Here is a 57,671-nt window from a genome sequence, read left to right on the forward strand (position 1 = left end):
TAGCGGGTCCTGCGCTTCCGGCCCCCACATTGGCAGTGACAGGTCGCCACCCGGACAGGTCGACAAGGCGCACAGCAGGTCGATTTCTGCGAAGAATTCCAGATAGTCGCCCTTCTGCGCCGGGCAGGCTTTCATGAAATACATGTCGTCATGGTTCAGGCCGGTGCACTGAAAAATGTTCAGCACGTCATGTACGTCAAACTCGGTCAAGCCGTGCGGCAGCACTGCGCGGGTCAGATTCGAATGGCAGTGATGATGGAAGTCTTCACCGGTCAGCATTTTGTTGACGTACGGGTCGCAGCGCGTGCCAAGCAAGTCGTGCAGACGGCCACCATGTTCGTCGATGCCATAGCTGGCCAGACTGTCATCGGTAATGGTCACCAGCGGTCTTAAAAACGGCAGGTTCGACCATAGCCGGTCATGAGTGCTGACATGCGCGCCTTGCAACTGACGCGTGCGCGCCGCCCACAGGCGTTCACGTGGATCATTGGCATTCCACACGTTGAAATCCCCCACTTGCGGGCCGACCGGTGTGGTTATGCGAAACACCTGGCCAGCCCTGACCTTCCAGGCACGTCCGGTGCGAATCGGCACGTCGAACTGCTCGACCAGCGTACGCTGCTGCGCATCGGCGCGGATACGCTCGTAAAAGGCCGTGTCCACTTGCAGCGCGGCGCCTTTGCTGACCTGGTAAGCGGCTGGGTAGTCTTTGTACATGGCGGTCTTCTCGCTGGCAAGATGTAACAATTGGCGCAGCAAGTTGCGGGCCTGATCTGATCACTGAAAATCCCGACTGCGCACATCCAGCCCGGTCAGCAACGGCGTCAGGTCATAGAGCCTCTGGGCGATCAGGTGGCGCACGCCATTGTTTGACTCCAGCCGCCCGAACACCTGCAGCAACTGCGAGCCGACCAGCACCTTGCGTTGACGCTCGGCAAGGTCGCGCCAGACCACGACGTTGACCATGCCGAACTCGTCCTCCAGCGTCACGAAGGTCACGCCGCTGGCGGTGCCTGGTCGTTGGCGACCGATGACCAGACCTGCCAGGCTCAGGGTTCGATCGTTCTCGAGGGTCAGCAGATCCTGCGAGCTGCGAAAGCGCTTGGCGGTCAGTTGCCGCCGCAGCAAGGCCAATGGGTGCGGGCCCAAGGTAGTGCCCAGCGAGGCATAGTCGGCCACCAGGTCTTCGGCCACGGTCGGCAACGGCAGCGTCACGTGGATTTCTTCGCCGGGCAGGTCACTGAACAGCGGGCGCTGAGCCTCGACCCCCGCCACTTCCCAGCGCGCCCGGTGCCGATGGCCGATCAGGCCGCGCAAGGCTCCGGAATCCGCCAGTGCTTCGGCAGCGCGCGAGTCCAGGCCAGCGCGCTGAGCCAGGTCGGTGGCATCGGTAAACGACCGTTTCGAGCGCGCCGCTTCGATACGCAGGGCATCGTCTTCGCGAAAACTGCGCAGCATGCGCAACCCCAGGCGAATGGCCAGATTGCGCGTCCTGTCTGGATGCTCGACCGGCTCCAGCGAGCAATCCCAGTGGCTGTAACGCACGTCCACCGGACGAATTTCGATGTGATGGCGACGTGCGTCCTGCAGCAGTTGGTCCGGGCTGTAGAAACCCATCGGCCAGCTGTTGATCAGTGCGCAGGTAAAGGCTGCCGGTTCATGGCATTTGAGCCAACAACTGGCGTAGGTCAGCAAGGCAAAACTGGCGGCATGGGATTCGGGAAAGCCGTAGCTGCCAAAACCTTTGATCTGCTCGAAGATACGGTCGGCAAAATCTGCCTCGTAACCATTCTTCAGCATGCCAGTGCGTAAGCGCTCACGGTGCGGATCCAGCCCGCCGTGGCGTTTCCAGGCGGCCATCGCGCGACGCAACTGATCGGCCTCACCGGGCGTGTAATCAGCCGCAATGATCGCCACTTCCATGACCTGCTCCTGAAACAGCGGCACGCCCAGGGTACGTTTAAAAACCGACTCAAGCATTGGCGGATAAGTAACGGCTTCTTCACCATTACGCCGACGCAGGTACGGATGAACCATATCGCCTTGAATCGGCCCCGGCCGGACGATGGCGACTTCGATGACCAGATCGTAAAACTTTTCCGGCCTGAGACGCGGCAGCATGGCCATTTGCGCGCGGGACTCGATCTGGAACACACCGATGGTGTCGGCGCGGCTGATCATTTCGTAGGTTTTTCGATCATCACCGGGCAGACCTGCCAGCGTCCATCGTTTGCCACGATGCAGATGCACCAGATCGAACGTCCTGCGCAGTGCGCTGAGCATGCCCAGTGCAAGGATGTCGACTTTCAGCAGGCCGACAAGGTCCAGATCGTCCTTGTCCCACTGGATAATAGTGCGGTCGGCCATCGCCGCGTTTTCCACCGGCACCAGCGTGTCCAGCGGATGCTCGGAGATCACGAACCCACCCGGATGCTGCGACAGGTGCCGAGGAAAGCCGATCAGTTCGCCGGTCAGGGTCAGCACACGCTTGAGGACGGGGGTTTCGGCATTGAAACCATATTCGCGCAGGCGCTCGGGCGACGGCAGCGAGTCGCTCCAGCGACTGAAAGCTTCAGCCAGCGTGTTGATCTGGTCGGGTGGCAGCCCTAGCACTTTGGCCACGTCACGCACCGCACCTGAACCGTGGTAGGTGCTGGCCACCGCGGTCAGCGCCGCCCTGCCGCGGCCATAACGCCGGAAAATGTACTGAATGACTTCTTCGCGGCGGTCATGCTCGAAATCCACGTCGATGTCTGGTGGCTCGTCGCGCTCTCTGGAAATGAAGCGCTCGAACAGCAGGTTGCTCTTTTCCGGGTTCAGTTCGGTAATGCCCAATGCGTAGCACACCGCAGAGTTGGCCGCCGAGCCACGGCCCTGGCAAAGAATGTGCTGGCTGCGGGCAAACTCGACAATGTCGTGAACTGTCAGAAAGTAGCTGTCGAATTTCTTTTCCTTGATCAGGGCGAGTTCTTTTTCGACCTGTGCGCGTGCCACCGTACTCAGCCCATTCGGCCAGCGCCTGCGAATACCGCGTTCGGTCAGCTCACGCAGCCACGATGAGGAAGTTTGCCCTTTGGGAACCAGCTCGTGAGGGTATTCATACTTTAATTGGTCCAGGTCGAACGTGCAGCGCCGGGCGATGCGTGCCGATTCGGCCAGCAGCCAGTCGGGGTAATGCTCTGCAAGCGTGTCGAGGGACCGTAAATGACGCTCGCCGTTGGCAAACAACAGGTGCCCGGCTTCCGCTACCGTGGTGTGATGACGGATGGCAGTCATGGTGTCCTGCAAGACACGTCGCCCGCGCGCATGCATGTGTACGTCACCGCTGGCCACTGCCGGAATGCCCAACGCCTGCGCCAGTGCCAGCAGGTCAGCAAGGCGCTGATCGTCATCCGGACCGCGGTGCAACTCTACGCCCAGCCAGAGGCGCTCGGCAAAGAGCTCGCGCAACCAGTTGCCCTGCGACAGGCATGCTTGAGCATCAGCGCCGATGTCCGGCAGCCAGATGGCCAGCAGACCGTCCAGCGACACCTCGATATCCTCGCACAGCAGTTGGTACTCGCCCTTCCTGGCCCGCCGCCGCGCCACTGTGATCAATTTGCACAGTGCTTCATATCCCGCCTTGTTCTCCACCAGGAGGACAACTTTCGGGCCGTTCTCGATGTGCATTTCGCTACCGACTATCAGCGGCACACCAGTGTCCTTCGAAGCCTGCCAGGCACGGACAATGCCCGCCAATGTGCATTCATCGGTGATTGCCAGCGCCGTATAACCGTGGCGCAAGGCACGCTCGAACAATTCTCGGGCGCTTGAAGCGCCGCGCTGAAAACTGAAGTTGGACAGGCAATGCAGCTCGGCGTAATCGGTACTCATGCAAACCAGCCATGCAGCAGCAGTTCGCCCTGCTCGCCAACGCAGCGATACGCCCAGGCGCGCTGGCCATTGGCGGTTTCGACCAGATAATAATCACGGCGCACATCACCACCGTCCCACCAGCCGGACTCGATTCGCTCGGGACCTGCAACGATGCGCGTTGCATGGACGGGCAAAGGCAATGGCTCGCGCAACAGCCAGCCAGGGCGTGTAACGCCGCGTGCCGGCAAAACCGGCTTGCTGGTGCTTTGCGGTTGCCAGGCACATTCCGGACGATGATCCGCCTGCGCACGCAGGCCACAGACCGATTCGTCACCCAGACGCGCGCGCAAGCGCTCGCGCAGTTGCTCCCACGGCAGGGTCTGTTGCACGCGCTCATCGAACAGCTCGCGGTGCGTCGGCACAAAGTCCGGCAGGTCACGGGCCTGCAAGCGTACGGCACGTACCGGCGAGGCCACCAGGACTTGTTCCAGCCTGCCACGAGCCAGTTCGAAGAGCATCGAGGGGTCGCGTTCGGCACTCAACAGCCCGACCGGAACCACGCTCTCGGGGCCATCGACGTGTTCCAGATGCAAGGCAAAGCGCTGCACGCCACTGTCACGTCCGGCCAGGAACAGGGCCAGATCGGCAATCAGACGCTTGAGGGGAAATAACAGGGCCTGATGCGATTCGACATCAAAATTCAGCTCGATGCGCACATCGAAGAAATCCGGTGGCGTGTAGCACTCGAGCGCCACCGGCCGCTCCCCTAACAGTGTGTCAAGGTGCTGCAGGACACTGGCCGGAAAACGTCGCGCCAAAGTATCGCGTGGCAAGGCCAGAACCTGCCGTACGCTGCGCAGGCCCATGCGCGTCATGGCAGTGGCCGCCTCGCGACTCAGCCCGATGCGATCCAGTGGCATCTGTTCCAGGGTGCGACGCAGTTCATGCGGGCAATCAATGCTCAGGCCATCATGCATGTTGGCCAGCATCCGCGCTGCTATCGGGTTGGGAGCAACCACGATGCGGTGGCGGAAACCCTGTTTTGTCAGTTCTTCACGCAGGCGAGCCTCGAATACAGGCCACGGCCCGAAAAGCTTGAGGCTGGACTCGATCTCCATCAACAGCACCCGAGGGTATTTGAGGCTGACACTGGAGCTGAAACCGTAGGCCCAGGCAGCCAGCAGTTGCTGCAACTGCTCGGTGTCGGCGGGGTCGTGTACGACCGTCGCAAAGCCCGGCACGAGTGCCTGCGCCGCTGTCAATGACTGCCCTGCCCTCAGCCCCAATGCCCGCGCAGCCGGATTGACAGTTTGCAGAACGCGCCGATGCGCACTGCCGCTGATCAGCGCCAATGGCTCATCAGGATCGCTGCGACGACGCATGACGCCGTCGAGCGCCAATTGTGGCAGCAAGACACAGGCCCACAGCATAAGAACCTCAAGCGTCGGTCGGGAATGGAATCGGAAAAGGCGGTGCCAGCCCGCCGCGGCACTTGAGCACGCGCATTTGTGCCGGACAGGTATCGACAGCGATCCGCAGTGCGGCCGGCGATGGGTTGGCGGCAGCCTGTTGGGGGCGACAGGCAAATGCCAGGGTCTGCCCGGTTTCGGCGGCCACCTGCAAGCGCCGCAATGCACGGTCATCGACCATGCCGGGCCAGCAAATAACCGCGCCACAACTGCCCGAACGCAAGCACTGCTCGGCCGCCCACAAGGCATCACGCGTACCGGCCTCGATCACCACCAGATGACGCAGGTCGACCCCGGCAGCGAGCCAGGCCTGTGGATAGGGAATATAAGGCGGAGCGACCAGCACGATGCGCTCACCACTGCCCGACAAACGCGCCAGGCTCGGCCACAACAGGCGCAATTCACCGCTGCCATTGGCCGCAATGAGGATTTCGGTCAGCGCCGAAGCAGGCCAGCCACCAGTGGGCAAAGCGCTGTCCAGCGCCGCATGCCCGCTGGGATGCGGGCTGACCTGCGACGCGCCCTGCTGACGACCCTTCCAGACCCTGCGCTCGTCCAGCAAGGCGTCCAGACTGACCACCGCGCCCATCATTCGCGCCGGACCAGCCCGCAGAACACGCCTTCGATGGCGAAGTCCTGATCGGGCGTGACGATGATCGGTTGGTAAGCCGGGTTGCGCGGCAGCAGGTGCAACTGATCGCCGCGGTGCTGCAGACGCTTGATGGTGACCTCGCCGTCCAGACGGGCAACGACGATCTGCCCATCACTGGCGTGCGGGTTGCGGTGTACACCGACCAGATCGCCATCAAGAATACCGTCCTCGATCATCGAGTCGCCCTGCACGCGCAACAGGTAGTCGGGCACGCGGGTGAACGTGCTGCGATCCAGATGCAGCGTGGTGTGTATATCCAGATCCGGCCCGATGGGAGCACCTGCAGCCACACGGCCCAGCACCGGAATTTCCAGCAGCTCAGGACGCGGTTCACTGTTCAGCAGACGAATACCGCGGGCCTGATGCGGCACGACCTCGATCAGACCAGCCTCGGTCAGTGCCACAATATGTTTGCGCGCCACGCTGCGTGAAGCAAAACCGAAAGCTTCGGAAATTTCCGCCAGGCTCGGCGATTGCCCTTGCTGCGCGATGCGGTCGCGGATGAAGGTAAGGATGGCGCTACGACGTGGAGATAATGTGCTCATGGAGTACATTTGTACTCCTTTCGGTATTTTGTGGCTAGCGCGTTTGGTCGGATTGAGGAAGGCTATTATTCGGATTTTCCCAACAGTGAAATCACAAACACCCGGTTTATAGCGCCAGTCAAAGAGCAGACACTCTACGGCTCTTCAAGCATCAGGAGTACTCATTGTGATCACGCGCCAACTGGGTAAAAACGGTCCGCAGGTTTCCGCTACAGGCTTGGGTTGCATGGGCATGTCGGATTTCTATACCACCGGCATTGATGAGCAGGAGTCCATCGCAACGCTGCACCGTGCGCTGGAGCTGGGTGTCACTTTTCTTGATACGGCTGACATGTACGGCCCGTATACCAATGAGGCCCTGCTGGGGCGGGCCCTGCAAGGCAAGCGTGAGGGAGTCCATCTGGCCAGCAAGTTCGGAATCGTGCGCGGTGACGACCCGCATGCGCGAGGGGTAAATGGCAGCCCTGAGTACATCCGCCAGGCCATCGAAGGCAGCCTCAAGCGGCTGAATACCGATTACCTCGACCTTTATTATCAGCACCGCGTAGACCCGAATGTGCCGATCGAAGAAACCATTGGCGCGATGGCCGAGCTCGTCAAGGCAGGCAAGGTTCGTCATATCGGCATCTGTGAAGCCAGTGCCGCGACCATCGAAAGAGCGCACAAGGTGCATCCGTTGGCAGCGGTACAAAGCGAGTACTCGCTTTGGTCACGAGACCCGGAACACAATGATGTGCTTGCCACCTGCCGTCGTCTGGGCATTGCCTTTGTTGCCTACAGCCCGCTGGGCCGTGGCTTTCTGACCGGCGCGCTACAGACCCCTGACGACTTCGCCGCCGATGATTACCGACGCTTCAGCCCACGCTTTCAGGGCGAGAACTTCAATCGTAATCTGGCATTGGTGGAACAGGTCAAGACGCTGGCCGCAGCCAAGGGCATCAGTGCCTCTCAACTGGCGCTGGCCTGGGTTCTGGCGCAAGGCAACGACATCATTCCGATTCCAGGCACCAAACAACGCAAGTATCTGGAGAGCAATGTGGCCGCAACCACGCTGACCCTGAGTGAAGATGAACTGGCCCGACTGGACGCAATCTTTCCGTCCCGAGGGGCAGCTTCAGGTGAGCGTTACAGCCCGGAATCGATGAAGTCTCTCAACGGCTGACAGATCCGATACCCGATCAAGCGGCGGGTATCAGGTTGTCGTAGGGCAAGCCTCGGTGCCGTTGTTGAGGCCTTGCTTGTGAGTCTTGTAATCCAGCGTGGCTTTGCCATCGACCCACTTCAACGTGACCACCACCACTGAGTCGAAATCGTCGCCGGTCCAGTCATCCACCAGGTTGACGGCCTTGCCAGACGCCTCTTCAGCGACCTTGTTGATCAGCTCCGGCAGGTAGCCGTGCGACCAGGCGGTGTAGATGATCGAGTTATGGTACTTGTCCTGCATAAACTCGCTGGCAAGTTCACTGGTGTCATTGGCGCCGAAGTCGATATTGACCGGCAGACCCAGCTTGATCGCACTTGGCCCGACCGTCATCAGGGGCCGGACATAGCTGTAGGACAAGTCGCCCTCACCTTCTTCCACATGCCGGCTGGGGTTGGCGGCGAAAATAAAGTCAGCCTTGCCGAATTCTCTGGGAAGCACTTCCGACAGCTCTATGGCCCGGTTGAGCCCTTGGCAGTTTAACTGCCCCAACCCCATCGCCGGCTTTTCGGCGTGGCGAAGAAAGACCAGAGTCTGGGTGCCGTTCTTGGGTTCGGCATGCACACCTTTACCCATGGCAAACAGAACCAGTGCAGATGCCACAAGCACTGACGGGAAAAAGAACCAGGCGATACGGCGCTGAAGACGGGCGGTCAAAGGCATTTTTGGAATATTCATTATCTTCTGAGTCCGTTGCGCATTTGAAAGGGATCAGCCCATTGGCTGGTGCGAATGTGCAAGCGTGTGCAGTTCGTCCCGAGAGTTTCTGCGGATCAGTAGAGCAAGGGCGCAATAGCGAGCACCCCTGATCACGCGCGAATCTTAGTGCGCACATGTTTCGAAATTAAGAATGTGGACGATTAAGAGTGTCAAAAAGCGATTCTGTTGCAATCGCCATGAAAAAAACCGTCCCGCATACAGAGAGAACTGTCAGAAAACCGTCGAAAGCAGAGTAATAAGGCCTACTGTTGCTCGCCCAACAGCAAACTCACAGGCTGCTACCTGTTCAACAACGCGTTGTACTGAGAAACGTCCCGAGTCCTTGCCTGCCCAAAGCTTCAGGTCATTGGCACAGAGCGTGCAATATTCCATTTTGTGAATTTCACACACTTTGGACTGCTGATTTTGAATATACAAATCAGTCATTGCAGCCCTGTTCCTTTATCTGGACGCCCACTATGACACAACCCCCCGTTTCTTATCGGCTGCTGACCTCACGCCGTCTCGTCCGCTGGGTGGCCGCGGCCTGTGCAATCGCGTGGAGCCTGCAAGGCGTGGTTCAGGGCGCAGAAACGGCGCCTGCCGAAGTGCGCCTGGATTATGCCTATTACTCGCCGGTCAGCCTGGCGCTCAAGCATTTCGGCTGGCTGGAGAAAGCTCTGCCGGATGCCAAAGTCACTTGGGTACTGACTCAGGGCAGTAACCGCTCGCTGGAATATCTGAACAGCGGCAGCGTCGATTTTGCTTCGTCGGCCAGCCTGTCCGCGGTACTGGCCAAGGCCAACGGCAGCCCGATCAAGTCGGTCTACGTCTATAGCCGTGCAGAATGGACGGCTTTGGTGGTGCGCAAGGACTCAACCCTGCAATCGGTCGCCGAACTCAAAGGCAAGAAAATCGCCGCGACCAAGGGCACCGATCCTTGCCTGTTCACCTTGCGTGCCCTGCAACAGGCCGGGTTGAAAAAAGATGATGTCGAGCTACTGCACCTGCAGCATCCAGATGGCCGTACCGCGCTTGAGAAAGGTGACGTGGACGCGTGGGCCGGGCTTGACCCACATATGGCGGCCAGTGAAATCCAGTCCGGCGCTCGCTTGCTTTACCGCAATAAGGACTTCAACAGTTATGGCGTTCTGAGTGTCACTGAAACCTATGCCAAAGAGCACCCGCAAGCGATCAGGACTGTATTGGCCGCCTATGAAAAAGCCCGTGAGTGGGCGGTGAAAAACCCCGATGAGCTCGCAAAATTGCTGGCCACCGAGTCGGGCCTGCCGCTGGATGTCGCCAGGCTGCAATTGTCACGCACAGACCTGAGCAACCCGCAATTGAGCGCAAAAGACGTGGAAGCGTCCAGGTTGGCAGCACCCATTCTGGTGTCTGAGGACTTGGTGCGCAAAGGTGTGAATGTCGAACAGGTGATTGATCAGTTGATCACGCCTGAATTTTCCAGAGCCGTGACCGCGAACCCATGACCAGCCGAGACAAATCGTTACCCGCCTCGGCGCCGCCAGTATTGTCTGACGAGGTGCAACGCACACTCTGGCAGCGCTACAAAACGCCACTCAAAGGCCTGGTCGTGCCTGCGGTGATCGTTGTGTTGCTGGAAATAATCGTACGCATCGGCTGGTTGCCGTCCTATCAGATGCCAGCCCCCAGCGACATCCTGCTGACGCTGCGGGATCTGGCAGATGGCGCACTGTGGAAGCACATCAGTGCCAGCCTGTTGCGCGTGCTCAGCGGATTTTTCATCGGCGCCGGTCTGGCCTTGGTGTTTGCCGCCTGGGTGGGCCTCAGTCGAGAGGCAGAGGCTTATCTGGAACCGACCTTCGCCGGCCTTCGCTCCATACCGAGCCTGGCTTGGGTGCCGCTTCTGCTGCTATGGCTGGGCATTGGCGAAACCTCGAAAGTCGTATTGATTGCGATCGGGGCGTTTTTCCCTGTTTACCTCAACGGCGTGGCAGCGATTCGAGGCATTGACCGCAAGCTGGTGGAGGTCGGGCAGATGTATGGCTTCAATCGTTACCGCCTCACTCGGCGCATATTGTTGCCTGCCGCCCTGCCCGGTCTGTTCACCGGACTGCGTAGCGGCATGAGCCTGGCCTGGATGTTTCTGGTGGCCGCCGAGTTGATCGCAGCCACCAAAGGCCTGGGTTATTTGCTCAGTGACGGCCGCGAAACCTCGCGCCCGGACATCGTGCTGGCCGCCATCATCGTTCTGGCAACACTGGGCAAGCTGAGCGACAGCGTGCTGGCGGGTCTCGAAAAACGCTTTCTCGCCTGGCGAGACACCTTCAACGGTCAGGGGGATTGATCAATGCCGGATGTGTTGATGGATATTCGAGTGGAACGCAAAACTTTTGCTGGCGATACAGTATTGCGTGACATAGCCCTATCATTGCGGTTGGGTGAAGTCGTGAGTCTGCTGGGCCCCAGCGGCTGCGGTAAAAGCACCCTGCTCCGAATCGTCGCCGGACTGGAGCAGGACTTTCGGGGTTCGGTGGAGCGGGTACAGGGCGAGGTTGCGTTCGTGTTTCAGGAGCCGCGCCTGATGCCCTGGCTGACCGTCGAACAGAATATCGGTTTCAGCGACGATGACAGCTACGATCGCGCCTGGGTCAAGCAATTGATCGAGGAAGTGGGTCTGTCGGGTTTTGCAGATGCCTTGCCCAAAGCGCTGTCAGGGGGAATGGCGCAACGCGTGGCACTCGCCCGAGGCATGTATTCGCATCCGGCAATATTGCTGCTTGATGAGCCATTCAGCGCGGTGGATGCATTTACCCGCATGAAGCTCCAGGACCTGCTGCTACAACTGGCTCAGCGTCATGCCATCGCACTGTTGCTGGTCACTCACGATGTCGACGAGGCGTTGTACTTGAGCGACCGGGTGCTGGTTATGGGCAACCGCCCCGGCACCATCACCCATAAACTGCTGGTCGAAGTGCCAGCACCCAGAGACCGCGGAGATCCGTTACTGGCTCGCCTGAAGGCCCAGGCACTGACCGGACTGCATCAGGCGCATGTCATTTGACACGCCAGACAGCAGATGGCCGGCCCTTCAGGGGGTGTTTTTGAAGGTGTCCCAGATGCCCAAGCGCAGGACTTCGATATTGATCGGCACCTGCACCATGACAAACAACCGGCTCAGCATCTCGGCATCGGGGTATACGTCGGTATCAGTCCAGAGCGCAGGACTGATCAAGGCATCTGCTTTCTCGTTACCGTTGGCGTAATGCACGGTATTGGTGATGTTGGCGATCACTTCCGGCCGCAGCAGATAATTCATGAAGGCGTAGGCGCCCTTGGTGTTCGGGGCATCGGCAGGAATGGCAATCATGTCGAACCACATCGGAGCCCCCTCCCTGGGCACCACGTAGGTGATGTTCGGACCGTCTGCGACTTTTTTGGCCAACTCCTGAGCCTGGGAAATATCGCCCGAATAACCTACCGCTACGCAGATTTTGCCCGCAGCCAGGTCGGCGATGTAATCGGCCGAGCTGAAATTGCGAATATATGGCCTTACGCTGTCGAGCACTTTCCTGGCCTGCGCATAGTCGCTTGGTACTTCACTGTGCGGCTGCAAGCCGAGGTAATTGAGGGTAATGGGCAGCAGCGCAGGCGCGCTGTCCAGAAACGCAACGCCGCATTGGGCAAGTTTTTTCATGTTTTCCGGTTTCAGGACCAGCCCCCAGGAGTCAACCGGCGCATCTTTGCCGAGCAGCGCTTTGACCTTGACGGCGTCGTAGCCGATTCCGGTGCTGCCCCAGAGGTAAGGAAAACCATGTTGGTTGCCAGGATCGCCAGCCTCGAGAACCTTGAGCAATACCGGGTTGAGGTTTTTCCAATTGGGCAACTGGCTTCTGTCGAGGGTCTTGAGCAGGCCCTTGTCGATCTGCTGCCCCATGAAGTGGATGGACGGAAAGACCAGGTCATAGCCCGAATGACCCGCCACCAGCTTTGCGTCCAGCGCTTCGTTGCTTTCGAAAGTCTCATAAGTGGTCTTGAAGCCACTGGCCGCTTCGAATTTTTCGAGCGTGTCCGGAGCAATATAGTCTGTCCAGTTATATATATTGACCGTTTCAGCCGCATGGCTGGTAGAGGCAAGCAGCATCAGTGCAGCAAAGGATCTTTTCAGCATGCGCAGTTCCTCGGGTCAGTAGTGACAGCTTGCCCGAGGTGCTACGGGAAAACCACTGTGGTACGGGGGATGTCCACGCCCTCAAGTCGTTAATAACTGTATGGCGCGAACCTATCAATACCTTTTAATGATACCGCTCATATAATTGAATTTTTTCATCAAGCGTCATAAAAATTTTTTCCAGCAAAAGCCTGACTGATGCTATTTTCAGTGTTCGTCAGATCGCTCAGTAAACCTGCTGGAAAGCAGCGTCCCGACAGATGATTGGCAAGGCCGCTCATCGTCTGGTCATCATGACTTTGCCAGACACATCCTGACTGGTCTGCCTACCCCATGGAGCATTGGAAGCTCGGTTGATTCAGGTGGGCCATCGCTATGAACAAAGTCACCTTTCCCAACGCCTGCCAGTTGATGCGCTGGCACTTTCATCCAGTTGGCTTCGAAGCCTCGATGGATGCGCCTGGCAGCATGATTGCCCGACTGTTCGATCGCGCAAGTGGCGAAACGGTAGTGGCGATTGCCGGCTTGCCTTGCTCTACGGTGATGAACGCAGCCGACGTCGAGCGCATCATCGAAGCGATCGAGGACGAGCTCGAATTGTTCGGTTCAAGTACGCATCAGCAGATAACCAGCTTCTCCTGAGCATGTAGTCGAAGTGAAATCATCGACTGCACCTAAACCCTGCCACGCAGATCATCAAAGAACGGCTTATCCCGGGCAATACGGTCTGATGCCTTGGGCATGTGAGCACTGTCGGCCGCCGCTGCACCTGCTGTTTCGTCTATGTACCAATAACAATGCCGTGCCGAGCGGGTGATGGCCACGTAAGCGAGACGCAAGACTTCATCCTTTTGCGCGGTATCGAACGGCTGAAGATCGTTCGCGTCGCCCAGACCGGCAAGCCGATAGACCTGATTCTTGTAAGGCGAGACGGTGAGGTGCTGACAATCGCCCAACAGGAATACGGCATCTGCCTGCAGCCCTTTGGAACTGTGGTAGGTAAGCGTCCTGATACGCCGACCCTGATTGCCCGTTGCGGCGTCGGCATCGATCAACGCCTGCAGACGCTCGGCAAACCGGGCTTTCTCGCTACCCTTGCGATAGAGCAACAGAATCGAATCGCCGTCGTTGTAGTGCTCGGCCACACGCTCGGCCAGTTCGTTCTCGTCGCGGTCCAGTACTTTGACAGGCAACAACTCCTGAGGCGCACCGCTGGCACGGGCTTTCTTGCCGGGAATGGCCGGTGCGGCACGAACAATATGCTCGGCCGCGTCGATGATGTGTTGATGGCTGCGAAAATTCTCGCTGAGCATGACCTTGGTGGTCGCCGGAGAGGAAAACTCCTTGGCGAACTCCATGAAGTACTTCGGCGAACTGCCCCGCCACCCATAGATCGATTGCCAGTCATCACCCACGCACAGCAATGATGAATGCTGCGCGATACGCCCGACGTGCATTGCGGGACCACGACGCCTGATCTCTCGCAGACTGGCGCGAATCCACGAAACGATCTGTGGCGAAACGTCCTGAAATTCGTCGATCATCAAATGTGACAGCGGTCTCAACACCTCGTCACTGACGTGTTTGAGGTTTTCCGGCGAGGTTTCTCCGAACAATGCAAACATGCGGTTGTAGGTCATGATCGGAGGCGTCTGGGCCTGAAGGTGTTGTTCGAAGGCTTTCCAGAACAGGCTGAGCGCCTCGAAGAAGAAGCGGTCCGGGTCATCGCTGGCGAAACTCATTTCGGCGACGGCGTCTGGCACATCCAGCCCGAGGTTCTCGATGAAGCCGGCGGCGCTGACAAAGCAGTCCAGCAACGGTGCTGCGCTCAACTCGCCTTTGACACGATAATCGAATCCCGGCCCGGCCACTGCAGCCCCGGACAACGACTGCAACACCTCGCTGGCTGATCGATAGTTATCTAACCATATCAATGGCTTACTACAGAAAGCTTGAAGCAGGGTGCGCTTTATGACGCCTTCGGCCCAGACTGGCAGTTTGGCGCCCGGGCGTTTCAGCTGCTGATCCTCACTGGCGTCCAGGCCCAATACGACCCAGGCATCCAGCTCCGCGATATAACCGTGAAAATGAAACGGAAAACCATTTATTTCAACGGTTTGGCGCATAGGCTCAATGCCCTTTATAGGCCAGACCCCGGCGCGGATCCACAGGTCCTCGACAGTGTCACACCACTCTTCATCCCGTTTCGAGGACAGTTCGGTCACCGTGACGCGCTTTTGCACGTCAGGGTGATCGCGGTCCAGCTCCTTGAGCTGCAAGGCGTGTCGATAAAGCGGCGCCATAACCTCGCGAAAACGCTCATTGCTGGCGTACAAGTCGCGATAACACAGGTTCAACTGCTGGCGCTGAGCGTCGTTGATCCGCAGATCAAAGGGGTTGCTGTCCGCATCCTCTGCCCCCGCAGACTGATTGCCGAGGTTCTCGAACGCTCGCAGCTGATCAAACCCCGGCAGGCTGCGCACCAGCGGCAGAATGCGCGAGTGGAAGGTGCGCACCAGGTCCCGGGCCTGTTTTTGCCCCATTGCATGCCCCCACAAGGCCATGACATCGATCAGTTTGCTGATGAAATCCTTGCGCGATTCCCGGGTGAAGGTCACCACCGTCATCGCGTTCAGCTCAAAGCCCAGATAGTGATGCAGCAGCAGGATACGCAATACCAGCGATGTAGATTTGCCCGCCCCGGCACCTGCGATCACGTAAGTGGACGGCGTGTCACTGAAAATCATCTTCCATTGCGCGGCACTGGGCTGAGCCTGCGCAGGCAGCTTTTCGGCCACGTCACTCTTGACGCGCTTCTTCAGCTCAGGCGTCAGCGCAACACGCCAGTCATCGAACAGATGATCGTCCACTTTAGGACCGCGATGCAGAGCCGGACGCTTGTCATTGATGACCAGAACCTGACGGCCCTGCTCCTGGCCATCGAGATAGCCTTCGGCATAACCCTCGCTGACCCCTTCGATATGACCGTTCAGGTAGCCGTCGGCGTGCCCCTGAAACCACGACGGCGTGTGCTGCGCGCTCAGCCTGGTCAGACCGCGCGCCATCACACGCGCCAGCAGACGTTTGAGAAACGGCAGCTGGCGCTGCGGCAGCAGATCGACATCCAGGTCATGGGGAAGCTCGGAAGGCAGATCGTCGGGCACGCAGACTCCATTGGTGGCTTGCAGACAGAATACAGGCGCCTATGGTGGCTGGATTCGTCTGCAGGTTCCAGTGAAATGCTTTGCTGTCAGTGCGTTAGCCGATCAACTGCATGCAATGTAGCAGGTGCTATCAAAGCGGCATGACTGTTTTCGGTATCAAGGCACCCCGATGCTGAATGACCACGCCGGCAAGCCGATGCCCTGCTTCGGCGGCCTGTAAAGGGTTTTCACCCAGCAGTCGCGCAGCCAGGTAGGCAGCGCTGAATGAGTCTCCGGCTGCCGTTGTATCGACAATGTTCTTAACGCGTTGGGGCGCAACTTCAAAGCGCTCTCCACCCGCCTCGATCAGGCAGCTCTGCGCACCGCGCTTGACCACCACCTCTCCGATGCCGCGATCGCGATAAGCTGCGAGCAATTGCTCGCTGTCGGTGTAACCGTAAAGCGCCTGCTCGTCATCATCGGTCAGCAGCGCCAGATCCACATACGGCAAGCACGCCTGGTAGGCCTCGCGTGCCTGCTCGACACTGGCCCACAGCCGAGGCCGATAGTTGTTGTCGAATGCCACCCTGACGCCGCGCGCGCGGGCACGGCCCAGCGCTTCCAGCAGGCGCGCACGCCCCTGTTCGCCCAGCACCGCCAGCGTAATGCCGCTGAAGTACAACACGTCATAGCTGGCCAGTGCCGCAAGAATCGGTTCGGCAGCCGGCGTCATGAAACAGTCGCGCACGGCGGCCTCATTACGCCAGTAAAGAAAACGACGCTCACCACTGGCATCGGTCTGAATGCAGTACAACCCCGGCAACCGGCCCGACATACGCTGCACTTTGCCCAGACCAATGCCCTCGTCGGCCCACGCCCGGCACATGGCATCGCTGAAACTGTCGTCGCCCAGCGCAGTGACATAGTCAACCTTGGCGCGCTCTCCCAGCAGACGGGAGAGATAGACGGCGGTATTCAGAGTGTCACCACCAAAGCTCTGGTGCAGGCTGCCGTCGGCATGCTGTTGCAACTCAATCATGCACTCGCCGATCAGGGCGATTCGTGGAAGGCTCATAGCGTTGACTCCTGCAAAAGCTTGAACTAGAAACAGGTAGTGAAAGGTTCGATAACCCGTAGGTCATCATCCACCAGGCAACCTGAACGCCACTTGTCGAAGGTCAGACACGGGTGCGAGGTGCCGAAAGAAATGATATCGCCCACGCGCAGCTCGCAGCCGGGCGCAACTGTCATGAAGGCATGCTGATCCATCACCGCAGTGACCTGGCAGGCGCTGACATCGACCCCTGAACCGGGCGACGCACCCGGTTTGTAGCACAACAGCGGGTTGGGCAGCCCTGCATCGTAGGCAACATCGCGCTTGCCCATGGCAATGACCGCGAAACCTGTTTCAGGCATTGACTGCACATGCGCCCAGACTTCAAGGGCCGGACGCAGCGCCTCGCTCAACTCGGCGCGCCGGTCCAGCACGCAGCATTGCGCATCCTTGTAGATACCGTGGTCATGCACCACGTAGCTGCCGGGCCGCAGAACGCTGAGGAACCGCTCGCGAACCGCCTGAGCGTCGAAGGCTTCGGCGATCAGGTCATACCAGGCCGAGCCTGAAGCCGTCACGATCGGGCGATTCAGGGCGAAGGCGCCTTTGTTCTGCAACTCGACCGCCAGGCGCACCAGCGACGCAGCGAATTCCTTGATGCCGGCAACCGCCTGATCACCATGGATGACGCCCTCGTACCCCTCAATGCCGGTCAACGCCAGCGCCGGTTGAGCCTGAACGGCGTCAGCCAGGGCCAGCACCTGAGCTTCGCTACGGCAGCCGCAGCGCCCGCCCGGCACACCGTATTCGATCATCACGTTCAAACGCAGCCCGCGCGATGCAAAAAACGCCCCCAGCGCTGCCACGTTGTCCGGGTGATCGACCATGCAGTGAAATTCAAACATCGGATCAGCCAGCAGCTCGGCGATCACTGCCATGTTCGGCGTTCCGACCAACTGGTTAGCCATCAGCACACGCCTTACACCATGAGCATAGGCAGCCTGGGTCTGCACAGCGGTCGCCAGGGTCATGCCCCAGGCACCGGCGTCCAGTTGGCGGCGGAACAATGCCGGGACCATGCTGGTCTTGCCATGCGGCGCCAGCTCCGCACCGCTGTCGGTGACAAAGCGCTGCATCCAGCGAATATTGTGCTCTAGTGCCTGATTGTGAATGACCAGCGCGGGCAGGCTGACATCGCTGACCAGGCTGTTCCCCGGTTGCGCATTACCTTTTTCCATGACGGCGGTGCTCATCGGTAACCTCCTGCAATTATTCGTTGATTCGGCGAGCCAGGCCATTGGCACTGTCGATCAGCACCCGCCGGTAGTCGTCGTAATGGGTTTTTGCGTCAGCACGTGGCGCCACGATGCACAGGGTTGCAATGCACTGACCCCGCTCGTCCTTGACCGGCGCGGCAAAGCAATGGGTGAAGGTATCGGCCACGCTGTCGAAAGAGAAAAAGCCCTCTTCGCCCGCCTTGCGGATTTCCCGCAAAAAAGTTTCCAGCGGCAAACGCTCACCGCCCGGCAGAATGAAATCATCGGGATCGATCAGGTCGATGATTTGCTGATCGGTCAGGTGACTGAGCAATAAACGTCCGGAAGCGGTCCAGGGGATCGGTGCGTTTTCGCCGATGTCCGAAGAAATCCGAAAATGCCTTTCGCCCTCCTTCATCAATGCCACTGTGTATTTGCGGCCGTTGAGCAGGCACATCTGCGCGGTTTCTCGGGTCTGACTGACGATGTCGCCCAAGCAGGCTTCCGCCTCGCGTGTGAAATCGAAATGGCGCAAGTGTGCCTGGCCGAGAAAATACAGCTGACGACCGAGATAGACGTGCCCTTCTTTGCCGACCGACTCCAGAATCCGCCGCTCCAGCAACGACGCCACCAACTCATAGACAGTCGACTTGGGGCTGCCGATGCCGCTGGCTATTTCATTGGGGCGCATAGGCCTGGCCTTTTCCTTGAGGAAATCCAGAATATCGAACGCCCGGTCCAACCCACGCGCCCGGCGTTTGATCACGTCTTCAGTCATGCCGATTCCTTAAGAGAATTTCACACGGCAAGCTCAGGCCGAAAGCCCTGTCGCCTGCCGCTTTGCGCTGACTGCTACTACTTCCGCTTGTAGGCAATACAGTCGATTTCGATTTTGCAGTCGACCATCATGCTGGCTTGTACGCAAGCGCGAGCGGGGGCATGTTCAGGGCTGAAGTATTCGCCAAACACCTTGTTGAAACTCCAGAAATCCCGAGGATCTTCCAGCCACACACCGACGCGCACTACGTCCTTGATGTCATAACCGGCCTCTTCGAGAATGGCGATCAGATTGCGCATGGTCTGGTGCGTCTGCTCGACAATGCCGCCAACGATGATCTCGCCGTCCTGCGCGGGGACCTGCCCGGAAACATGCAGCCAGCCATCTGCTTCGACAGCTCGGGCGAATGGGCGCGGCTGACCGCCACCTGCGGTGCTGCCAGCGCCATAACGGGTAATAGTCATGAGGTTTTCCTTGGTTGAACGTTGAACATGATGAAACGTTAAAAGCGGATGTTCTTGAGAAATTCGCTCAAGCGTGCCGATTTCGGCTGCTCGAACAAGGCTTTTGGTGGCCCCTGCTCCTCGATGCGACCCTGATTCATGAAGACGATCTGATCTGACACTTCATAGGCAAAACGCATTTCGTGGGTGACCAGCAACATGGTCATGCCCTCCTCGGCCAGGTCCTTTATCACACTCAGCACCTCGCCCACCAGTTCAGGGTCCAGTGCCGAGGTCACTTCATCGAACAGCATCAGGCTGGGATTCATGGCAATGGCGCGAGCGATGGCTACACGCTGCTGCTGGCCGCCGGACAACTGGCCGGGAAAGTGGTTGCGCCGCTCCAGTAGCCCGACGCGATCCAGCCATTTTTCGGCGAGTGCAATCGCCTGGTCCTTTTGCATCTTCTTGACCTTGAGCAGGCCAAGGGTCACGTTCTGCAAGGCACTGAGGTGTGGGAACAGGTTGAATTGCTGAAACGCCATCCCGGTCATGGCACGGTGCTGTGCAATCAGACGTTCCGGGTGACGAACACGCTTGCCGTCTATGTGGCTGTAGCCGATATCCTGACCTTCGAGGCGGATATGACCGCCCTGAAACTCTTCCAGCAGGTTGACGCAGCGCAGCAAAGTGGTCTTTCCAGACCCGCTGGAGCCGATCAGGGTCACGACATTGCCTTTCTGCATACGCAGGTCGACGCCCTTGAGCACCTCTAGATTGCCATAGGATTTATGCAGGCCCTCAATGCTGAGCAGCGCCGGGCCGGGGGTTGCAGTCTGAGTCAATGTCATGGCAAGGCCACCCGTTTTTCGATTTGTCGCCCGAGAAGCTCGATGGCGTAGTTGATAAGGAAGAACAGGAAGCCTGCAAACAGATAGAACTCCAGGGTCATGAACGTCCGGGCGATCACTTGCTGCGTGCTCAAGAGCAGTTCAGCGACGCCGATGACCGAAAGCAAGGTCGAGGCCTTGACGATCTCGGTCGACGAGTTGACCCAGGTCGGCAGGATCTGGCGCATGGCCTGTGGCAGCAGCACGTAGCGAAGCGTTTGACTGAAACGCAAACCTATCGCCTTGCCTGCCTCGATCTGGCCGGGAGGAATGGCCTGTAGCGCACCTCGCACGATCTCTGAAACATGAGAGCCGCAGAACAGCGTCAAGCCTATTGCTCCGGCCTGAAAGGCGCTGATATGCCAGCCCAGCGCCGGTACCATGTAAAAAACCGCCAGCACCAGGACAAATACCGGCGTGCCGCGAATCAGATCCACGTAGAGGCGGACCGGAAGTCGTGCGAAAAAACCGCCATAGGTCAGCACCAGACCGGCCAGCATGCCGATCAGCGTGCCCGCGACAATCGCCAGCGCCGAGCATTGAATGCTGGTCAAAAAGCCCGACCAGAGTACTTCTCGTGCCGTCCATAATTCCTGCAACCAGCCAGGGGGTTGGTACATGATGGCCTCCTAGCGGCGAATCGCCAGACGTTGTTCGAGCGCACGTAAAAGCATCGCAATCACGTAGCAGGCCACCACATACAGCGCGGTGGTCACCAGCCAGGTCTCGATCACCCGGTAGCTCTCGACGTTGATCTTGCGTGCGTAATAGGTCAGTTCCGGGACAGCAATGGCGGCCGCCAGCGACGTGTCCTTGAACAACGAAATGAAGTTGTTGGAAAGCGCAGGCAACACATTGCGCAGCATGACCGGCACGGTTATGTAGGCCCTGACCTGCCATTCGCCCAAACCAATCGCCAAACCCGCTTCACGCTGGCCTTTGTGAATGCTCAGCAGCCCGGCCCGGAAGACCTCGGTCAGGTAGGCACCAGCGTACAGCGACAGCGTGACAATGAACGAGGCCAGCTTGTCCAGGCGTATACCCAGCCCTGGCAAGGCAAAGTAGATCAGCAGGATCAACACCAGAATCGGCGTATTGCGCACTACCGTCACGTAGATGGACGCCACAATGCGCAGTGCCCGATAACGCGATAACAGCGCGAAAGCGTTCATCAGGCCGATCACGCAACCGATGGCGATCGAGATCAGGGCCAATTCCAGGCCCAGCCCCAAACCCGCCAACAGGCTGGGAAAGTCGCGCCATACGGCGTCAAAATTCAATTGATAATTCATGCTTGCCCGTACCTGACAGGGGCAGGCCTGATGGCCTGCCCTGCCCTTGAAGGTCAAAGTGGACTTATTTGTATTCCATCGGAAAGCCGATTGCTGGCACAGGCAGATCAACGCCGAACCACTGCTTGAACGAAGCGGCATAAGCCGGGAATTCGACGCCGGTCATGGCTTCATGCAAGGCGGTGTTGACGAAGTTCAGCCAGTCCTGGTCGCCACGTTTGACGGCGCATGCGTAGGTTTGCGGGCTCCAGGCAAAAGACGGTGAGCGATAGCGACCTGGGTTTTGCACCATCAGGTACTTGACCGAAGACTGGTCGGTCGCGGCCGTATCGGCGCGACCAGAGTTGATCGCCTGGTACATCAGATCGACGCTGTCGTACTGGTCGACCTTGGCCTTGGGCAGTGCCTGATGCACCAGTTCTTCGGCATAGACGTTTTGCAGTACGGCAACGGTGACGCCATCGCCCGCCGCTTTCAGGTCATCGATTTCCTTGTACTTGCTGTTCGCAGGCAGCAGCAACGCTACGCCCTCGCGGTAGTACGGCAGTGTGAATGCCACCTGCTGCGCACGGCTGGCGGTGACGGTGATGAACTGGCAACTGATATCGACCTTGTCAGTCAGCAGATTGGGGATCCGGGCGTCCGAAGACTGCACCACGAACTCGACCTTGCTCGGGTCATTGAACAGGCCTTTGGCGATGATCCGACCGATATCGATATCAAAGCCCTGCAACTTCCCGTCCGCGCCTTGAAAATGCCACGGCGCATTGGTACTGCCTGTGCCGACGACAAGGTTGCCGCGTTTCAATACTGCTTCAAGTTTACTTCCCTCGGCCGCCTGCCCGGTATTAGTCAGGCTGAATGAGGCTGCAAGAACAAACGCACAAGCTTTCAGAAAAGAAGGTCCGCGATGCATGACATAAACTCCGCCGAGGTACTGTTTATTCCGCTATAGCGGACACTGGTATGTAACAACGGAACAAGCAGCAGAAAGTGTGCCATAAATGGCAAGCCAAAAACATCGAGCAAATAAACCGAGATAAAACAACAGCCTGAAAACAAATGTACGGCAGCCGATTGCAAGCGGATTTTTAACGACCCGCTACTGGCTGTCACAATTGAGTGGTAAGGCCCCATTCCTGTGCGGGTACGCTGCAATGGGTGGCAGCGCTACAGTCCGGAATGATGTCGCGCGATGCTGAAGATGTGTGTTTGGTGCGCCGTGGGATGCATGCCAATGCAGGGCATAGGCATGCGGGCGAGCCTTGGGCAGCTCAAAGGCAGGTAGCAATCGCCGCAGAACGCAATGCCGCTTGGGAATCGCCTTGTGGCGCATAAAACTCGACGGTGGTGGCCGGGCCTTTCGCGTGCACATCTGCGAAATAAGTCGATTCGGTGGTAAATACGGTGAAGCCGCCGCCTGACAAGTCATGCAGGAATACATCCGAAGACGTACCGAACATGGCTTCGTTTTGCCAGGTCACCTGAATGCACTGGGCGACAGCGCTATCCTGCTTGGCGCTGGACAGCACCTTTACAGGCCCTGCCGAACGTGCCGAAGCAGAAGGCGCTGCGCACCCGCTCAATGCGGCAGCTGCAACCAGGGTAAAGCTCGCTAAAAACAGAAACTTCATGTCATGCCCACGCTGATAAAAAGCCGATTCTAGCATTGCAGCGAAGTATCAGCCCTCGGCCAATTGTTCTTCGTACTCCTTCACGTACTCGCCAGCCAGCGTCTGTTTCTGCTTTTCGTCGAGTAACTTTCCCGCCATCTGGAAAAACTTCTGCTCTTCTTCCTTCAAGTGATGATGCACTTTTTCCGATAGCTTTTTCGCCGTTGCCAGCCAGGTCGGGCTCGACATTTCGGTCTCGTCGAGTTCTTCCATCATTTCATCCATTTCATGGTGCTCGGAAATGGCATGACGGCTCAGGTCCACGCCATTGTCGTGAGCCATCAACGGAATGTAGAAATGACGCTCTTCAGCAGTTTCATGGGCCTGAAGCTCTTCCTTGAGCTGCTTGTAGGCTTTCTCGCGCTCGGCACTGTCGCCGCTGGTCTGGATCAGCGCATCGGCATAGCCACGTTGACGGTCATGGCTTTCGCGCAGGGCTTCGAAAATATTCAAGGTCGGGTCTCCGGGTCGGCTTCCGGGACATGGAAGCATTGTGGACTAGACCCCTGACCAGGATCAGCAGTTCAAAGAAATGCTGGCAAACTACCATTGCACTGTAAAAGCATGCTCAGGCCAGTTCGAAAACTACGTCCTGAGCGCCTTCCCAAAGAGTCTTGACGCCCAGTTTGCGCAGGTTTTCCTTGCCATGAGTGATGGTCAGAAAATGATTACCTGCCAACTGCCCCATCTTGCTGGCAAAACAGCAAGAACCATAGGCCAGGATAATCTCGGTTTCGCTGTAGCCGCCTGGATAGAAAAGAATATCGCCCACCGAAGGATGGCTGGTTGCGTTCTCGAAACCGATCAGTTTGTCATCCAGCTTCAACTGATAATCATCCAGCGGCACCCAACAGCCTTCACCGCTCCAGCGCACATGGATGAACTTCTGCCGATAAGGCAACAACTTCAGAAACGCCTCGACCGTCTGTGGCGCATCCGGGTTGGCTTCAGCCAGAAACTCATATCCGCCAGCGGTGATTCTGATAGTGGTCACTGAAAGAGCTCCTTTAAAGCGTAGGGACCCGAAACGGGTGCAAAAGAATAAACGCGGCCGTAACGCAGAGTCACGGAGTTCCGTTGCGGCCATGCAAGAGATAGCCGGGCCGACTGCTCAAACGCTCGTAGTACATATTTACAGCAGGCAGATCCGGATGATCGAGCGGTGTCTCGAACCAGCGATTGACCGAAAGCCCGACGGGAATATCGGCAAGCGTGAACGTTTCTCCACTCACATAAGCGCCTGTCATTTCCAACTGTTGATCAAGTATCTGCATGTACCGGACCCAATTCGCACACGATGCAGCGGTAGCAACGACGTCCTGATGATCGGCCGAACGGCGTACCAGCGACATGAATGCATAGCCCCATGCCGGGTTCAGGTCAGCGCTTTGCCAGTCGATCCATTGATCGATACGCGCTCTGGCAATTGGCTCGAGTGGGTAAAGATGACAGCCGTTGTAACGGGCAGCCAGATAGCGAAGGATGCTATTGGACTCCCACAGTACAAAGCCGTCATCGATGATAACCGGGACCATGGCGTTGGGGTTGAGGGTAAGAAACTCCTCAGTATCGGTCGATTTGAAGCCACTGCCCCACTCTTCCCGACTGAACGAAATATTCAGTTCCTCACATGCCCAAAGCACTTTCCGTACATTGATGGAAGATGCCTTCCCGAGTATCCGTAGCATTGAAGCCCCCTCTGCAGAGCAACAGTCTTAGCGCTCTAACGGCATCAGATGTTTGCCGAACAAGTGATTTTTATGGACCTCACCCTGAAACTCATAATGAGGTGATCCTTTCATCGCATACCCTTGGCGCGGATAAAACCCCAGCGCACGCTCGTTACCGACCCAGACCGTCGCCCAAAGCAGTGAAGCATGGTGGGCGGCGGCGTGCTGCTCGGCAGCCTTGAGCAATAAGCGTCCGGCACCGCGCCCGGTGAAACGCTCTTGCACATAAAGGCGCTGCAACTCAGCGGCAGTGGAGATGCCCAGCATCGGGTGATCAGTGCGTAAGGTGACCTGAGCAAAGCCGATCAGATGGCCGTCTGACTCTGCCACCGCAATAAGTGTTCCAGGCTCGGCAAGCAGGCGCGCAAAGGCCTGAGGAGAGAACGCGTCGAGGGCTTCGCGGGCGATGGACTCCCGAATGCCCTGCGTCGCGTAGGTGTCGAGAAAAACCTGTATGCCGAGCGCGCTGAGGCAGACCGTGTCTGTGGCAGAGGCCTCACGCAATGTGATGGTGTGGCAAGGAGTGGCGTTCATTACATCAGTTGACCCGGGGGCCGAGGGCTTGAACCCGGATCATACCCGACAGGCAGGCCTGGCACGCAAGCCAGGCCGCCAGCCTCAGCGTCCGGTCATGAGCGACTGCAGACGAGCCTGAGCTTGCTGAGCGTTTTTGCCTTGCTCATTCAGCTCTTGCAGCAATTTGTTGAGTTCTGTCTGTACTACCGGGTCCTTGACGGTAATTGCCGAACCCGAGATATCGATTTGCGACTTGTGCGCCTGAACGTAATCAGCAACCTTCAAGCCACTGGCAAAAGTACCTTTGATCTGTGGCAGTACTTCACGGAACGTGTTCGCCGGTACGCTGACCGTGCGGTCATAAGCCTTGTCGTAGACAACTTTCAAATCATCAGGCTGCTTCAGTTTCGCGTGTGCAGCATCTGCCTTTCCCTGCTCGACAGTCAGTTTTTCACCGACTTCATCAAGGCCTGTCTGCACCGCAACCAGGTCTGCACGACGCTCAAGGACATCGCTGACCGACCGAAACGAACCCTTCTGCATCAAGCCACTGAGTGGCTGCACCGCAGTATCCATGCCGGCTCCGAAATCTGAAATCACAGCATAGTGGGAGCTGTAATCGCCGAAGGCTTTTTTCTCGTCGTCCGTCAGCTTGGGTACATGCAGGCCAGGCTTGTCGATAATGCGGGTTTGCAGGAACTGAGTGAACGCGGTGCGCTGCTCAGGCTCCTTGTCGCCACAACCAGCCAGCAACAAGGGTAACGCGACAGCCAGCAACAAGCCTGGACGGAAAAGGGACTTCATGTCATGAACCTCCGAGATCATAAGAATGCCTGTTCAGCCAAACCGCTAACTGAACATACGCGTGCTTATAGTCTCGCAGTGACATCATCTAGTTCCGTGATGACTGAAAAGATAGGGCACAACACTGTTCCCACATGCGGTCAGAGCGTCGACTTGCCAGCAGCGGGAGCAAGTGCCACTGGCGTCGCAATCAGACGCGAATCAAGGCGTTCTGGAAGTGTGTACATGGCGCCCGTCAGTGGATCGACGATCAACATTCCGATAAGGCCACCGAACACGATATTGCCCCAATACCAGCCGTCTATACCGGAATTCAGCGTCTGCATGTTGCTGGCGTATCCATCCTTGCGGAAAGTCACTTTGTACAATTCGCCATCGAAGTAGCCAGCACCGGCGCGCAAGGTGACCTGATCAGGCGTAACACCGGAATAAACCGACACACCGCTTTGATTGACGATTTCGTAGGCAGCCCCGGAGGGGCTGGACGTGATCGATACCGGGTATTTCGAGTCGCTGACGATGCTGGCACAGCCCGTTACCGCCGCAGCAGCCAGGATGACCGAGATTTTCATGAATGTAGCCAAACGCATTTCGCAGCTCCGTTGCCTGAATTTAACGAAATGATATCACGATGATATTATTTTCATAAGAATCTTTTAATGATCAGCACGTTAGAGGGGCTTTGCTGCTGAGCATCAGGTCACGCGCTGCGTTTACGTCGCTTCATTTGAGCCCAGTTTCAAAGGTGCGCAAAAAAGTTCCTTAACAATTCTTCATGTGATGAACCGTTTCAGCGGCTAGCCTTTACTGGACCAGCAACGTGAACAACAGGAGTCAATCACGATGTTTGCACACGAGGGCCTAGGCCTGATTCTTATCTCCATCGTCTTTCTGCTTGGAGCGATTGCGATGTTCATCCACCCATTTCATGCGCTGGGAAACTGGTTCAGGAAGAGAAAGCAGGAGCGAAAATCCAGGTAATACCCTTTTTGACGGTTGGCGTTATTCCCCGTCAGCAGGCAGCCCGGTGATGCCGGGCTACCTGAGAAAACCTCTCTCTTGATACTCCGCACTACTATTGACACCGCGACTATTGACACCGCGACAGGCATTGATGCACTGATCAAGTGCAAAATTAGAGAAATAATCCTCAGGCAAAATATAGCTGCAGTGTTTTAGTGCATCTAAGCCCAAGTTAATACTCAACGTATCAACCTGAACACAAATAATATCAAAACAATATCAGTACACCGATATGGGCAACGCACCCTCTGCATTAGTTGCAGATTTAGATAACAGGCTCTCGAAAATTCGCCACCGCCTATAGCCAAGTGTTTCCAGTATGGTACTCTTTTGAAATTCTTTGATATTGAAATAGTGGCAACTAGCTAATAATATCGCGCACAGAATGTCCCAACTAATTTGCCACTAGTGCTTGCAGGGCAGTCATGACCAGTCAATTATTCAATGCAACCGAGCGCCTCCGGAAAGCAGTTGAACATCATGCGCTACCCCCGGCGCGCGTGCTTGATTTCGGCAAATGCAAAGCCAGCCGCAAGGGCCCGGTGTTCCTCATCGGGTCAGGCAGTTCGGCCAGAGACTTCCCGATAAGGGAGTTTGCGGACGTTCCCATGATTACCATGAACGGTGCGTTCTCGATGTTTTCGGGAACCTGCATCAAACCGTTTTTCTATGTTTGCTCCGATAGAGATTTCCCCAATCAACAACCCGAGCTTTTTGCCGCAGCCATGCGTGCCAGTGAAAACGTCGGCCTGTGGGAAGACCAACTTAGAACTGGCATCGCAAAACCCGCCGGACGTGCCTATGCATTGAAGAAGTCACCGCCGGTGTCGACAGTGGCAGCTCTGTGCTCACGAGAAGAGGCATTGGTCAGAAAGCTGTCGCTGTGGAGCAGCCGCAGCAGAGGCATCGGTTTCAGCAAGAACCTTGAATTGGGTTTCTTCGACGCCCGTACAGTCATGTACCTGGCGCTACAGCTGTCCTGTCACCTTGGTTTCGAGAAAGTATTTCTGGTCGGCTTCGATTTGAACCAGTCTGCTGGTCGCTTCTATGAGAGACCTGGCGACAAGTGTTCACCGTGCGGTCTGGATCAACACTACGAATCAAGAATTCTGCCATCTCTCGAACTGATGGCAAAGCATGTAGTGTGCGACGATTTTCAAGTGTTCAACCTGTCCGAACAATCTCGAGTGCCCGGTGAGATGATCCCGAAACTGAGTATCGATGAAGCCAGGCGCATGCTCAGCGGCATGGACATCGAACAGATGTAACTAAAGACAGCAGCGACGTTGCCGCTGAAACACGTTGCCCAAGCGGGCATCGACATTGCGCAGAATCCGGATATCAGGCGCAGACCGCCATACACCTGACGCCACACCTATGCGACAATGCGCGCCAATGTCTGGCATGAACCCCCACATTCATATCCCGGCAACGCAGTCATGGCAGGCTGACGTTGCTGTCGACGTATGCCCGTTGGATCAGCTCATGCTCAGGCGGAGCAAGCTGAACAGCTACGGCCAGTACCCCAAGCGGTACGCGCTGCTGACCCCGGCGCTCCTCCAGTTATTGCCCAAGTTATTGATAGGTAAAGTAATTGATCTCCACAGCTAACATCACGATGCAGTTCGGCCCCAAACCCTTGTTCGAGAACGTCTCGGTCAAGTTCGGCGCCGGTAACCGTTACGGCCTGATTGGCGCTAACGGCTGCGGTAAATCCACCTTCATGAAAATCCTCGGTGGCGACCTTGAGCCTTCGGGTGGTCAGGTGATGCTGGAGCCGAACGTGCGTCTGGGCAAGCTGCGCCAGGATCAGTTCGCCTACGAAGAATTCACTGTTCTCGACACCGTCATCATGGGTCACGAAGAGCTGTGGAAGGTCAAGGCCGAGCGCGACCGTATTTACTCGCTGCCGGAAATGAGCGAAGACGACGGCATGGCCGTCGCCGAGCTGGAAACCGAGTTTGCGGAAATGGACGGTTACACCGCCGAGTCGCGTGCCGGTGAATTGCTGCTGGGCCTGGGTATCGGCATCGAGCAGCACAACGGCCCGATGAGCGAAGTATCGCCCGGCTGGAAGCTGCGCGTACTGCTGGCTCAGGCACTGTTCTCAGACCCGGAAGTGCTGTTGCTCGACGAACCGACCAACCACCTGGACATCAACACCATTCGCTGGCTGGAAAACATCCTGACCCAGCGTAACAGCCTGATGATCATCATCTCCCACGACCGTCACTTCCTGAACAGCGTGTGCACCCACATGGCTGACCTGGATTACGGCGAGTTGCGCCTGTTCCCGGGCAACTACGATGAATACATGACGGTGGCCACCCAGTCGCGCGAGCAACTGCTGTCGGACAACGCCAAGAAGAAGGCGCAGATCTCCGAACTGCAATCGTTCGTCAGCCGTTTCTCGGCCAACGCATCGAAAGCCAAGCAGGCCACTTCTCGTGCCAAGGCAATCGACAAGATCCAGCTGGCTGAGGTCAAGCCTTCGAGCCGTGTCAGCCCGTTCATCCGTTTTGAACAGACCAAAAAGCTGCACCGCCAGGCGGTCATCGTTGATCGCATGGCCAAAGGCTTCGACGGCAAGACGCTGTTCAAGGATTTCAGCTTCCAGGTTGAAGCAGGCGAACGTGTTGCGATCATCGGCCCGAACGGCATCGGCAAGACGACCCTGCTGCGCACCCTGGTCAGTGAGCTGACTCCAGATGCTGGCACTGTGAAGTGGACCGATGCAGCAGAACTCGGCTACTACGCTCAGGACCACGCCCACGACTTTGAAGATGACTGCACCCTATTCGACTGGATGGGCCAGTGGACGCAAGGCGGTGAGCAAATGGTACGCGGCACGCTGGGCCGCATGCTGTTCTCCAACGACGAGATCCTCAAGTCGGTGAAGGTGATTTCCGGTGGTGAACAGGGCCGCATGCTGTTCGGCAAGCTGATCCTGCAAAAGCCGAACGTACTGATCATGGATGAACCCACCAACCACCTGGACATGGAATCCATCGAAGCGCTGAACCTGGCGCTGGAGAACTACCCAGGCACGCTGATTTTCGTCAGCCACGACCGCGAGTTCGTGTCTTCCCTGGCCACCCGCATCATCGAGCTCAGCCCAAGCGGCGTGACCGACTTCAGCGGCACCTACGACGACTACCTGCGCAGCCAGGGCGTATCGTTCTAAGCCCTGACAGCCTGCGACACCCCGAAAGCCCTGTCTTCTGACAGGGCTTTTTATTTTCAGCCAGGCTACTGGCCTGGCTGGCTAAGCATCTCGATCCACAGCGCGCCCTTGCCCGACGGTGCTTCGCTGACCCGCTGCAAGGCTCCGTCCGAGGCAATGGCATAACTGCCGACCTTATCGCTTTTTTCGCCACTGACCAGCAACCAGCGTCCGTTGGGGGACACAGCGATATTGCGCGGCTGTTGTTCCTGGACCGGATAGTTTTCAACAAACGTCACCTTGCCACTGGCAGGATCAACCTTGAAGACCGACACGCTGCTGGTGGTCCGCTCACTGGTGAACAGCCACTTGTCATTCGGCGCCAAACGTATGTCCGCAGCCCAGATGCGCGGCGTAGGGTCATCCTTGAGATCATTGTTGCGTGCATCGCGGGCCTGCCCCGGCGCCAGGTTCAAGCGCTTTGGAATGCCTGCTGCCTGGCTGGTCTGCTTCAACGCTCCGGTTTTCCGGTTTATCGCAAAGGAGGTGACGGTGCCGCTCATTTCGCCCACTACGTACAGAAATCTGCCGTCGGACGAGAACGCGAGATGGCGCGGACCGGTATTCTCGGGAACTGCGACAAAGCCTTCGCCAATGGGCACGAGCTTGCCGTCCTTGGGCTCAAGCCGATATTGCAGGACGCGATCGACCCCGAGATTGCCTGCGTAAACGAAGCGATTGCTCGGGTCGGTGCGTACCGAATGCGCATGCATGCCGGTCTTGTAGGTCTGAATACTGTCGCTCGGGCGATGCTGCGCATCGATAGGCTGAACACTGAGCAGGTCAGCGCCATAAGAAGCGCCGAACAGGAAGCGCCCACTGCGATCAGTCGAAAGGTACGCCAGACTCTCCGCCAGTGGTGCCTGACTCAGCGCTTTCAGATGCCCCGTTACAGGCTCAATGGAGAAGCTCAGCACCTTATAAGGCTTTGCACGCAGCGCAGCAAACAATGCCTTGCCGTCAGGCGAGATGGCCATCGGATTGACCTGGTCACCCGCCTTTGTCTGCTCCACGAGGCTGAGTGCCCCGCTTTGCTCGTCCAGCCGGTACTGAGAGATCAGTCCATCAGCCGGGCTGGAAATGTAAGCGAAGGTGGAAGCCTGAACAGGCAAACCGAACGTACAACCGACTGCTGCAGCCAGCATCAGGGTTTTTCTCATGACGGACCTTTTTATTGTTTTGGTGTGATTTGGTTTACAGCGTGATCAGTCATCCTATGACCACTTCTGTTTAACAGCAACTGCATCATGATGCCTCCGGGTCTGGCTGAAAACGTTAGCCTGCTTTCATTTTTTGGCTCCGCGAGCCATGATGAAGCACTCCCACCGCCGCCAGCGAAGAGTCCAATGCCTGTCGCGCAACCCGGTTCCATGACGGTCACTTTGCAGATTGTTTCCATCGTCTTCTACACCTTCATCGCCTTTCTGTGCATCGGCCTGCCGATCGCAGTAATGCCAGGTTATGTCCACGAGCAGTTGGGCTTCAGCCCGCTGGTTGCCGGTCTGACAATCGCTTCGCAGTATGTGGCTACGCTGCTGAGCCGGCCCTTCGCCGGACGGGCGACGGACACACTGGGCAGCAAGCGTTCGATCGTATTCGGGCTGTGGGGCATCGGCATCAGCGGTGCTCTGACACTGCTGGCCACCCTGCTCCAGGAATTTGCAACAGTCAGCCTGTCGATTCTCATCGTCGCGCGACTGTTTCTGGGCGTGTCGCAAGGTTTGATCGGGGTAGGCACCATCAGTTGGTGCATCGGCAAGGTCGGCCCGGAGCACACTGCCCGGTCCATCTCATGGAACGGTATTGCTTCCTATGGCGCCATTGCCATTGGTGCGCCGTTGGGGGTGGTGGTCATAAAGGCTGTGGGTTTCAACAGCCTGGGAGTCGCCTTGATAGCCATGTCGGGTCTGGCACTGTGGCTGATTCGCCACAAACCGTCAGTGCCGATAATAACTGGCGAGCGGCTGCCCTATTGGTCAGTATTCGGCAGAATCGCGCCCTTCGGACTGGGTCTGACGTTGTCCTCTATCGGCTATGGCACGCTGACCACGTTCATCACGCTGTTTTACCTGAGCCGAGGCTGGGAAGGAGCCGCCTACTGCCTGAGCATGTTCGGCGTGTGCTTTATCCTTGCGCGCCTGCTGTTTATCGGAGCTATCAATCGGCTTGGCGGCTACAACGCAGCCATTTTGTGCATGGCTATTGAAACGTGCGGACTAGTGATGCTTTGGCTGTCATCGAGCAACGGCATGGCCCTGGCTGGCGCCGGATTGACCGGTGTGGGGTTGTCGCTGGTTTATCCGGCACTGGGCGTAGAAGCCATCAAAAACGTACCAACGCCCAGTCGCGGCGCAGGGCTGAGTGCCTACGCAGTGTTCTTCGACCTGGCACTGGCAATTGCAGGCCCGCTCATGGGCGCTATCGCCCTGGGTCAAGGTTATGACTGGATATTTTTCTATGCCTCGCTGCTTTCGTTGTGCGCACTCGGCCTGACCCTCTGGCTGTCCCGCAAAGCCAGTCGGCAACCTTACGGGGATATGCATGGGTGATGTTATGGAATAAGATTTTTGCTTTTTGTTCCGATAGTTAGCAGATAAAACCGAAATAACGCCACCGGTCGGTCAAGTTCTTGACGTCCTCATGAACAGCTTCTTGACTTGGTGCTGCAAGCCTCGACAAAAGGCTCGCCAAGCCGTCGTCGCGCGCATTCATGCGACGGCCAAATGTGTGGCAGTTCGGCGCTTCCCCTTCTTCAACGGCCTCTCTGTCCGCTCGACCGGGAGAGCCGTCATGAGATTCTGCAGTCGTCCTCTGTGCCATACCCGCAATGTTCTGCCCGCTTTTATTCTGGCGGTCATACCACACCCTGCTGAAGGGGCCTGCAATCTCGCCCCAACTGACAATAATCCGATTCAGCTGTGCGAAAGCGGCACCAGTGGCCCTTATACCGACGTGAATTCAGCTTCGCATAATCTGGTGTTCCCACAGGCCGGCACAGCGACCGTCAATGGCAATATCAATTACGGGGCGCAGGCAGACCGCATAGAAATGGCGTCAGGTCGGGTCTTTGGCAGCGTCAATCAGGGCGCAGGTGGCGATACATTTCTGTTTTACAGTGGCGAGATCACCGGTGAAATAAGCCAGGGCGCCTCTCCCGACACTTTCACCATGACCGGTGGCACGTTGGGTTCACTGGCTCAGGGCGACGGGCTGGACACCTTCCTGATGACCGGGGGCACGATTATCCGCGCGTTCGAGGATGGCGACCGGGCTGTCATGACCGGAGGCAGTATCGGCCGGGTGGACATGAAGCTCGACAATAACGTATTCGAATTGTCGGGCGGCAGCATCACTAACAACCTTGTGGCGGGCTTTGGTCAGGACACGATTATCGTGTCGGGCGGGAGTATCGGTGGCGCGGTCAGCGTCAGCGGTGGTGATGACAGGATATCCCTCAGCGGTGGGGAAATTCGCGGCGAGGTGCGCACCAGCTTTGGCAATGACCGTTTCGAGTGGTTGAGCAATGGCTACGTGCGCAACAGTGTGTTGATGGCAGATGGCAACGACACAGCGCGGCTTTACAACCTCAGCGAATACCTGACCAACTCCAATCCGCTGCTGGACGGTGGCCTTGGCGACGATGTTCTGACGTTTGACAGCACAACGCTTTCCCACCCGAATCGTTATCCCGCCTGGGAAACAGTCAATCTCTTCAACGGGTCACAACTGGACATGGTCGGAACACTGACTCTCGGCGATGACCTTAGCCAGACCGGTATCCTGAATATCGACGCCACCAGCACCCTGCGCTCAACATCCGGCAGCATTGTCGCATTCAACGCCGCTTCCCGTGCGAACCTCGACAACGCCGGGACGCTTGACCTGACCGGCAGCGGCAGCGGCAGCTCGGTAACCGATACCCTTACCATCAACGGCAACTACTTTGGTCGGGCTGGACGGTTACTGCTGCAGTCGACGCTGGGAGACGAAAATTCGCCCAGCGATAAACTGGTGGTGTCACAGGGCACCATCGGCGGTACGACCAGCATGCTGGTCAGCAATATCAATGGTCTGGGGGCACTCACCCAAGGCAACGGAATAGAGGTGGTGCAGGCGACCCGAGGCGCTACCAGCGAGGCGACTGCATTTTCGTTACAAAACTCGCTGTCCGTTGGTGCGTATGACTATTACCTTTTCAAGGGTGGCGCTACGGAGGGCAGCGAAAACAGCTGGTTTCTGCGCTCGGTAGTGATTGCACCGCCTCTGCCCGAAACGCTGCCACCGAGCGAATCTGTTCCTGGGCCGGACCCTGCGCCCATAGCGGAACCATCACCCCCGACAATGCCCGCCTCCCCTCTACCAACCGAACCCGCCGTGCCCCCGGCACAACCGCCACCCACTCCTCCCATACTCGCACCTGCACAACTTCCGGCAACAACTCTTCCCGTAGCGGCAATCGGCACGCCATCGCTGCCGGAGCCGATTCGCGGCGCGGCCCCTGTGCCGCTGTACCGACCGGAAGTCGCCAATTACGCGATTGTCCCGCCCGCCGCAGCGACGCTGGCGCTGACTTCGCTGGGCACCTTCCATGAGCGACAGGGCGATCAAAGCCTGTTGACACAATCCGGGGCAGCTACGGCTGGCTGGGCGCGGGTGTTTGGCAGTGACTTCAAACAGCAGTGGTCAGGCACGGTCAGCCCCGGCCTGGACGCATCGCTCAAGGGCTATCAGATCGGCCATGACGTGTACGCCTGGTCGCTCGATGCACAGCGGACCCTGCGGGTCGGTCTGTTCGTCGCCCAAAACCGCCTGGGCGGCGAGGTGCGGGGCTTTGCCGGTGGTTTTCACAAGCGGCAAACCGGACGGATAAAACTGCGTGGCGACAGCGTAGGCGCCTACTGGACACTCTCAACGCTTGCCAACGGTTACATCGATGCGCTGGTGATGAGCACGCGCCTGGACGGCTACAGTCGCTCTGACCGAGGCCTGCGCATCGACACTGATGGTCATGCGCTGAGCCTGTCCCTGGAAGCCGGTTACCCGCTTGCACTGTCATCGCGATGGATCGCCGAACCGCAGGCGCAGATCATTCATCAGCGCATTGATCTTGATGATCAGCACGACGGTATTGCACGGGTGGGTTTTGACAGCCAGCCCTACAACACCGGGCGACTGGGCGTACGATTCAAGGGCCGATACGCGATGGCAGGCATGCCAATCGAGCCCTACCTTCGGGTCAATGTCTGGCGCAATGAAGGGGGGCATGACACGGTAATATTCGATCACACACAACGCGTCAGGACAGCCCACCGATCAACGACGGGCAGCCTGGGCGCAGGAATAGTCATCAAAATCGCCAATGAAACCAGCGTGTACTGGAGCGCGGATTACAACCGTGATCTGGACAATCAGGTGTTCAACGGAATAAACGCCAGCCTGGGGGTCAGGCTGGCGTGGTAGCGCGGAGGAATGATCGGACGTGCCAGGTCCGACCTTACTCAGTTGTTTGCGGGCTTTAGAATCAGCACAGCAAGTGGTGGCAAGTTCAGAGTAACGGACGCCGACAGGCCATGAGCAGGCTCGTCTTCGCTGATCACCTCACCGCCGTTACCTAAGTTGGAGCCTGCGTACGTTCCGGAATCGCTGTTCAGCAGCTCTGTCCAGGCGCCCTGCACAGGCACGCCGACGCGGTAGCCCATACGTGGCACTGGTGTCATGTTGACCACCACCAGAACCGGGTCGCCTTCGCGGCCCTTGCGCAGGTAGGCAAATACGCTATTGGCCTTGTCGTCACCGATCAGCCACTGGAAACCGGCCGGATCGGAGTCGAGTTCATGCAGCGCCCTTTCATCGCGGTATAGCTTGTTCAGGTCAGTGACCAGCTGTTTGACGCCGACATGCTCGGCATACTGCAGCAAATACCAGTCAAGCTCCCGATCGTGGTCCCATTCACGCCATTGACCGAACTCGCAGCCCATGAACAGCAGCTTCTTGCCCGGATGAGTCCACATGAAGGACAAGTACGCACGCAGATTGGCGAACTTCTGCCAATGGTCGCCAGGCATCTTGTCGATCAGCGAATGCTTGCCGTGGACCACTTCATCGTGCGAGATCGGCAGCACGAAACGTTCCGAATAGGCGTACACCAGGCTGAACGTCAATTCGCCGTGGTGGTGCTCACGGTGGATAGGATCCTGCTCCATGTAGCGAAGCGAATCGTTCATCCAGCCCATGTTCCACTTGTAATTGAACCCGAGACCGCCTTCCTGGGTCGGCCTGCTGACACCGGGCCATGCAGTGGACTCTTCGGCAATGACCATCGTGCCCGGTGCTTCCAGCGCAACAACGTCATTGAGGTGACGCAGAAAATCGATCGCTTCAAGGTTTTCGCGGCCGCCATGCCGATTCGGCACCCACTCGCCAGCCTTGCGCGAATAGTCGCGATACAACATCGAAGCCACGGCATCCACCCGCAGGCCGTCGATGTGGTAATGCTTGAGCCAGTGCAGTGCCGAGGCCAGCATGAAGCCATGAACCTCAGTACGGCCCAGGTTGTAAATCAGCGTGTTCCAGTCCTGGTGGAAGCCTTCCTTAGGGTCCACGTACTCATACAGAGCAGTGCCATCGAACTGCGCCAACCCGTGCGTATCGGTCGGAAAGTGCGCAGGCACCCAGTCGAGGATGACGCCGATTTCTGCCTGGTGGCAGGCATTTACAAATGCTGCGAAGTCTTCAGGTGAACCGTAGCGTGCCGTCGGCGCGAACTGGGCCAGTAACTGGTAGCCCCACGAGCCACCAAACGGGTGCTCCATGATCGGCATCAGCTCGATATGGGTAAAACCGAGTTTCTTGACGTAAGGGATCAATTGGTCCGCGAGCTCGCGCCAATTGAACTGACGCCATTGACCTTCTTCGTTCTGCTCCATGCGCCAGGAGCCTGCATGCAGCTCGTAGATCGACATCGGCGCCGTGACTGCGTGGCGTCCCTCGCGCGATTTCAGCCACTCATCGTCATGCCACTCGAACTGCAACGGCGCGGAAATTTTCGACGCAGTGTCAGGCGGCAGCGTGGTAGCGAGTGCCATCGGGTCGCTCTTGAGCGGCAAAATTCCGTGGGCACCCAGGATTTCATATTTGTAAACCTCTCCCGGCTGCAGGCGCGGGACAAATATCTCCCATACCCCAGTGGGATGCCGCAGACGCATTGGGTGACGTCGGCCGTCCCAGCTGTTGAAGCTGCCGACCACAGACACACGGCGCGCGTTTGGCGCCCAGACGGCAAAACGCACACCGGCGACGCCATCAACCGTGGTCACTTGCGCACCCAGACAGCTGCTCAGATCACGGTGATTGCCTTCGGCAAACAGGTACAGGTCCATCTCGCCCAACAACGGGGCGAAGCTGTAAGGGTCTTCGGTGATCTGCTCACCGCCGGCCCAATTTATTTTCAGCAGGTAAGGCTGCGGCTGCTCGAGATGGCCCACGAAAAAACCCGGGACCTCGCTCATCTCCATTTCGCCAAGTTCTCTACCGTCATCCCTTGCCAGCAAGCGTGCGCTCAGGGCGCCGGGCAGATAGGCTCGGACAAACTGACCGCTTTCACCATCGCCATGCGGACCCAGGATCGAAAACGGGTCACGATGTTCAGCACGGATCAGCGCATCCAGATCTACGGCAGCGGGGATCGCGCGGCGACCCTTGGCGGTTTTTTCAGGCGCATTCATATTGGCTCTCCATCAGACGGTTGCAGCAACCCACGCAAGCCTTGCAAGGGAACGGCCAGCCACGCTGGGCGATTCTCGGCTTCGTAGATCACTTCATAAGCGGCTTTTTCCAGGGTGAACAGTTCCAGTGCAGCGTCCTCCCCTTTTGCATCCTTCCAGGAATGGGCCATCTCGGTGGTTGCCGAGCGATAGCCTTCGATGAAGGCGGCGCGGGCCTGCGACAGGTAAGTTTCGGCGACACGCTTGCGCGCCGCTGCCGCTTCCGGCGATGTGTCGACACTTTGCGCACTGCGTACGGCCATCGCCGCCGCATAGTCGAAGGAGCGAAGCACGCCACTCACATCCTTGAAAGGGCTGTGCTTGGCGCGACGCTCTTCAAGCGCACGAGCCGGCTCCCCTTCGAAATCGATCAGGTAGGCATCGCCCTTGACCACCAGTACCTGCCCCAGGTGCAGATCACCATGTACGCGGATACGCAGGCCGCCGGCAGAGCGTTTGGCAAGGGTGTCGATACGCTGACGAATCTGCTTGCGATGCGCCAGCAAATCACTGACCAGCTGCTGATCGTGTTTTTCCAGATCGCCCTTGCGCTGCTCGAGCAACTGCAAAGCGCGCTCAAGCTGAGCGTTGACGCTGGCAGCAGAGGCCTTGCTGTCCGGTACGCTGGTGACTTCAACGGCAAAGTCCGGGTTATCAGTAGGCGCGGCGAGGATCTGGTGCATTTCACCCAGGCGCTGGCCCAGGCTGCGTGAAAAGTCCGCGAGCTCCAGCAGGGCGTTGTAATGCTGTTCCTGACCAGACACGCCATGCGCCAGCTCGTCGCGGACCGCACGTTCGAGGTTGTTCTGAGTCCATTCCCAAGCATCGCCCTGATTGCTCAGATAGCCTTGAGCAATCATCAAAAGATTCGGCTTGCCGTCGTTACCGACGCGCACCAGCGATCCCAGCAGTGGCGAAATATTCTTGAAACCGGCCTGAGTAAGGAAGGCGCCCATCTCCAGCTCAGGGTGCGTCCCGGCACTGACCTTGCGGATCAGCTTGAGTACCAGGCTGCTGCCTACCACCACCGAACTGTTGGACTGCTCGGCGGACAGATAGCGAACTTCCGACTCGTTGTTCAGACCCAACGGTGCCAGCTGCGAACTTTGTTCAAAACGCAGCTCACCATCGGCACACGGAATCACGGTGTCCGACTGCATGCCTTGAATGACTGCACGAATGAAGGTTTCCAGCGTGAAGCCATCGGTGATCAGGCCGACATCGCGGTTGCGGCGAACCCTGGCGAGCGCCAGCTGTTGCGGCAGTGCGCTACTGATGTCGTCTTCGGCCAACAGACCGAATGGCAACTGATAACGCTCGGTCTGGCCATCTGCCGTAACCTCGATCTCGCTGAGCAAAACCGGATGAGCTTCGTCGCCAAAGCGTACTGCGTAGGCGATCCTGACCTGCTCGATGGGCTTGTCCTTGCCACCGAACCAGCGGCGTTTGGGCAAGTAATTAGCCAGCGAGGTGTTTTCCATGGTGCCGCGCAGCGGCTCGTCGAGCAATTCTTCAAGATGCTTCTTGAGCACCAGGGTCGGAAAGTCCGGCATGCTTTGCGCGGGTTCAATGTGCCAACTGGGCATTTGATTCTCCGGGGCCAATAGAAACCAATAAAAACCATACGGTGGGAGCGTGAGTAGATAGCTCAACTGACCGATAGGCGGAAACGCACTGCCGCCGAGCATCTCTACCGGAACCGTGCCCGCGTAAGCAGACAGTTCCAGCTCGGCCGCTTGCGCAGCGCTGGACATGTTGGCCACACACAGCACGATCTCGTTGTGACCATCGGGAGCGGTGTATTCGCGGGTATAGGCAAGAATCCGCCGATTCGACGGCGAGAGCATTTTCAGCGTGCCGCGGCCAAACGCCTTCTGCTGCTTGCGAACAGCCAGCATGCGCCGGTTCCAGTTCAGCAGCGAATGCGGGTCGCGCTCTTGACTCTCGACGTTGACTGACTGAAAGCCATACATCGGGTCCATGATCGGCGGCAGCACAAGGCTGGCCGGATCGGCACGCGAGAACCCGCCATTGCGGTCGATGGACCATTGCATCGGCGTGCGCACACCGTCCCGGTCGCCCAGGTAAATGTTGTCGCCCATGCCAATCCCATCACCGTAGTACAGGGTTGGTGTACCCGGCATCGACAGCAGCATGCTATTGAGCAATTCGACGCGACGGCGGTCACGATCAACGAGTGGCGCCAGTCGGCGGCGAATACCCAGGTTGATACGCGCGCGGCGATCGGCGGCGTAATAATTCCACAGGTAATCCCGTTCACGGTCAGTAACCATTTCGAGGGTCAGCTCATCGTGGTTACGCAGGAAAATCGCCCATTGGCAGTTTTCCGGAATCTCCGGCGTCTGGCGCAAGATGTCGGTGATCGGAAAGCGGTCTTCCTGCGCCAATGCCATATACATGCGCGGCATCAAGGGGAAGTGAAACGCCATGTGACATTCGTCACCGTCCGGCCCTTTGCTGTCGCCGAAATACAGTTGCGTGTCTTCCGGCCACTGATTCGCCTCGGCCAGCAGCATGCGGTCCGGATAGTTCGCGTCGATCTCGGCACGAATGCGTTTGAGCACCTGATGGGTCTCCGGCAGGTTCTCGTTGTTGGTGCCATCACGCTCGATCAGATACGGGATGGCATCCAGCCGCAGACCGTCGATGCCCAGGTCCAGCCAGAAGCGCATGACTTCAAGTACCGCTTCCAGGACGTGCGGGTTGTCGAAGTTGAGGTCCGGCTGATGGGAGTAGAAACGGTGCCAGAAATACTGCCCCGCCACCGGATCCCAGGTCCAGTTCGAGGTTTCGGTGTCCAGAAAGATGATCCGCGTACCGTCGTATTTCTGATCGGTATCTGACCAGACGTAGAAGTCCCGCGCCTTGGAGCCAGGCTTGGCATTGCGGGCTTTCTGAAACCAGGGGTGCTGGTCCGACGTGTGATTGATGACCAGTTCGCTGATCACCCGCAGGCCACGCTTGTGCGCCTGGGCAATAAAGCGCTTGGCGTCGGCCATAGTGCCGTAGTCGTCGTGGACGTCCCGGTATTCGGAAATGTCGTAGCCATCATCCCGGCGCGGCGACGGATAGAACGGCAAAAGCCAGATCGTGTTGACGCCTAGAGCAGCGATGTAATCAAGCTTTTCAATCAGGCCTGCAAAATCGCCAATGCCGTCGTTATTGGCATCGAAAAACGATTTCACATGGACCTGATAAATCACCGCATCCTTGTACCAGAGCGGGTCTTTGATAAATGTCGCTTCACCGGGTTTCTTAGCCATTGCTGACTCCTTGGGAGTATTACTGCGAGGCCTGGATACGCCAGATTCCGAAAGGTTGCGACGGGTCGAGACGCGTGTGCTGGTACTTGCCATACCAGGTCCAGCGATGACCGGTCATCAAGTCTTCGCCAGAGGTCGCGGCATCGTCGGCCAGGCCCATTTCCCAAAGAGGCAACTCAAAATCCGCTTCCTGCGCGTTGTGCGGATCAAGATTGATGGCCACCAGAACAAAGTTGCTGCCATCGGCAGAACGCTTGCCAAAGTACAGAATGTTGTCATTCCAGGCGTTGTACAGCTTCAAGCCCAAGTGGGTCTGCAGCGCCGGGTTCTGTCTGCGAATGCGGTTGAGCTGAGCTATTTCGGCGATGATGTTGCCGGGCGCGGCATAGTCACGAACGCGGATCTCGTACTTCTCCGAGTCCAGATATTCTTCTTTACCGGGGATCGGTGCGGCTTCACATAATTCGAACCCTGAGTACATGCCCCACAGGCCTGACCCCATGGTCGCGAGCGCAGCACGGATCAAGAACCCGGCCCGGCCGGAATCGTGCAGGAAGCGCGGATTGATATCCGGTGTGTTGACGAAGAAGTTCGGGCGATAGCAATCGCGCCACGGCACGTCGTTGAGTTCAGTGAAGTATTCCGACAACTCGGCCTTGGTGTTTCGCCAGGTGAAGTAGGTGTAGCTCTGGGTGTAGCCGACCTTGCCCAGGCGCGCCATCATTGCTGGCTTGGTGAACGCTTCGGCCAAGAACATCACTTCAGGGTGCTGGCTGCGCACTTCCCCGATCATCCACTGCCAGAACGGCAACGGCTTGGTGTGCGGGTTGTCGACGCGGAAAATCTTCACGCCTTCCTTGACCCAGCCCAGCACGATGTCACGCAGTTCAAGCCACAGGCCTGGAATGGCATCGGGGGCATAGAAATCGACGTTGACGATGTCCTGATACTTTTTCGGCGGGTTTTCTGCATAACGAATGGTGCCGTCCGGACGCCACGAGAACCAGCCCGAGTGCTGCTTGAGCCAAGGGTGGTCCTGTGAGCACTGAATGGCAAAATCCAGGGCGATCTCAAGACCGTGATCAGCTGCAGCTTTGACCAGGTTGCGGAAGTCTTCGCGACTGCCCAACTGCGGATGGATGGCTTCATGGCCGCCATCTTCACTGCCGATTGCATACGGGCTGCCCGGATCATCAGGGCCTGCAGTCAGAGAGTTGTTAGGCCCCTTGCGGTGGGCGCGGCCGATCGGGTGGATCGGCGGGAAATACAGCACGTCGAAACCCATGTCGCGAATCATTGGCAGACGCGAGTGGACGTCGTTGAAAGTACCGTGACGTGACTTGTCGTCTGTCATCGAACGCGGAAACAACTCATACCAACTGGCGAACTGCGCCAGCTCGCGCTCGACATCCAGGGGGAACTCCACGCTGCGGCTCAAAAACGCCTGATTGTCTGCCTGCTTCATCAGGTTCGCGGTGTCGCTGTGCAACAGCAGCGCTACCTTCTCGTCGCTGTCGGATTTTTCAAGCCGCCCTACCAGGTCTTCGATGTGCTGACGCTGTTCACCCTGACTGCGCTCTGCAGCATGCACCAGATGAATACGCCCTTCTTCCAGCTCCAGTTTGATGGACACACCGGCGCCGAACTTCTTTTCCAGTTCGTAGCGATAGCTGCCAAATTGGTCGATCCAGGCTTCAAGGCGAAACACATGGCGGCAGACAGATGTCGGGGTGAACTCACCGATCCAGCTGTCGTTGCCCAGTTCGCGCATGGGGGCCGTGTGCCAGTATTCTTCATCGGCAGCGCGCCAGCGAATGTTGACCGCCATCTTGTCATGCCCATCGGCGTAGACCTTGCTGGTGACCGTAACCGCTTGCCCGGTGATTGCCTTCGCCGCAAACAGCCCACCGTCAATGACCGGCGACGTGTCTTCGATCACGATGCGGGGCAATTGCAGCGCTTGGGTAAGAGACAAAGGAAGGGTTGGGTGCGGGACATCGGTGGCCAGAGAATCCGGACCGTATGGCTGTTCATTCATCGAGCATCACTCCTCACGCCCCAAGGACGCTCCTGTGCATTCCATGCAATGGAAAAATTGACGGTATGGCAGCAGATGATCTAATTCAGCTGCCTAGGTTCCGAGCTGTCAACGAAAGTAAAGTTCAAAGGTTTTACGGTTGTTTGACCGGTGTGTCGAGGTGTGGGGTCAAGGTGCGAGCGAAGTGCGCTCGGGAAATCGGTGAGCAAGTGCGATAGGTAAAACGATTGAATCATCAATACGCAGCGGCAGTCGAAAGCTGCACCCACAAGGAGGCTGATGCCATGACGTTACCCAACCCGACAGAAGTGCCAGAGCCGAACATCGATGATCCCATCCTGCCTGATCCGCCGCCTGAGCAGAAACCGCCTCCATCGACACCTCCCCCCAACGAAACTCCCGTGGGCGACCCGCCAGCCAATGCGCCGCCCGTCGTGGTGTGAGCCGTATAAGGCAGTGCGATGGTGCCTGTGTTTCAAGCACAGGCGCCCTCAGCGCCCTCCCGCCACATCGATGAACGTGCCCGTCGCATAGGACGCCTTGTCCGATAGCAGCCAGAGGATGGCTTCGGCCACTTCTTCTGCGGTGCCGCCACGGCCCATTGGCAATGCCCCCTCCAGCTTGCTGACGCGGAACGGATCGCCGCTCAGGGCGTGAAAGTCAGTAAAGATAAAGCCCGGCCTGACTGCGTTGACACGAATGTTCTCCCCCGCCACTTCTTTGGACAGCCCGATGGTGAAGGTGTCCAGCGCGCCTTTGGAGGCGGCGTAATCAACGTACTCGCCAGCCGAACCCAGTCGCGAGGCCAGCGAGGACACATTGACGATGCTGCCACCGTGCCCGCCATGTCGAGGCAGCATGCGCAGCAGGGCGTGTTTACTGCACAACATGGGGCCGACCACGTTGTTCATCATCATCTTGAGCATGCGAAACTCGGACATATCCTCGACCCTCGAAGCCTGGGCCAGAGTGCCTGCGTTGTTGACCAGATGAGTGACATGACCAAGTTCCGAGTCGACTCTGGCAAACAGCCGCATTATTTCATCTTCGTTGCTGACGTCGGCCTGCACGGTGATCGCGTGCGCGCCCAGCGCTCTGACCTGCCCGGCGGTCTTTTCCGCCGAGGCGTGGTCGGACAGGTAGTTGATACAGATCCGGTAGCCCTGAGAGGCGGCAAGACGCGCAGTGGCGGCGCCGATCCCGCGCGAACCGCCGGTGATGATGAGGACTTTTTCCATGGGCTTTCTCGTATTTTTTCTGAAGCCGGCGTTGAGGCGCAGTGGACACCTGCACGTTCGCCAGACTCCGCTGATCGTGCCAGCCTTTGTCATCCAGCGCCATCAAAGCGTGTCAGAAAACCTCTGCCTGCCATCGTCAACACCGGAGGCGCCCTTGGCTTCGGTTGCCCGGATCTCGTCGAGAAACTGCTGCGCAGGCAAAGGGTGACCGAGCAGGAAGCCTTGCAGAGCGTGGCAGCCCAGGTGGGTCAGAAAGCGCTGCTGCACGGCGGTTTCCACGCCTTCGGCGACGATTCGCAGGTTCAATGCCTGGCCTACGGCGACGATGGCCGACACGATGGCAGCGTCGTCGGTGTCGTGCTCAAGATCACGCACGAACCCTCGATCGATCTTGATTTCATTGGCCGGTAGCCGCTTGAGATACATCAGGCTGGAGTAACCCGTACCGAAATCATCGATCGACAGGTCAACGTCCATCTCCGAAAGCCTTTTCAGCACTGCCAGGCTGACATCAGCGTCATGCATGGCGGTGGTCTCGGTAATTTCCAGCGTCAGACAGTTGGCCGGAAGCTGATGGCGGTCCAGGGTGTCAGCTACTGCCGTGACCAGCCCGGAATGGCAGAACTGCAAGGCCGACAGGTTCACCGATATGCGCCAGTGAGGGTAACCCTGGGTGTACCATTCGCGCATCTGTCTACAGGCTTCGTCCAGCACCCATTCGCCGATCTGGATGATCAGGCCGGTCTTCTCGGCCAAACCGATGAACAGGTCCGGGCCCAGCAGACCGCGTTGCGGATGGTTCCAGCGCAACAGCGCCTCTGCCCCGACCGGCAAGCCGCTCAATGCGTCGAATTTGGGTTGGTAGTACAGACAGAAATGCTTCTGCTTGAGTGCCACGCGCAAGTCCTGCGACAGCTGAAGCTGGTTGAGTGCATTGCTGTTCATCGAGGCATCGAAACAACTGAAACCGTTCTTGCCCGCTGACTTGGTGTGGTACATGGCCGCATCGGCGTTGACCAGCAGTTCGTGCTGCGTCACGCCATTGCCAGGATAGACGCAGATACCGATGCTCAACGAAATCTGCAGTTGATGCCCGCCAATTTCGAAGGGATGACTGATCACGCTGACCTGGCGTGCAGCGACCAACGTTGCTTCCTGGGGATCGTTCAGCTCGACCAGTAGCACGAACTCATCGCCCCCGACCCGAGCAAGCGTGTCCTCGCGATGCAGGTTCTCGCGCAGCCGCATCGCCACCTGTCGCAGCAGCAAGTCGCCGACATGATGGCCAAAAGCATCATTGACCGGTTTGAAACCGTCCAGATCCATGAACATCAGCGCAAAACAGCCGCCCTGCTCCCGGGTCTTCTGCATCGCATGCTCTATACGGTCGGTCAGCAGCACGCGATTCGGCAAACCTGTCAGTTTGTCGTGCAAGGCCAAGTGGGTCAGTTCCAGGTTCGCCTGAGTCAGCGAATTCGCGAGCACCGCAGTGCGCGCCTCCAGGTGGGAGTCAAGAAGGCAGGTCAGCAAGGTGATACTCAGCACTGCCAGGCTGGTGACGAGTACAAGGGGGTTGAGATCATCCGCACTCACACCGCTGCTCCATGCCCCGCAGAAGCTGCCATCGGCAAAGTGGGCAGCGGCCATACCGGTGTAATGCATGCCGACGATGGCCACACCAAGCACCACCGCTGCTGCAGTTCGAGCCAGATAGACGCGCGGTCGTTGCTGGCGAAGCATGAAGCCCATCCTCAAGCCGGCGGCCGATGCCAGGACGGCAATGATCAGAGACAGGATCAGCCATCCCGTGTCGTACTCGATGGCAGGCTGCATGCGCATTGCCGCCATGGCGATGTAATGCATCGAGCTGATACCGAGACCGAGCAGCAGTGCGCCCAAGCACAGCGGCAGTGCGGTCAGCTGCCGCTGGCTCACCAGCCACAAGGCAAATCCGGATGACAGGATTCCGATTACCAGAGAACACAACAGCAGCGCAATGTCATACGCCAGCTCGAACGGCAGCGCGAACGCCGACATGCCGATGAAATGCACGGACCACATACCGACGCCCATTGCAAACGCACCGCCTGCGATCCACACATACAATGTCTTGCCGTTGGCAGAGACGATTCGCCCTGCAAGATCGAGTGAGATATAGGACGCTAGTACCGCAACAACGACGGAGATCATGACAAGCGAGGGGGTGTAACTGCCAATCAACATAAACGCACCTGGAGCCCAATGAGCGCGTCCATGCCGATCTTGCGGACGATTGTACGCAATAGCCACCAAATGTCGCGGCACCTGGCCTAAAAGGATGGCTAAACGCCATTAATTTTGTATTTATGAGCGCTACGTCGAAGAAAGTCGTCCGCGGCGCTTTAAAACTTACTCTCTAAGCGTCAGGCCACTGTCTGCATCCCAGCCACCGCCCAATGCGGCAATCAACTGAACACTTGCAATCAGCCTGCTTTGTAACACGCTCAGCACACTGCGCTCATTGCTAAGTGCAGTGGCCTGGACGTTGACGACATCCAGATAGCCGATCAGTCCGGCTTTGTACTGGTTACTGGTCAAGCGCAACGAGTCTCTAGCGGAAACCAGCGCCTCCTGGCGCACGGCAGCCTCCTGCTCGTATACCTTGAGCTGTATAAGGTAGTTTTCTACCTCCTGAAAACCGTTGAGAACCGTTTGCCGATACTGAGCAACGGTCTGGTCGTAGACGGCCTCGGAGCGGTCGACCTCCGCCGTCCGCCGTCCGCCATCGAACAGGGTCATCGCCAGCTGCGGTCCTACCGACCAGAAACGGTTGGGCAGGCTGATCCAGTTGGCGAAGGTACTGCTGTTGTAGCCACCGCTCATGCTCAAGGTGAAGTCCGGATAGTATGCAGCCTTGGCAACCCCGATGTTGGCGTTGGCGGCCATCACCGAGCGCTCGGCGGCAGCGATATCAGGTCGACGCTCCAGCAGCTGGGAAGGCAGGCCGGGTGGAATCTGCGGTAATTGCGGTATCGATGTCGTGGCGGCCAGACTGAACTCTGCTGGCGCCATCCCCATCAACACGGCAATGGCGTTCTCGAACTGGGCACGTTGCCAGGCCAGATCGATCAGGTCGGCCTGGGTGCTTTTCAACTGAGTCTGCGCTTGCGCCACCGCATCACTGCCCGAGATACCTGCACGATACTGGTTCCGGGTCAGGTTCAGTGAGCGCTGATAGGCGTCGACAGTGGATTCAAGCAGGCGCTTCTGCTCGTCGATGACCCGCAGCTGCAAATAGTTCTGTACCAGCTCCGATTGCAAACTAAGACGCATGGCAGCCAGGTCAGCAAGGCTCGCCTGTGCGCTGGCAGTGTCGGCTTCAAGCCCGCGACGCAACTTGCCCCAGATATCCGCCTCCCAACTGACGCCGAGCTGTGCGTTATAACTGTTGCGGATGCCCGACACACTGCTGCCACTATTCGATGTACCGGTGCCCTGCCCTGAACGTGTCTTGCCGGTGGTCAGGTCCAGAGTCGGAAAGAATGCGCCTCTGGAACTGCGCACCAGCGCTTGCGCCTGTCGATACTGCGCGTCGTATTGAGCGACGGTCTGGTTAGAGGTATTGAGCCGCTCGACCAGCGCGTTCAATTGAGGGTCTCCGTACACCTCCCACCAGGCGCCTTTGACCATTGCATCACTCGGCGTGGCCGCACGCCAGCCCGCGGCGGCCTTGAACTGCACGGGCGCTGCCGCTGACGGCTTCTGGTAGTCCGGCCCGACCGCGCAAGCACTCAACAGCACGATGCAGAGCCCCAGCCCGATTGGACGAATCAGCCCCTTCGGGCGGGATATGAATGCCAGGCGTTCGGTCATAGCGGGGTTTCCAGAGCAGCATCGGTACGCACGCCGCGCCATTTGTTGTAACGATGGCGCAGACGGTCGAGATAAAGGTAAACCACCGGAGTGGTATAGAGGGTCAGAATCTGGCTGAAGATGAGCCCGCCAATGATCGTCAAACCCAGGGGTTTGCGCATCTCGGCACCTTCGGCGGTGCTCAGCAGCAGCGGCAAGGCGCCGAGAATCGCCGCCATCGTGGTCATCAGAATCGGGCGCAGGCGTTGCAGACAAGCGCTGCGGATCGAGTCCTGAGGTGTCATGCCCTGATCGCGTTCCAGGTGCAGCGCCAGGTCGATCATCATGATGGCGTTCTTCTTCACCACGCCGATCAGCAAAAACAGCCCCAGCAGGGAGATCAGGCTGAATTCGCTGCCCAGCACATAGATCGTCAGCAGTGCGCCAACTCCCGCCGATGGCAGGGTCGAGAGAATCGTCAACGGATGAATGTAGCTTTCATAAAGGATCCCCAGCACCAGATACACCGCCAGCAACGAGCCGAGGATCATCCACGGCTGGCTTTCCTGGGTCGAGGCGAATGCGTTGGCGGTGCCAGCCATCTTCGAAATGATGTCGGCCGGCAGACCGATAGCGGCAATGGCCCGCTCTATAGCTACTGTCGCCTTGTCGAGGCTGGCACCCTCGGCGAGATCGAAGGAAATGTTCTCGGCCGCGAACTGACCGTCATGAGATACCCGGTCATTCGCCAGACTACGCTCGTAATGGGCGATGCTCGACAGCGGCACGCGCTGCCCGTCGGAGGTGATCACCTGAACCTGCTCCAGGGTCACAGGGTCCCGAGCGTATTTGGGGCTGACCTCCATGACCACCTTGTACTGGTTGAGGCTGTCATAGATGGTCGACACCTGACGCTGACTGTAAGCATTGTTGAGCACCGCCGTGACCATGTTCATGTCGATACCCAGCCGTTTGGCTGTGTCGCGATTGACTACCAGAGTGACCTGTTGCGCGCCGCGACCTTCCCGTGCATCGATGGCCGTCAGTTCCGGGACCGACTTGAGCGCCGCCACGATTTTCGGGTACCACTGGCGCAGGCTGGCAAGGTCGGCACTCTGCACGATGTATTGATACTGCGAGCTGGTTTGTTCACGTCCGCCGCCCAGTTGCAGATCCTGATCCGGGGCCAGGAACAGCCTGCCGCCCGGCACATGCGGCATATTCTTGCGCAGGCGTTCCACTACCTTTTCAGCAGAAAGCTTACGCTCCCCGATCGGCTTGAGGCGCACGATCATGAACGCGTTGTTGGTGCCGCCACTGCCACCGATGAAACCGGCGACACTTTCCACCGCAGGATCGGCCAGCACCGAGCGGCGAAAGGTTTCCATTTTTGGCTGCATGACCGAAAAAGACAGGCCGTCATCGCCACGCACAAAGCCCATCAGTTGCCCGGTGTCCTGCTGTGGCAGAAAGGTTTTGGGCACTACCACATACAGCGCGACATTGACGATGACAGTGATCAGCAGACTGAGCAACGTCAGCCGCGGGTGACGCAGCACCCAGCCCAGCGAGCGATCGTAGCCTGCCACCATGCGGTCGTTGACGCGTTCGCTCCAGCGCTGAAAGGCGTTTTCTGCGGCCGCGTCGTGGGGCTTCAGCCAGCGCGCGCACAACATCGGGGTCAGGGTCAGGGACACAATCAGCGAGACAATGATCGCTACCGACAAGGTGATGGAAAACTCGCGAAACAGACTTTCGACCAGTCCGCCCATGAAAAGTATGGAAATGAACACCGCGACCAGCGAAACGTTCATCGACAGCAAGGTGAAGCCCACCTCCCTGGCCCCCAGAAAAGCTGCTTTCATGGGGTCAAGACCGTTGTGTATGTGCCTGGAGATGTTTTCCAGCACCACAATGGCGTCGTCGACCACCAGCCCGGTGGCGAGGATCAAGGCCATCAACGACAGGTTGTTCAGGGAAAAGCCGAACAGGTGCATGATCGCAAAGGTGCCCACCAGCGATACGGGAACCGCCAGGGTGGGAATCAGCGAGGCCCGAAAACTGCCGAGGAACAGAAAGACCACCATGACCACCAGTACCACGGCGATCAGCAGTGTCATTTCGGCCTCGTGCAGCGTCGCCTTGATCACCGGCGAGCGGTCCATGGCGATATTGAGACTGACACTGGCAGGCAGCACAGCGCGCAAGGCCGGCAACTGTGCCTTGATCTGCGCCACGGTCTCGATGATGTTGGCACCCGCCTGACGGTTCACGACCAGCAAAACCGCCTGATCATTGTTGTAGAAGCCGCTGTTGTAACGGTCCTCTACTGCGTCGCTGACTTTCGCGACATCCTTCAGGCGCAGCGTCGCGCCATCCTTGTAGCGGATGATCAGCGGAGCATAGTCCTTGGCGGTTTCAAGCTGGTCGTTGGCCTGAACCTGCCAGTTGTGCTGATCATCTTCAACAAAGCCTTTGGGCCGCCGCACGTTGGAACCGGTGATGGCGGTACGTACATCGTCAAGCGATATGCCGTACTGGGACAGCATCTGCGGCTCAAGTTCGATACGCACTGCAGGCAACGAACTGCCGCCGATCTGCACTTCCCCTACCCCGGGCACCTGCGACAGGCTCTGTGACAGGATGGTCGAGGCGATGTCGTACAGCTGGCCCTTTTCAAGCACCGTCGACGTCATCGACAGGACCATGATCGGAGCCTGGGACGGGTTGACCTTCTTGTAGGTGGGCATGCTGCGCATACCACTAGGCAGCAGGTTGCGCGAAGCATTGATGGCCGCCTGGACTTCACGAGCCGCGCCGTTTATGTCGCGTTCCAGATCGAACTGCAGAATGATCCGAGTCGTTCCCTGGCTAGAATTGCTGGTCATGGTATTGACCCCGGCAATGCTGCCCAGCGAACGCTCCAGTGGGGTGGCCACGGTGGAGGCCATTACTTCGGGACTGGCACCCGCAAGGCTCGCCGATACCACAATGACCGGGAAGTCCATGTTCGGCAAAGGCGCCACCGGCAGCAGGCGGAAGCTGACGGCCCCCAGCAGCATGATCGCCAGGCTCAGCAGTACAGTCGCCACCGGGCGACGGATAAACGGCGCTGACAGGTTCATGTGTCAGCCCGCTCCATTCGGTCCTGACCGGCAGGCTTGCGACTCCAGCGGCGGCCCAGGCGGTCGAAGTAAAGGTAGATGACAGGTGTGGTAAACAGCGTCAGAACCTGACTGAGCAACAACCCCCCGACCATCACCAAACCCAGCGGCTGACGCAGTTCGGCACCGGAGCCGCTAGCCAGCATCAGCGGAATGGCACCGAACAGCGCAGCCAGCGTGGTCATCAGAATGGGCCGAAAGCGCAGCAGTGCAGCTTCATAGATCGCTTTCTCGGGCGCCACGCCCCGGTTGCGCTCCGCATCCAGCGCGAAGTCGATCATCATGATGGCGTTTTTCTTGACGATGCCGATCAGCAGAATGATGCCGATGATAGCGATCATTCCCAGATCGTTGCCGCTGATCAACAGCGCCAGTAACGCACCGACCGCCGCCGAAGGCAGGGTCGAAAGTATTGTAATCGGGTGAATGTAGCTCTCGTAAAGCACGCCCAGCACGATGTACATGGTTACAACCGCTGCCAGAACCAGCAGCAGCGTGCTGGACAGCGATGCCTGAAAGGCTTCCGCGGCCCCCTGAAACTGCGTCTGAACGCCAATCGGCATGCCTATTTCGTGCTGAACCTGCTCGATGACTTCGACCGCCTTGCCCAGTGCGATACCGGGCGCAAGGTTGAACGACATCATGACCGCCGGAAACTGCCCGAGGTGGGCAATGGCCAGTTGTGCCTGACGCTGCTCCACCCGAGCCAGGCTCGACAGCTTTATCTGTGCGCCATCGGTGGTCTTGACGTGGATCTGCTCGAGCGCTTCAGGACCCAGCTCACTGGCCGATGCGGCCTGCAGCACCACCCGGTACTGACTGGCCTGGGTGTAGATGGTGGATATCTGTCGCTGGCCAAAAGCGTCGTACAGCGCGTCGGTAATAGAGGCGACAGTAACGCCTACCCGGCTGGCTGCGTCGCGATCAATGTTCAGATACACCTGCAAGCCCTTGTCCTGCAGGTCGCTGGCTACATCGGTCAACTCGGGTCGTTTGCCCAGCGCGCCCACCAGCTTCGCGCTCCACGTCGCCAGCAACTCGGCATCGGGAGAAGACATGCTGAACTGATACTGGGTACGGCTGACCCGGTCTTCGATGGTCAGGTCCTGCACCGGCTGCATGAACAGGCGAATATCCGAAAGTTTGTCGACTTCCGGTTGCAGGCGCTGAATCACCTCGCTCGCGGTAAGGTCGCGGGCGCTGTGGGGCTTGAGGTTGATCAGCAGGCGGCCGCTGTTGAGTGTTGCGTTGTCGCCATCAACGCCGATGTAGGACGACAGACTGACCACCGCGGGGTCTTTCAGGATGATGTCCGCCAGTGCCTGTTGACGCTGGCTCATGGCTGCAAACGAAACCGACTGCGGCGCTTCGGAAATGCCCTGAATCACACCGGTGTCCTGCACCGGAAAGAACCCCTTGGGCACCGCGATATAGAGCAGCACGGTCAGCGCCAGAGTGCCTATGGCCACCAGCAGAGTCAGGGGTTGATGCTTGAGTACCCAACGCAGCCTGCCTGCATACACATCGATCAACCAGTCGATCCACGCGCCGCTGGCGCGGTAAAAACGGCTCTGGTCCTCCTCCTTGGGCTCGCGCTTGAGCAGGCGCGCGCACATCATCGGTGTCAGGGTCAGCGATACCACAAGCGATATCAGGATCGCGACCGCCAGGGTGATAGCGAACTCGCGAAACAGACGCCCTACCACATCGGCCATGAACAACAGCGGGATAAGCACCGCTATCAGCGACAGGGTCAGGGATATGAGGGTGAAACCGATCTGCTTGGCGCCCTTGAGTGCGGCCTGCATGGGCGTCTCGCCCTCTTCAATGTGCCGGGAGATGTTTTCCAGCATCACAATGGCGTCATCGACCACGAAGCCGGTCGCAATAGTCAATGCCATCAGCGTCAGGTTGTTGACCGAGAAACCGGCCAGATACATCACACCGAAGGTGCCGACCAGCGACAGCGGCACGGCAATGGAAGGAATGATCGTCGCGCTGAAACGCCGCAGGAACAGGAACGTGACCAGTACCACGAGCACGATGGCGATCAACAATTCGTGTTGAACATCGGTCACGGAAGCACGAATGGTCTGCGTGCGGTCGGTCAGCACGACGACATCAAGGCCGGCCGGCAGGTTTTCTGTGATTCCGGGCAGCAGTGTCTTGATCCGGTCGACCACATCAATCACGTTGGCGCCTGGCTGGCGCTGAATGTTCAACAGCACCGCCTGACTGCGGTTGGCCCAGGCAGCCAGCCGTTCATTCTCGGCACCATCAACGATTTCAGCCACATCCTTCAGTCGCAGCGGCGCGCCGTTCTTGTAGGCCAGGATGAGGTTGGCGTATTCCTCCGGGGATTTCAGTTGATCATTGGCGTCGAGCATGGAAACCCGGGTCGGACCGTCGAAGTTACCCTTGGGCTGATTCACGTTGGAGGCGCTGATCAGCGTGCGGACATCGGACAGGTTGAGACTGTTGGCTGCCAAGGCCTCGGGGTTGACCTTGATCCTTACCGCCTGACGCTGGCCGCCCGCGATGCTGACCATGCCCACACCACTGATCTGCGAGATCTTCTGCGCCATGCGCGTATCGACCAGGTCATTGAGTTTGGGCAACAGCATGGTTTTGGAGGTGATCGCGAGGGTCAGGACCGGCGTGTCTGCCGGGTTGACCTTGTTGTATACCGGAGGTGCCGGAAGGTCGGTCGGCAACAGATTGGTGGCTGCGTTGATCGCAGCCTGCACCTGCTGCTCGGCCACGTCCATGTTGATTTCAAGACTGAAGCGCAAGGTAATGACCGAGGCGCCTCCAGAGCTGGTGGACGCCATCTGGGTCAGGCCCGGCATTTGTCCGAACTGACGTTCCAGTGGCGCGGTCACGGAGCTTGTCATCACCTGCGGGCTAGCGCCGGGGTACAGGGTCATCACGCGAATGGTCGGATAATCAACCTGGGGCAACGCCGACACTGGCAGCAAGGTATAGGCGATCAAGCCAGCCAGTACGATGGCCAGCATGCTGAGCGTGGTAGCGACCGGGCGCAGGATGAACAGGCGCGACATGTTCATACGTTTGGTTTTTCCACCTTACCGAGCGCTGCCGACTTGTCGACGCCGCTGTCAGGCTTGCCTTGCAGCTTCTGCCCTGGGCCTGCCGGAACATCCTTGCTGTCGTTGACGACTTCGACTTCCGCGCCATCGCGCAGACGATCGGTACCCTCCAGCACGACTCGCTCGCCGACCGCCAGACCCTCGGTGATGACCGTAGAGGTTTCATCACTGGGGCCGGTCTTGAGCAATTTGAGTTTGACCTTCTTTTCACCGTCGAGCACATACACAAAAGTGCCGTCCGTGCCGAACTGCACGGCCGCCGTCGGCACTAGAACAGCCTGCTTCAGGGTGTCGGCCCGCAGCCGCACGTTGACGAACTGATTGGGGAAAAGGATTTCGTCACCGTTATCGAAACGCGCCTTGAACTTCAGGGTACCGGTCGCCACATCGATCTGGTTGTCGAGGCTGGCAAGCACGCCGGTGGCTTGCAGTTTACTATCGCCGCGGTCCCAGGCTTCGACAGGCAGTTTGTCACCCGTGCGATAGCGGGCAATGACCTTTGACAGATCCTTTTCCGGCAGTGTGAACGCTACCGAGATCGGTTGAGTCTGGGTAATCACGACCAGCGCAGTGGTGTCATTGGCAGCTACCAGATTGCCGACATCGAGCTGTTTGAGGCCTACACGCCCTGCAATCGGCGCACGAATACGCGTGAAATCCAGGCTCAACTTTGCGTCAGCCACAGCAGCCTGATTGGTCTTGATGGTGCCCTGATACTGACTCACCAGCGACTCGGCCGTGTCCAGTGTCTGTTTGGCAATACTGTCTTCGGCGTACAGGTCACGGTAACGCTTCACATCAAGCTGAGCATTCTTGAGCAGCGCCTGATTGGTCGCCAGCGTACCTTCGGCCTGTAGCAACGCGACCTGATAGCTGCGCGGGTCGATTTCCGCCAGCAAGTCACCTGCCTTGACCATCTGTCCTTCCTGGAAGTAGAGCTTGACCAGTTCCCCCGCCACCCGGCTGCGCACATTGATGGTATTCATCGCCGTTACCGTACCGAGCGCCTTGTAGTAGATAGGAAAGTCGCCCTGCGTTACTGGCGCGACGCGTACCGGCACCGCAACCGCCGATGCACCGAAGCCGGGGCGTGCCATACCGCCCGCACCAGCCTTCTTGCTCTCGGCACCCTTGCCGGAAGTGGCTGCGGGCCAGAACCACCAGCACAGGGCGACAACGACCAGCAGGATCAACAGACTGATCAACCAGCGACGGGATTTACGGGAGCCAGACGATTGCATGAATAAATCAACCATTACAGGTGGGGGTTCTAACAGAAGGGTGAACAATAAGCACAGTTGCGTTACAAGCAAAGCGCCTTTACCAAGCGCTTACTTTTGATAAACGTATGAGGCACAAACAAAAAACGGCCCGAGCGTACTCAGGCCGTAGTACATGTTGCAGAACGTTACTTCAATACTGCCAGTGCGGCATCGTAGCCTGGTTCTTCGGCGATTTCCGACACCAGTTCGCTATGCAGTACGTTGTCGTTTTCGTCAAGAACGACGACTGCACGTGCAGCCAGGCCCTTCAACGGACCGTCAGCGATGGCAACGCCATAGTGCTGACTGAAATCGGCACTGCGGAATGAAGAAAGGTTATGAACGTTATCGAGCCCTTCAGACCCACAGAAGCGGGCTTGTGCGAATGGCAGATCAGCCGAGATGCACAGGACGACGGTGTTGTTCAGGTCGTTGGCACTGGCATTGAATTTACGTACCGACGTTGCGCAGGTCGGTGTATCGACGCTTGGGAAGATGTTCAATACCTTGCGTTTGCCAGCGAAGTCGGCAAGGGTCTTATCGGCAAGACCTGCGCCCACCAGCGTGAAGGCAGGCGCCTTGCTGCCGACTTCAGGCAGGTTACCGTTGACTTGAACAGCACCGCCTTTGAGGGTCACTTGAGCCATGAAACACATTCCTTTTCTGAGAGGATAAAAGAGCCGGAAGTTAAACACGAAAGTGTGCCCCCGGCCTATATCGGATAATTCCGATTTTTTTCAGGAAACCAGTCTGTCCCTGATATCCGGGTGGGCACACAATTCCACCAGCCAGTCGACGAATACCCTGACCCGCCGTGACAGTTGCCGATGAGGCGGGTAAAGCGCCGTCAACGGTAGCGGCGGCGGTCGGTATTCGCGTAACACTTCGATAAGCGCCCCTGTGCGCAACTGCGCAGCAACGTGATAGCGAGGGACCTGGATCAGACCAAAACCCGCCTCGCAGGCAGCCACATAGCCTTCGGCGCTGCTGACGGCAATAGAACGCTCCATGCCATAATCGTCCAGTTCTCCATCGGCCATGAATTCCAGGCCATAACGTTTGCTGGCACGAGTGGCGAAATATTCGATGACCTGATGTTGCCGGAGGTCGTGCAGATCGAGTGGTGTACCGTACCGTTTCAGGTACTCGCGACTCGCACAGGTAATCTGCGTCAGGCTGCCCAGCGGTCTGGCGACAAGCGCATCGTCCAGTGCAGCGCCAGCTCGCAATACACAGTCAACGCCCTCGCGAATCAGGTCGACAGGCCTGTCACTCATGCCTATCTCAAGCCTGATCTGCGGATAGCGCCGTGTGAATTCGGGCAACGCAGGGATAACGATCATGCGCCCCAGGCTGACCGGAACATCGATGCGCAGCAGCCCTTTCGGCTCGATACCCTTCGACGAAAAGGCTGCTTCGGCTTCTTCCAGATCAGCCAGCAGGCTGACACACCGCAGGTAATAAGCCTTGCCGTCGGGTGTGGTGCTTACCTGACGTGTGGTGCGCTGTAACAGCTGCACACCCAAGTGCGCTTCCAGCTGCTTGATCATGATGGTCACCGACGCACGAGGAACATGCAGAC

The 57,671-nt window shown here is 58.2% G+C and carries 46 protein-coding genes (1 of these 46 running past the window's edge); 10 read left to right on the forward strand and 36 right to left on the reverse strand.

The genetic code is table 11. From position 1 onward, the window contains the following. The 5 genes from ALO43_RS25415 to lexA all read right to left on the reverse strand — a co-directional run. On the reverse strand, window positions 1-717 hold a 717-nt coding region (locus tag ALO43_RS25415), incomplete at its 3' end, for an urea carboxylase-associated family protein (protein WP_054998365.1). A 60-nt stretch (window positions 718-777) separates the two neighbouring features. Next, window positions 778-3,873: an error-prone DNA polymerase gene (locus tag ALO43_RS25420; RefSeq protein WP_054998321.1), complete on the reverse strand. Its 3,096-nt coding sequence runs from the start codon at window positions 3,871-3,873 to the stop codon at window positions 778-780. Next, window positions 3,870-5,285 (reverse strand): Y-family DNA polymerase, encoded by a 1,416-nt coding sequence (locus ALO43_RS25425; RefSeq protein ID WP_054998322.1) that lies wholly within the window; start codon window positions 5,283-5,285, stop codon window positions 3,870-3,872. The genes ALO43_RS25420 and ALO43_RS25425 overlap by 4 nt, the downstream gene beginning before the upstream one ends. Window positions 5,286-5,292: 7 nt before the next feature. Continuing rightward, entirely contained in the window at window positions 5,293-5,913 is a 621-nt protein-coding gene (gene imuA, locus ALO43_RS25430) for a translesion DNA synthesis-associated protein ImuA (protein WP_054998323.1), read from the reverse strand. Next, a complete protein-coding gene (gene lexA, locus ALO43_RS25435; RefSeq protein WP_054998324.1) occupies window positions 5,913-6,530 on the reverse strand; it encodes a transcriptional repressor LexA in 618 nt (205 codons plus the stop codon). Before lexA ends, imuA begins: the two co-directional genes overlap by 1 nt. 157 nt (window positions 6,531-6,687) lie before the next feature. Here lexA and ALO43_RS25440 point away from each other — a divergent pair, with 157 nt between their 5' ends. Next, on the forward strand, window positions 6,688-7,683 hold the full coding sequence (locus tag ALO43_RS25440; protein WP_024671518.1) for an aldo/keto reductase: 996 nt from the start codon (window positions 6,688-6,690) through the stop codon (window positions 7,681-7,683). A gap of 30 nt (window positions 7,684-7,713) precedes the next feature. Here the strand turns inward: ALO43_RS25440 and ALO43_RS25445 are convergent, their stop codons facing one another. Beyond that, a complete protein-coding gene (locus tag ALO43_RS25445) occupies window positions 7,714-8,400 on the reverse strand; it encodes a hypothetical protein (protein ID WP_042932330.1) in 687 nt (228 codons plus the stop codon). A gap of 252 nt (window positions 8,401-8,652) precedes the next feature. Then, entirely contained in the window at window positions 8,653-8,868 is a 216-nt protein-coding gene (locus ALO43_RS25450; RefSeq protein WP_054998325.1) for a hypothetical protein, read from the reverse strand. A gap of 32 nt (window positions 8,869-8,900) precedes the next feature. Here ALO43_RS25450 and ALO43_RS25455 point away from each other — a divergent pair, with 32 nt between their 5' ends. From ALO43_RS25455 to ALO43_RS25465, 3 genes are read left to right on the forward strand one after another with little or no spacing between them, the layout of a single operon-like run. Beyond that, entirely contained in the window at window positions 8,901-9,911 is a 1,011-nt protein-coding gene (locus ALO43_RS25455) for an aliphatic sulfonate ABC transporter substrate-binding protein (protein WP_054998326.1), read from the forward strand. Further along, the gene (locus tag ALO43_RS25460; RefSeq protein ID WP_054998327.1) at window positions 9,908-10,750 is read left to right on the forward strand and encodes an ABC transporter permease; all 843 of its coding nucleotides are present in this window, start codon (window positions 9,908-9,910) and stop codon (window positions 10,748-10,750) included. The genes ALO43_RS25455 and ALO43_RS25460 overlap by 4 nt, the downstream gene beginning before the upstream one ends. A gap of 3 nt (window positions 10,751-10,753) precedes the next feature. Continuing rightward, the gene (locus ALO43_RS25465) at window positions 10,754-11,467 is read left to right on the forward strand and encodes an ABC transporter ATP-binding protein (protein WP_054998328.1); all 714 of its coding nucleotides are present in this window, start codon (window positions 10,754-10,756) and stop codon (window positions 11,465-11,467) included. 27 nt (window positions 11,468-11,494) lie between these two features. Here ALO43_RS25465 and ALO43_RS25470 read toward each other — a convergent pair whose 3' ends face one another. After that, window positions 11,495-12,574 (reverse strand): polyamine ABC transporter substrate-binding protein, encoded by a 1,080-nt coding sequence (locus ALO43_RS25470; protein WP_054998329.1) that lies wholly within the window; start codon window positions 12,572-12,574, stop codon window positions 11,495-11,497. A 375-nt stretch (window positions 12,575-12,949) separates the two neighbouring features. Between ALO43_RS25470 and ALO43_RS25475 the strand changes: the two genes are divergently transcribed. Continuing rightward, on the forward strand, window positions 12,950-13,216 hold the full coding sequence (locus ALO43_RS25475) for a DUF1652 domain-containing protein (RefSeq protein ID WP_005890896.1): 267 nt from the start codon (window positions 12,950-12,952) through the stop codon (window positions 13,214-13,216). A gap of 32 nt (window positions 13,217-13,248) precedes the next feature. Here the strand turns inward: ALO43_RS25475 and ALO43_RS25480 are convergent, their stop codons facing one another. The 16 genes from ALO43_RS25480 to ALO43_RS25555 all read right to left on the reverse strand — a co-directional run bounded on the left by ALO43_RS25480 (window position 13,249) and on the right by ALO43_RS25555 (window position 26,743). Beyond that, window positions 13,249-15,738, reverse strand: a complete 2,490-nt coding sequence (locus ALO43_RS25480) for a UvrD-helicase domain-containing protein (protein ID WP_054998330.1) — start codon at window positions 15,736-15,738, stop codon at window positions 13,249-13,251. Between the two features lie 130 nt (window positions 15,739-15,868). Next, window positions 15,869-16,792 (reverse strand): 2-dehydro-3-deoxygluconokinase, encoded by a 924-nt coding sequence (gene kdgK, locus ALO43_RS25485; protein ID WP_054989128.1) that lies wholly within the window; start codon window positions 16,790-16,792, stop codon window positions 15,869-15,871. Between the two features lie 26 nt (window positions 16,793-16,818). Continuing rightward, entirely contained in the window at window positions 16,819-18,024 is a 1,206-nt protein-coding gene (locus ALO43_RS25490; RefSeq protein WP_005892867.1) for an amino acid deaminase, read from the reverse strand. Window positions 18,025-18,040: 16 nt separating this feature from the next. Beyond that, window positions 18,041-18,805, reverse strand: coding sequence for an IclR family transcriptional regulator (locus ALO43_RS25495; protein ID WP_005892868.1), 765 nt, complete (start codon window positions 18,803-18,805; stop codon window positions 18,041-18,043). Window positions 18,806-18,882: 77 nt separating this feature from the next. Then, window positions 18,883-19,269, reverse strand: a complete 387-nt coding sequence (locus ALO43_RS25500) for a RidA family protein (protein ID WP_054998331.1) — start codon at window positions 19,267-19,269, stop codon at window positions 18,883-18,885. 38 nt (window positions 19,270-19,307) lie between these two features. Beyond that, complete coding sequence (locus ALO43_RS25505; protein WP_005892870.1) at window positions 19,308-20,099, reverse strand: amino acid ABC transporter ATP-binding protein; 792 nt, start codon at window positions 20,097-20,099, stop codon at window positions 19,308-19,310. Then, the gene (locus ALO43_RS25510; protein ID WP_005892871.1) at window positions 20,096-20,758 is read right to left on the reverse strand and encodes an amino acid ABC transporter permease; all 663 of its coding nucleotides are present in this window, start codon (window positions 20,756-20,758) and stop codon (window positions 20,096-20,098) included. Before ALO43_RS25510 ends, ALO43_RS25505 begins: the two co-directional genes overlap by 4 nt. A 9-nt stretch (window positions 20,759-20,767) precedes the next feature. Then, the gene (locus ALO43_RS25515; RefSeq protein ID WP_005892872.1) at window positions 20,768-21,430 is read right to left on the reverse strand and encodes an amino acid ABC transporter permease; all 663 of its coding nucleotides are present in this window, start codon (window positions 21,428-21,430) and stop codon (window positions 20,768-20,770) included. Between the two features lie 64 nt (window positions 21,431-21,494). Next, on the reverse strand, window positions 21,495-22,346 hold the full coding sequence (locus ALO43_RS25520; protein WP_024671511.1) for a transporter substrate-binding domain-containing protein: 852 nt from the start codon (window positions 22,344-22,346) through the stop codon (window positions 21,495-21,497). Between the two features lie 358 nt (window positions 22,347-22,704). Continuing rightward, on the reverse strand, window positions 22,705-23,064 hold the full coding sequence (locus ALO43_RS31710) for a hypothetical protein (RefSeq protein WP_042932522.1): 360 nt from the start codon (window positions 23,062-23,064) through the stop codon (window positions 22,705-22,707). Between the two features lie 48 nt (window positions 23,065-23,112). Then, the gene (locus ALO43_RS25530; protein WP_024690043.1) at window positions 23,113-23,556 is read right to left on the reverse strand and encodes a hemerythrin domain-containing protein; all 444 of its coding nucleotides are present in this window, start codon (window positions 23,554-23,556) and stop codon (window positions 23,113-23,115) included. 115 nt (window positions 23,557-23,671) lie between these two features. Further along, window positions 23,672-24,097, reverse strand: coding sequence for a DUF3830 family protein (locus ALO43_RS25535; protein ID WP_024690042.1), 426 nt, complete (start codon window positions 24,095-24,097; stop codon window positions 23,672-23,674). A 70-nt stretch (window positions 24,098-24,167) separates the two neighbouring features. Continuing rightward, window positions 24,168-24,791: a glutathione S-transferase family protein gene (locus tag ALO43_RS25540; RefSeq protein WP_024690041.1), complete on the reverse strand. Its 624-nt coding sequence runs from the start codon at window positions 24,789-24,791 to the stop codon at window positions 24,168-24,170. A gap of 27 nt (window positions 24,792-24,818) precedes the next feature. After that, window positions 24,819-25,367: a GNAT family N-acetyltransferase gene (locus ALO43_RS25545; RefSeq protein WP_024690040.1), complete on the reverse strand. Its 549-nt coding sequence runs from the start codon at window positions 25,365-25,367 to the stop codon at window positions 24,819-24,821. An 84-nt stretch (window positions 25,368-25,451) separates the two neighbouring features. Beyond that, the gene (locus tag ALO43_RS25550; RefSeq protein WP_024690039.1) at window positions 25,452-26,153 is read right to left on the reverse strand and encodes a DUF3053 domain-containing protein; all 702 of its coding nucleotides are present in this window, start codon (window positions 26,151-26,153) and stop codon (window positions 25,452-25,454) included. A gap of 140 nt (window positions 26,154-26,293) precedes the next feature. Then, entirely contained in the window at window positions 26,294-26,743 is a 450-nt protein-coding gene (locus ALO43_RS25555) for a hypothetical protein (protein WP_005892883.1), read from the reverse strand. 858 nt (window positions 26,744-27,601) lie between these two features. Here ALO43_RS25555 and ALO43_RS25565 point away from each other — a divergent pair. Both ALO43_RS25565 and ALO43_RS25575 read left to right on the forward strand, forming a co-directional pair. Then, window positions 27,602-28,444, forward strand: a complete 843-nt coding sequence (locus tag ALO43_RS25565) for a hypothetical protein (protein WP_054998333.1) — start codon at window positions 27,602-27,604, stop codon at window positions 28,442-28,444. A 326-nt stretch (window positions 28,445-28,770) separates the two neighbouring features. Beyond that, on the forward strand, window positions 28,771-30,360 hold the full coding sequence (locus ALO43_RS25575) for an ABC-F family ATPase (RefSeq protein WP_005892888.1): 1,590 nt from the start codon (window positions 28,771-28,773) through the stop codon (window positions 30,358-30,360). A gap of 65 nt (window positions 30,361-30,425) precedes the next feature. Here the strand turns inward: ALO43_RS25575 and ALO43_RS25580 are convergent, their stop codons facing one another. Then, complete coding sequence (locus ALO43_RS25580) at window positions 30,426-31,559, reverse strand: lactonase family protein (protein WP_054998334.1); 1,134 nt, start codon at window positions 31,557-31,559, stop codon at window positions 30,426-30,428. 186 nt (window positions 31,560-31,745) lie between these two features. Between ALO43_RS25580 and ALO43_RS25585 the strand changes: the two genes are divergently transcribed. Together ALO43_RS25585 and ALO43_RS25590 are read left to right on the forward strand one after the other, a co-directional pair. After that, window positions 31,746-32,948 (forward strand): MFS transporter, encoded by a 1,203-nt coding sequence (locus tag ALO43_RS25585; RefSeq protein ID WP_054998335.1) that lies wholly within the window; start codon window positions 31,746-31,748, stop codon window positions 32,946-32,948. A gap of 241 nt (window positions 32,949-33,189) precedes the next feature. Further along, entirely contained in the window at window positions 33,190-35,859 is a 2,670-nt protein-coding gene (locus ALO43_RS25590; RefSeq protein ID WP_054998336.1) for an autotransporter family protein, read from the forward strand. Window positions 35,860-35,897: 38 nt separating this feature from the next. Here ALO43_RS25590 and glgB read toward each other — a convergent pair whose 3' ends face one another. The 3 genes from glgB to ALO43_RS25605 are packed head-to-tail and all read right to left on the reverse strand — an operon-like array spanning window position 35,898 to window position 43,484. Further along, a complete protein-coding gene (gene glgB, locus ALO43_RS25595) occupies window positions 35,898-38,123 on the reverse strand; it encodes a 1,4-alpha-glucan branching protein GlgB (RefSeq protein ID WP_054998337.1) in 2,226 nt (741 codons plus the stop codon). Beyond that, a complete protein-coding gene (treS, locus tag ALO43_RS25600; protein WP_054998338.1) occupies window positions 38,120-41,446 on the reverse strand; it encodes a maltose alpha-D-glucosyltransferase in 3,327 nt (1,108 codons plus the stop codon). Before treS ends, glgB begins: the two co-directional genes overlap by 4 nt. A gap of 19 nt (window positions 41,447-41,465) precedes the next feature. Further along, entirely contained in the window at window positions 41,466-43,484 is a 2,019-nt protein-coding gene (locus tag ALO43_RS25605) for an alpha-1,4-glucan--maltose-1-phosphate maltosyltransferase (RefSeq protein WP_005892899.1), read from the reverse strand. Window positions 43,485-43,768: 284 nt separating this feature from the next. Between ALO43_RS25605 and ALO43_RS30995 the strand changes: the two genes are divergently transcribed. Next, on the forward strand, window positions 43,769-43,927 hold the full coding sequence (locus tag ALO43_RS30995; protein ID WP_005892900.1) for a hypothetical protein: 159 nt from the start codon (window positions 43,769-43,771) through the stop codon (window positions 43,925-43,927). Window positions 43,928-43,975: 48 nt separating this feature from the next. Here ALO43_RS30995 and ALO43_RS25610 read toward each other — a convergent pair whose 3' ends face one another. The 8 genes from ALO43_RS25610 to ALO43_RS25645 all read right to left on the reverse strand — a co-directional run. Continuing rightward, on the reverse strand, window positions 43,976-44,722 hold the full coding sequence (locus ALO43_RS25610) for an SDR family oxidoreductase (RefSeq protein WP_005892901.1): 747 nt from the start codon (window positions 44,720-44,722) through the stop codon (window positions 43,976-43,978). Window positions 44,723-44,824: 102 nt separating this feature from the next. Further along, window positions 44,825-46,945 (reverse strand): putative bifunctional diguanylate cyclase/phosphodiesterase, encoded by a 2,121-nt coding sequence (locus ALO43_RS25615; RefSeq protein ID WP_054998339.1) that lies wholly within the window; start codon window positions 46,943-46,945, stop codon window positions 44,825-44,827. A 165-nt stretch (window positions 46,946-47,110) separates the two neighbouring features. Beyond that, on the reverse strand, window positions 47,111-48,574 hold the full coding sequence (locus ALO43_RS25620) for an efflux transporter outer membrane subunit (protein ID WP_054998340.1): 1,464 nt from the start codon (window positions 48,572-48,574) through the stop codon (window positions 47,111-47,113). Beyond that, window positions 48,571-51,678 (reverse strand): efflux RND transporter permease subunit, encoded by a 3,108-nt coding sequence (locus ALO43_RS25625; RefSeq protein WP_024671498.1) that lies wholly within the window; start codon window positions 51,676-51,678, stop codon window positions 48,571-48,573. The genes ALO43_RS25620 and ALO43_RS25625 overlap by 4 nt, the downstream gene beginning before the upstream one ends. Further along, complete coding sequence (locus tag ALO43_RS25630; RefSeq protein ID WP_054998341.1) at window positions 51,675-54,785, reverse strand: MdtB/MuxB family multidrug efflux RND transporter permease subunit; 3,111 nt, start codon at window positions 54,783-54,785, stop codon at window positions 51,675-51,677. The genes ALO43_RS25625 and ALO43_RS25630 overlap by 4 nt, the downstream gene beginning before the upstream one ends. Then, entirely contained in the window at window positions 54,782-56,083 is a 1,302-nt protein-coding gene (locus ALO43_RS25635) for an MdtA/MuxA family multidrug efflux RND transporter periplasmic adaptor subunit (protein ID WP_024690031.1), read from the reverse strand. Before ALO43_RS25635 ends, ALO43_RS25630 begins: the two co-directional genes overlap by 4 nt. A 152-nt stretch (window positions 56,084-56,235) precedes the next feature. Next, window positions 56,236-56,736 (reverse strand): thiol peroxidase, encoded by a 501-nt coding sequence (gene tpx / locus ALO43_RS25640; protein WP_054998342.1) that lies wholly within the window; start codon window positions 56,734-56,736, stop codon window positions 56,236-56,238. A gap of 90 nt (window positions 56,737-56,826) precedes the next feature. After that, window positions 56,827-57,671: the 3' portion of a LysR family transcriptional regulator gene (locus ALO43_RS25645; protein ID WP_024671495.1), read on the reverse strand. 73 nt of this gene lie beyond the right edge of the window; only the last 845 of its 918 coding nucleotides appear in the window; its start codon lies beyond the right edge, outside the window; it ends in the stop codon at window positions 56,827-56,829.

The sequence above is a fragment of the Pseudomonas tremae genome, from assembly GCF_001401155.1.
GTDB classification, from domain to species: Bacteria; Pseudomonadota; Gammaproteobacteria; order Pseudomonadales; family Pseudomonadaceae; genus Aquipseudomonas; species Aquipseudomonas tremae.

Excerpts from the sequence above, each read along its gene's own strand:
- ALO43_RS25490 (WP_005892867.1), bottom strand. The coding sequence starts at position 18,024 with ATGAGCACCGCCGTCATGGAAAAAGGTAATGCGCAACCGGGGAACAGC.
- ALO43_RS25580 (WP_054998334.1), bottom strand. The coding sequence starts at position 31,559 with ATGAGAAAAACCCTGATGCTGGCTGCAGCAGTCGGTTGTACGTTCGGT.
- ALO43_RS25625 (WP_024671498.1), bottom strand. The coding sequence starts at position 51,678 with ATGAACCTGTCAGCGCCGTTTATCCGTCGCCCGGTGGCGACTGTACTG.
- ALO43_RS25550 (WP_024690039.1), bottom strand. The coding sequence starts at position 26,153 with ATGAAGTCCCTTTTCCGTCCAGGCTTGTTGCTGGCTGTCGCGTTACCC.
- glgB (WP_054998337.1), bottom strand. The coding sequence starts at position 38,123 with ATGAATGCGCCTGAAAAAACCGCCAAGGGTCGCCGCGCGATCCCCGCT.
- tpx (WP_054998342.1), bottom strand. The coding sequence starts at position 56,736 with ATGGCTCAAGTGACCCTCAAAGGCGGTGCTGTTCAAGTCAACGGTAAC.
- ALO43_RS30995 (WP_005892900.1), top strand. The coding sequence starts at position 43,769 with ATGACGTTACCCAACCCGACAGAAGTGCCAGAGCCGAACATCGATGAT.
- ALO43_RS25505 (WP_005892870.1), bottom strand. The coding sequence starts at position 20,099 with ATGACATTGACTCAGACTGCAACCCCCGGCCCGGCGCTGCTCAGCATT.
- ALO43_RS25585 (WP_054998335.1), top strand. The coding sequence starts at position 31,746 with ATGCCTGTCGCGCAACCCGGTTCCATGACGGTCACTTTGCAGATTGTT.
- ALO43_RS25545 (WP_024690040.1), bottom strand. The coding sequence starts at position 25,367 with ATGAACGCCACTCCTTGCCACACCATCACATTGCGTGAGGCCTCTGCC.
- ALO43_RS25465 (WP_054998328.1), top strand. The coding sequence starts at position 10,754 with ATGCCGGATGTGTTGATGGATATTCGAGTGGAACGCAAAACTTTTGCT.
- ALO43_RS25615 (WP_054998339.1), bottom strand. The coding sequence starts at position 46,945 with ATGTTGATTGGCAGTTACACCCCCTCGCTTGTCATGATCTCCGTCGTT.
- ALO43_RS25500 (WP_054998331.1), bottom strand. The coding sequence starts at position 19,269 with ATGACTATTACCCGTTATGGCGCTGGCAGCACCGCAGGTGGCGGTCAG.
- ALO43_RS31710 (WP_042932522.1), bottom strand. The coding sequence starts at position 23,064 with ATGAAGTTTCTGTTTTTAGCGAGCTTTACCCTGGTTGCAGCTGCCGCA.
- ALO43_RS25590 (WP_054998336.1), top strand. The coding sequence starts at position 33,190 with ATGAGATTCTGCAGTCGTCCTCTGTGCCATACCCGCAATGTTCTGCCC.
- ALO43_RS25610 (WP_005892901.1), bottom strand. The coding sequence starts at position 44,722 with ATGGAAAAAGTCCTCATCATCACCGGCGGTTCGCGCGGGATCGGCGCC.
- treS (WP_054998338.1), bottom strand. The coding sequence starts at position 41,446 with ATGGCTAAGAAACCCGGTGAAGCGACATTTATCAAAGACCCGCTCTGG.
- ALO43_RS25605 (WP_005892899.1), bottom strand. The coding sequence starts at position 43,484 with ATGAATGAACAGCCATACGGTCCGGATTCTCTGGCCACCGATGTCCCG.
- ALO43_RS25555 (WP_005892883.1), bottom strand. The coding sequence starts at position 26,743 with ATGCGTTTGGCTACATTCATGAAAATCTCGGTCATCCTGGCTGCTGCG.
- ALO43_RS25425 (WP_054998322.1), bottom strand. The coding sequence starts at position 5,285 with ATGCTGTGGGCCTGTGTCTTGCTGCCACAATTGGCGCTCGACGGCGTC.
- lexA (WP_054998324.1), bottom strand. The coding sequence starts at position 6,530 with ATGTACTCCATGAGCACATTATCTCCACGTCGTAGCGCCATCCTTACC.
- imuA (WP_054998323.1), bottom strand. The coding sequence starts at position 5,913 with ATGGGCGCGGTGGTCAGTCTGGACGCCTTGCTGGACGAGCGCAGGGTC.
- ALO43_RS25635 (WP_024690031.1), bottom strand. The coding sequence starts at position 56,083 with ATGGTTGATTTATTCATGCAATCGTCTGGCTCCCGTAAATCCCGTCGC.
- ALO43_RS25445 (WP_042932330.1), bottom strand. The coding sequence starts at position 8,400 with ATGAATATTCCAAAAATGCCTTTGACCGCCCGTCTTCAGCGCCGTATC.
- ALO43_RS25565 (WP_054998333.1), top strand. The coding sequence starts at position 27,602 with ATGACCAGTCAATTATTCAATGCAACCGAGCGCCTCCGGAAAGCAGTT.
- kdgK (WP_054989128.1), bottom strand. The coding sequence starts at position 16,792 with ATGAGCCTTCCACGAATCGCCCTGATCGGCGAGTGCATGATTGAGTTG.
- ALO43_RS25520 (WP_024671511.1), bottom strand. The coding sequence starts at position 22,346 with ATGCATCGCGGACCTTCTTTTCTGAAAGCTTGTGCGTTTGTTCTTGCA.
- ALO43_RS25620 (WP_054998340.1), bottom strand. The coding sequence starts at position 48,574 with ATGACCGAACGCCTGGCATTCATATCCCGCCCGAAGGGGCTGATTCGT.
- ALO43_RS25450 (WP_054998325.1), bottom strand. The coding sequence starts at position 8,868 with ATGACTGATTTGTATATTCAAAATCAGCAGTCCAAAGTGTGTGAAATT.
- ALO43_RS25630 (WP_054998341.1), bottom strand. The coding sequence starts at position 54,785 with ATGAACATGTCGCGCCTGTTCATCCTGCGCCCGGTCGCTACCACGCTC.
- ALO43_RS25460 (WP_054998327.1), top strand. The coding sequence starts at position 9,908 with ATGACCAGCCGAGACAAATCGTTACCCGCCTCGGCGCCGCCAGTATTG.
- ALO43_RS25495 (WP_005892868.1), bottom strand. The coding sequence starts at position 18,805 with ATGACTGAAGACGTGATCAAACGCCGGGCGCGTGGGTTGGACCGGGCG.
- ALO43_RS25515 (WP_005892872.1), bottom strand. The coding sequence starts at position 21,430 with ATGAATTATCAATTGAATTTTGACGCCGTATGGCGCGACTTTCCCAGC.
- ALO43_RS25510 (WP_005892871.1), bottom strand. The coding sequence starts at position 20,758 with ATGTACCAACCCCCTGGCTGGTTGCAGGAATTATGGACGGCACGAGAA.
- ALO43_RS25455 (WP_054998326.1), top strand. The coding sequence starts at position 8,901 with ATGACACAACCCCCCGTTTCTTATCGGCTGCTGACCTCACGCCGTCTC.
- ALO43_RS25540 (WP_024690041.1), bottom strand. The coding sequence starts at position 24,791 with ATGCTACGGATACTCGGGAAGGCATCTTCCATCAATGTACGGAAAGTG.
- ALO43_RS25470 (WP_054998329.1), bottom strand. The coding sequence starts at position 12,574 with ATGCTGAAAAGATCCTTTGCTGCACTGATGCTGCTTGCCTCTACCAGC.
- ALO43_RS25475 (WP_005890896.1), top strand. The coding sequence starts at position 12,950 with ATGAACAAAGTCACCTTTCCCAACGCCTGCCAGTTGATGCGCTGGCAC.
- ALO43_RS25420 (WP_054998321.1), bottom strand. The coding sequence starts at position 3,873 with ATGAGTACCGATTACGCCGAGCTGCATTGCCTGTCCAACTTCAGTTTT.